A 43613-nucleotide genomic window follows, 5' to 3' on the forward strand; every position below is an offset into this window, starting at 1 on the left:
ACCAAGGCTATTCGTCGGCAGCGTCAGAGGTGTATAAGAGACAGGTCTCGGAGGGCCTCGAAGGCGCGGTGGCGGTTGCGGGGGCTGCGGAAGTCGGCTACTACGCGCTTGGTGGGCAGGTCGATGTCCTGTACGTGGATGCGCATGGACTCCAGGACTCCGGTGATGGTGCGGACGCAGTGTTTGCAGCTCATGTCGGGGACGTAGAACTGGCGGTCTTCGGCGTCGATCGTCCCGTCGGGATCGATTGCGCCGGAATCGATGTCGTTGGGGATCTCGGTGATCGTGAGGCGTGCGAGGGCGGCTTTGAACTCCTCGACGAAGCGGTCCACCACCTCCGGCAGGATGCTGTAGTGCTCGCCGTCGAGTTGGTGCGGCATGGCGGCCAGGCAGGCCGGGCGGGTGCTGGGGGGCAGCAGCGCGTACTGGCGCGAGATGATGTCGAGCTCGTCGTGGTACTTCTCGATCGCGGCGGCGACCGACAGGCCCTCGAGGGTGGTCGCCCGGCGCATCACCGCATGCGCCTCGGAGATGGTGGCGTCCTTCATCGCTCGCAGCGTGGCCACGGTCTCGGCGGTGTAGCGGATGGTGCCGTCACGCTGTGTGACGACCGTCGCCGGGATCATCCCGCGCCGGTAGGTGGATGCCTGCAGCTCCCAGAACCAGCGGGTGGCGACCGCGGCGAAGATACCGGATTCGCGCATGCCGGAGGCGAATTCGTCCGGGCTGCGGTACGGGGTGAACCGGGCCAGCAGCGCGTGCTGGGCCAGGGCGCGGCCGGTGGCCTCGACGCCGACGCGGAAGATATCGATCGGGTCGTGGTCGGTGGTGGTGCCGTCCAGGACGCCGCGATCCCGGTCGGAGATCACCGAAATGCGGTCGCTGAGCGCGGTATCCGCATCGATGGCATGCCACAGGACGAGCACCGCCTCGCGCATGGCGATGGGCACGATCGGCCCGAGGCCGCGGGCGTGATAATGCCCGGTGTTGGGGATGCCGTCGCTGTCGGTCCAGGCGATGCGGTGGGTCGCGGTGCTCACCTGATCGGGGCGGCACGGGCGCATGAACCGCTCGAGATACAACCGCTGTGACAACGTGAGATGGCTGTTGGGCTCGGTACGCAGTGCGGCGCAGGTGTACTCGAGGGCGACGGGCGTCGTGGAACGCATACGGGCCGCGCCGAACAGGCCCGGGCGGGCCAGCTCGGCCAGCACCCGGGACGCGGCGCGCCGGTCGTACCGTGCTTGCGGCGGGCTGACGGTCATGGTCGGACCTCCCTGGCGATCGTGCCGACACACCGGACGAATCGGTCGATTTCGTCGTCGGTGTTGTAGATGTGGGTACTGACCCGCACCGAATCGTCATCGGCGGACTGCGGGACAGAGCCCGGGGAAGGCCGTGGAACACAGTGCGCGCCGGTGCGCACCAGGAATCCGGAATCGGCCAGAACGAACCCCAGATCGGTGGAGTCGATCCCCCGCAGGGTGAAAGTGACGGTGCCGTAGCCGATATCGCACGGCGCGTGCGCGGGTCCGGGGGAGAGCTCGAGGCCGGGCAGCGGGCGCAGTCCGTCGATCAGCTGCCGGGTGAGCAGGCGGTTGTGCTCGGCGATCGCCGCGATACCGATCTGCCCGAGCATATCCAGGGCCGCGCCGAGGGCGAGGATGCCCGGGATGTTGTGGGTGCCGCCCTCCAGCCGTTCGGGCATGGGACCGGGCGTCAGGGACGAATCCGGCATATCGGCAACGGAATTCGCCTCGACGCCGGAATTGCCGCCGGGCAGGAACGGATCCAGGCGCTCGTGTACGCGGCGGGAGCAGTACAGCACGCCGGTGCCGGGCGCGCCGAACATCTTGTGCGCGGACAGCACCGCGAAATCCGCGCCCAGCTCGGCGACGTCGATCGGCACGTGGCCGCCGCTCTGGGTGCAGTCGAAGCACAGCAGGACAGCGGGATCCAGACGCCCGCGCAGTTCCTCCAGGGTGTTGAGCGCGCCGAACACGTGATGCAGATGTGCGACCGCGATGAGCCGGGTTCGTGAGGAAAGCTTCGCGGCGATGTCGTCGGTGTCGGCCTCGCCCAGCTCGGTGATCCGGTAGGGGATCAACCGAATCCGTCTCCCGAACCGTGCGAGGATATCGCGCAGGTGCAGCCACGGATACACGGTGGAGGCGTGATCCCGTGGGCTGTACAGGATCTCGTCGCCATCTCGCAGGTTCGCGAGCCCCCAGGACAGAGTCACCGCGTTGAGCCCGGCCGTCGCGCCGGGCATGAAGACGATCTCGTCGGGGTGCGCGCCGACGAACACCGCGGTTCGCCGGCGTACCTGCTCGATATCCCGGGTGATCCGTGTTGCCCACGAGTAGGTGCCCCGGCCGGAATTCGCCGTCCGAGCCCCGAGATACCCCTGCACCGCCGCGATTACCGCCGCGGGCTTCTGTGTCGTGGAAGCGCTGTCGAGGTACACCTCCGAGGACTCGGCCAGGGCGGGGAACAAGAGGCGCACCTGTTCGGCCGCGGCACCGTCCGACCCGGCCGCCGGGGTCCATACCGCGTGCCGACTGGGTGCCGTCGTGTCCGGATTCGGCCGTGCGCCAGACTCGATCGGCCACGGCTCCGCGGTGCCGCCCGCGCCAGACTCGATCGGCCACGGCTCAGCGGTGCCCGGCGTCCGCGATATGCCCGGCGTCTGTGTTGTGCCCGGTCGCGCCCCGGCGGGAGGCAGTGCGTGTGACGCGGGCGCAGGGGAATCCCCCACCCCACGTCGCGGAGCGGGATTCGACCACGACGCAGATGACCGCAAACGCGACGCTCCCTCGGTTCGTACGCTCCGACTCAATCCACGATACGCATAATTCGACTCGCGTTCGAAGGTTCGCGCCGACAACGGTTTTCACAGGTACGGTGAGTCAATGGCGCTGACCAGGCAAGAACGCGAACAGTTTCTGGCCCTGCCGCACATCGGGGCGCTCGCCGTGACGGGAGAGCCCGGGCGGGCCCCGCTCACCGTGCCGATCTGGTACGACTACACCCCCGGCGGGGAACTCTGGCTGATCACCGGCCCCACCTCGAAGAAGATGACCTTGCTCGAGACGGCGGGCCGGTTCAGCCTGATGGTCGAACAGGTCGAGCCGACCGTCCGGTACGTCACGGCCGAGGGCCCGATCACCCGGGTCACCCCGGTCGATGACGCACTGCACGAGGCGATGGTCCACCGCTACCTCCCGCCCGACAAGGCCGCCGCCTACCTGAAACAAGCCGAGTCCTACGGCGAGCAGGCCGCGGTCTACATGCGCCCCGAGCACTGGCTCTCGGCCGACCTGGGCTCGCTGTAACTCCGGTTCTCGTGCGCTACTTACCGGCCGGGTCGGGCCCGCCGGGGTTGCACAGAGCCTGGACCGTGGCGTCATATCCGACGGCCGGGCGCCATGGCTCGAGATTCCAGTCGGGTTTGTTCGGCTCGACCAGTCGCGCCCACTGCCAGTGGCACTTGAACTGGTCGAACATGCCGGGGGTGTCGGCGTCGGGGGCGTCGGCGAGGACTTCGCTCCACGCTCGGTTCAGTGCGGGCCCGAACCAGTCTTTGCGGCCCGCATCGGTGGGCACTACGTGCAGCCGTCGCCCGTCGGGGTCGTTCGTCCATTGCGTGTGGTCGATGAGCGGGCGCCCCGGATAGGGGTCGGTCGCCGGTGCGCCGGTGGTGGATTGCATGGGATGCGACTGTGCAGTGGGTGATGCGGCGACATGCGAGGCCGAGGGCACGGTTCCGACCGCCACCGGTGCGGATCTTTCGGCCTTGCCGCACCCGCCGATCACCAGTGTCGCCGCGATGAGCGTTGCCGCACCGAGTCGTCCGTTGCCAGGCCCCATTCAGGACACCCCTCCGCCTCGTCCTTGCATCCGCCCGCCACGGTACCGCGCTGCCGCACCACCACGGCGAATCCGGCAGGGTGAGCGTGCCTTCGTTCTCCCGCACCGGCCGGTCGGTCTTGCGACTCGCCGGTGCGCGACGCGGATTCACCGATGCCCTCGCGACGTGACGGTGTGGTTTCGCGTGACCTGTCCTGCCCGGAATGTCGGTGTGGGGCACGTAGAGTGGGATGGGTGGCCGCGCAGCTGACCAAGGGACAGATCGACCAGCTCACCGTCGAGGATCTCACCGTATCCGTTCAGCACGGTGAGCCGGTCGACGTGTCGGCGCTGTTACTCGACGCGACCGGACGGGCGCGTGGGGCGGGTGACCTCATCTTCTACAACCAGCCCGCCGGCCCCGGGGTGCGCCTGGTGTCCGGGCAGTCGCCGGGGCTGACCATCGGGTTGCGGCAGCTGCCCCCGGACGTCGAACACGTGCGGGTGGCACTGACCCTCGAGGACCAGCAGACCCATTTCGGCGACTACGACCCGCCGATCGTGCGCCTCGAGGGCGACGGGGGAAGGCTGGTGTACGAGTACGTGATCGACGGGCTGGATCGCGAACCCACCGTGATCGCCTTCGATCTGGACCGGGTCGGCGCGGCCTGGCAGCTGCGCGTGCTCGGGCACGGCTATCCGGCCGGATTCAGCGAGCTGGTGACGGCGCACGGCGTGCGGGTGGGCGCCGCGGGCGAGCAGCAGGAGTACCTGGGCCCCGCGGTGCTGAACCCGGGCCAGGAGGTTTCGCTGCGCGATATCCGCCCGGGCGATCTGGCGAAGGTGAACATGGCGCTCGGCTGGGATCCGATCCGGGTGCAGGGGCCGCGCGGGACGCGCAAACTCCAGATCGACCTGGATGCCTCGGCGCTGTTGTTCATCGGGCACAACCTGGTCGACGCCGCGTTCTTCCAGCAGCTGTCCTCACGCAACGGCGCGGTCCGGCACTCCGGCGACAACCTCACCGGTGAGGGCCAGGGTGACGACGAGGTCATCACCGTCGACCTGGCCCGGCTGCCGCAACAGATCAGCGCGGTGGTGTTCGTGGTCACCTCGTACGCCGGGCACACCTTCGAACGACTTCGAAACGCCTACTGGCGCATGGTCGACGGCGGCACGAGCGCCGAGCTGGCCCGGGGCAACCTGCGCGCCGGCGGCGCGCATACCGGCATGGTCGTGGCCAAGGTGACCCGCGACGAAGGCCACTGGCGCCTGGCCGCGATCGGCGCGCCCATCCAGGCCGGGCATCCGGTCGAGGCCGTTCAGCAGGTCACGCCCTACCTCTGAATGGCATCCCGCGCATAGTTGCATCGAGTGCAAGCATGCGCGCGATGCAATGGTGCATGAGGTGCCATCGCTGGCGTGTGCGGCCGAATGTCGCAGTGACCGGCCGTCTTACCGACTCACGTGCCCGCAACTGGTCTCGGCCTGCGCGGCGTCGGCACCCCGGGGTCGGGCGATGTGACCGCCGAGCGATCAGGCGCTGTCGCGGCTGGTGATGCGGACGATCGGCAGCACGAGAGCCGCGGGCGCCCCGGCCGGGACGACCGGATTGTTCGGTGCGACAGGGGAGATGCGCTGATACGCCGAGCCGAGGGCGGGGCGGGTGTCCTGTTCGCCCTTGTTCGGCCACATCGCCGCGGCGCGCTCGGCCTGCGCGGTGATCGTCAGCGACGGATTGACCCCGAGGTTCGCCGAGACCGCCGCGCCGTCCACCACGCTCAGCGTCGGATACCCGTACACGCGGTGGTACGGGTCGATCACCCCGTGCTCGGCGTCGGTGCCGATGGGGGCGCCGCCCAGGAAGTGCGCGGTCAGCGGGATGTTGAACACCTCGCCCCAGCTGCCGCCCGCGATGCCGCCGATCTTTTCGGCCACCCGGCGCGTCACGTCGTTCCCCGCGGGGATCCACGTCGGATTCGGTTCGCCGTGGCCCTGTTTCGAGCTCATCACGCGCTTGCCGAACAGGCCGCGCTTGGTGAACGTGGTGATCGAGTTGTCCAGGTTCTGCATGACCAGCGTGATGATGGTCCGCTCGCTCCAGTTCCGCACGGTGAGCATCGATAGCAGGCTCACCGGATGCTTGAGCACCTCGAGCAGGAAACGTAGCCAGCGCGGGATGCTGCCGCCGCCGTCGACCATCAGCGTCTGCAACAGTCCCATCGAATTGGAGCCCTTGCCGTAGCGGACCGGCTCGATATGAGTGTCGGGCGTGGGGTGGATCGAGGAGGTGATCGCCACGCCGCGGGTCATGTCGCGGTCCGGATTCACCGTGCGCGTGGCCGCGCCGACGATCGATTCCGAGTTGGTGCGGGTCAGCTCGCCCAGGCGTGGCGACAGGCCGGGCAGCACCCCGGCGTCGCGCATGGCGAACAGCAGCTGCTGGGTGCCGCGCGTCCCGGCGGCCAGCACCACGTGCGCGGCGCTGTACGAGTGCCGGGACTTGCCGAGCCACGCGCCGGTGCGTTCGGTGTCGACCTGCCAGGTGCCGTCGGCCTGTGGGCGGGTCGCGGTCACCGAGGTGAGCGGGAAGATCTGCGCCCCGGCCTGTTCGGCCAGGTACAGGTAGTTCTTGACCAGGGTGTTCTTCGCGCCGTGGCGGCAGCCGGTCATGCACTCGCCGCATTCGATGCAGCCGGTGCGCTCGGGGCCCGCGCCGCCGAAGTACGGATCGGCGACGGTCTTGCCGGGCTCGCCGAAGTAGACGCCCACCGGGGTCTGCACGAACGTGCCTTCGATGCCCATATCCTCGGCGACCTGCTTGAACACCTCGTCCGCGGGGGTCATATGCGGATTGCGCACCACGCCGAGCATCTTGGTGGCCTGCTCGTAGTACGGGGTCAGCTCGTCGTGCCAGTCGGTGATGTCGCGCCACTGCGTGTCGGCGAAGAACGGCGCGGGCGGCACATAGAGGGTGTTGGCGTAGTTGAGCGAGCCGCCGCCCACGCCCGCGCCGCCGAGGATCAGCACGTCGCGCAGCAGGTGGATGCGCTGGATGCCGAAGCAGCCCAGTGCGGGCGCCCAGATGAATTTGCGGAGATCCCAGCTGTTCTTCGGCAGTTCGGCATCCGTGAAGCGCCGTCCGGCCTCGATCACGCCGACCCGGTAGCCCTTCTCGACCAGCCGCAGCGCGGTGACGCTGCCGCCGAATCCGGAACCGACGATGAGCACGTCGAAGTCGGTGTCCCGCTGGGTCATGTGTCGCTCCTCGAGGGGTCTGTGTCGCCTGTGACACGGGCAACCTTACTACCGAGTAGGGTAATCCTACTACCCAGTAGCTCCCGTTGTTGCAGAGTGTGTGCAATAAAATATGGAAGCGGTTGTCATGTTTGTGTGCAGCGCTCTCGCTGTGGCATGGTGGAAGGATGACCGGAACTACGCCGCGGGCCCGCGCACGCGCTCGCACCATGGAGGATATTGTCCGTATCGGCCGTGAGCACCTGGCGGTTCACGGTGCGGCGGCGCTGTCGCTGCGTGCGGTGGCCCGGGATCTGGGGGTGGTGTCCTCGGCGGTGTACCGGTACGTCAGCAGCCGGGACGAACTGCTGACCATGCTGGTCATCGACGGCTACTCCGAACTGGGGGACGCGGTGGACGCCGCGCTGGCCGCCGCGCCCGAGGAACCGGCCGAGCGCCTGCGGGTGGTGTGCCGCGCGCTGCGGGAATGGGCCGTGACCGAGCCGGCCCGCTACGGATTGCTGTACGGCACACCCGTTCCCGGTTACCACGCACCCGCCGAGCAGACCGTGGCTCCGGGAACCCGGGTGATGGGCGTGATCATGTACCTGGTCGAAACGGCCTACCGGACCGGTGCTCTCACCACACCCGACCCGGTGCCGGCCGTATCGCCGGGGATGAGCGCGGATTTCGACCGCATCCGCGACGAAGCGGGCATCACGATGCCGGATTGGGTGCTGGCGCGGGCGATTTCGGTGTGGACGGCCCTGATCGGCGCGGTGAGCGCGGAGGTGTTCGACCAGTTCGGCGCCGACACCTTCACCGACAGCGCCGAGGTGTTCGAATTCCAACTGCACAATCTCACCAGGATGCTGGGCTTTTCGTCCCGGTAGCCCGCTCTGCCCGCGCAATGAGGGTGGGGGGATTGGGTATTCGGCACCCCGGTCGGGCAAGATGGTCTCCAGACCCGACGTCGGATCTCGCCGTCGGCATCCGATGCAGCGGTTCCAGCGTTTCCACGGCACTGTGATGTGAGACACAACGGCGAGATGAACGACGAAACCGAACCGATCCCGGTGGTGGATCCCGACCCCCTCCCGCGCCTCGAGGATGTGGCGGCGCCGGAGAGTGCGGGCAGCGCGACCCGCCTGCTGCCGACCGCGGCCGAGACCGCGACGTTCAGCCCCACGATCTCGGTCGTGGCCGAGGACTCGGCGTCGGCCGACATCGCGAATCTCCCGACGGATCGATACGTCCCGGCCCAGCTCGTGCAGCCCGCCGAATCGGCGCAACCCGCTCGCCCGAGTCGCCGGGCCCGCCGTGAACAGGCGCGGACGGAGGCCGCCACCCGCCGGCGCCCGCTGTGGATCGCGGGCCGGATCGCCGCCGCGACCATCGCCGTCGTCGTGGTCCTGGGCACCGGATTCGCCTACTACACCGAGCTGAGCGTCAACAACGGCTTCACCCGCTCGAACGCGATCAGCGAACAGGACGCCGCGGCCTTGGACGGCGATATGAACATCCTGCTCATCGGCCTGGACACCCGCAACGACCAGAACGGCGACCCGCTGCCGAAGAAGAAACTGGCGCTGCTGCACGCCGGGGACGGCGAGGAGGGCGGCTACAACGCCAATTCCCTGATCCTGGTGCATATTCCGAAGGATCTGAAGAAGATCACCGCGTTCTCCATTCCGCGCGACGACTACGTGCCGGTCACCGGTATCCCGGGCTACGACCACACCAAGATCAAGCAGGCGTACGGGCTGAAGAAGGCCGCGGCCGAGGACAAACTCGCCGCGCAGGGCGTGAAGGATCCGGTCGAACTCGAGCGGCAGGGCCGGGAGGCCGGGCGCGAATCCATCATCCAGAATGTCAAGGCGCTCACCGGCGTTCCGATCAACCGGTTCGCGGAGGTCTCGCTCGTCGGGTTCTACGATCTGGCCGACACGCTGGGCGGGGTGGATGTCTGCCTGAACCACGCGGTCGACGACTCGTACTTCTCCGGCGCTGTCTTCCCCGCCGGACGCCAGCACCTCAACGCCGCCCAGGCGCTGTCGTTCGTGCGCCAGCGCCACCAGCTGGACAACGGCGACCTGGACCGCACCCATCGCCAGCAGGCGTTCCTGACCTCGGTGGCCAAACAGCTGAAGGTCTCCGGCACGCTCACCGACGTCGGCAAACTCCAGTCGCTGATCACCGACGCGCAGAACGATATCGTGCTGTCCCAGGGGTGGAACGTGCTCGACTTCGCCCAGACGCTCGGCCGTGCCGGATCGGTGCCGATCCAGTTCCAGACGCTGCCGGTCAAGAGCTACGACATCAGGGACGGCCAGGACGTGAACATCGTCGACACTGCCCTGATCCGCCGGACCGTCCGCCAGGCCTTCGGCATGCAGGCGCCGACCGCTCCTAAGAACGCACCCACCAGCGTCGTCGACGTGGTGAACGCCGGTGCGGCCACCGGGGTGGCGGGCAAGGTGTCGACGGCGCTGGCGGCCAAGGGATTCAGCAAGGGGAACGTCGGCAACGCCGCCTACACCGACGGTTCCAGCTCCGTCGTCTACTACGGCGCCGGCGCGGACACCGACGCCGACCAGGCCGCGGATCTGCTCGGCGGGCTGCCCACCGCGGCCTCCACCGACGTCTCCGACGGGCACGTGAAAATCGTTGTGGGCAGCGACTTCACGATGCCGCGGACGCTGGGTTCGAGTCAGGAGTCCAGCACGTCCACCACCACCGAGACGAGCACACCCGCGACCGCGGCGGCCGTCGCCGCCACCAGCGACCCGCCGCCCGATTCCGGTAAGCCGGTCACCACCAGCATCGGCTCCGACATCCCCTGCGTGAACTAGGTTTCGTTTCAGCGGCGGGCCGCGCGTGAACCCACAGGCGGCCCGTTTAGTATTCCCGCGTGACCGGATACGACGATGCGTTCGAGCACCTCGACACCTCGACCCTGCCGCCGCGCCAGCAGCGGATCCTGGCGGCGATCCGGGATTCGGTCGTGCGGCACGGATATTCGCCGAGCACCCGGGAGATCGGGCAGGCGGTGGGGCTGCGCTCGGTCTCTACGGTCTCCAAACATCTGAAGGCCCTGGAGGATCGGGGTTTTCTGCGGCGCGGCGAGACGGTGTCGCGGCCGATCGATGTGCGGCTGTTCCTGCGCGGCACGTCCGGTGAGTCGCAGCGGGATTCGGATTCGGTCGCGGTGCCCGTGGTCGGCGATATCGCGGCGGGCGCGCCGATTCTGGCCGAGGAGAACGCCGACGACATGTTGACCCTGTCGCGGCAGCTGGTCGGGCGCGGAGAGGTGTTCGGGCTGCGGGTGCGCGGCGATTCGATGATCGACGCAGCGATCTGCGACGGCGATATCGTCGTGGTGCGCCGGCAGGCCGAGGCGCAGACGGGGGAGATCGTGGCCGCGATGATCGACGGCGAGGCCACGGTGAAGGTGTTCCGCCGCCGCGGCGGTCACGTGTATCTGGAGCCGCGTAATCCGGCCTACGAGGTGATCGACGGCGATGCGGCCGCGGTTCTCGGCAAAGTCGTGTCGGTTATGCGGAGAATATGACATTTTCACCGGTCGGGAATGGGTGTGAAACATTACTGGTTCGCCATTCGATAGCCCGGTGAACTACAGTTCGCGTCGAGAGTTCGCAGGATGAACCTGGGTCGGGTTAACGGAGGTTATACGTGGGACGCGCGATTCGGATCGCAACGGCTGCTGCCGCGGCCCTTTTCGCTGGGCTGTCGAGCATAGTGGTGGCCGGTCCGGCCACGGCCGCGACGGACCCGGTTGTCGCCTCGGGTAAGGCGTTGGCCAACCCGGTCGCGTCCGACGGTTCGAAGTTGTTCAGCATCAAGGTCGTGGACGGCCAGCACCTGAAGCTCGAGGTGTTCTCCACGGCGATGAACCAGCCCGTCGAGGTCGAGGTGCAGCGGCCCGCCGACACGTCGGCGCCGCGCCCGACGCTGTACCTGCTCAACGGCGCCGGTGGCGGTGTCGATGATGCCAGTTGGGACGCGCAGGCTCCCGACGCGCTGAAATTCCTCGCCGCCAAGAACGTCAACGTGGTCCAGCCGGTCGGCGGCGCCTGGAGCTACTACGCCGACTGGCGTGCCACCGACCCGCATCTGGGCGTGAACAAGTGGCAGACGTTCCTGACCCAGGAGCTGCCGCCGGTCGTCAACGGCGTGCTGGGCGCCAACGGGGTCAACGCGATCGCGGGCCTGTCCACCTCGGGCACCACGGTGCTGGAGCTGGCCATCGCCGCGAAGGGCCTGTACAAGTCCGTCGCCGCCTACAGCGGATGCGCGCAGATCAGTGACCCGATCGGCTACCGGTACGTGAATCTTGCCGTGCAGACGTGGGGTGGCGGCAACACCCTGAACATGTACGGGCCGGAGAACGACCCACTGTGGGCCGAGCACGATCCGTATGTGCACGCCGATCAGCTGCGCGGGCTGAACCTGTTCATCTCCGCCGGCTCGGGCCTGCCCGGCAAATGGGACACCCTGAACGGCCAGTACACCATCCCTGGCGCCTACGGCCTGGCCGACCAACTGGTCATCGGTGGCGTCATCGAGGCCGCGGTCAACCAGTGCAGCCACAACCTGCAGGCCAAGCTGAACAAGATCGGCATCCCCGCCACCTACGATTTCACCCCCACCGGCACCCATTCCTGGGGCTACTGGCACGACGACCTGCTGAAGTCCTGGCCGGTCCTGGCCAAGGGGCTGGGCCTGCCCGCCTGAGCGCCCAGCGTTGAACGAATGAGGGGCCCCGCCGGAATCCCGGCGGGGCCCCTCATTCGTTAAACGTCAGGGCGCCAACGCGACCGGTGAGTCGCAGCTGGATGGCGGGTCGACCCGGGAGCAGCGGACGGGTGCGCGGGTGGGGCGGTAGTGGGCGGGAACGCCGCCCGCGCGGATCAGGGTGGTGTATGCGGCGACCGCGTCGGTGGGGATGCGGGTGAGGGTGGGGTCCAGGGTCGCGTTGACCGTGTAGAGGCCGAAACGCGGTGCGTAGCTGCCCCATTCGTAGTTGTCGGTCAGGCTCCAGTAGTTGTAGCCGATGATGTTCATGCCGTCGGCCTTGGCACGCTGGAGCCAGTAGACGGTGTCGCGCAGATGATCCGCGCGGGTGTAGCCGTCGGCCCTGGGCAGGCCGTTCTGGGTCGGCATACCGTTCTCGACCACGTACAGCGGCTTGTTCGGGAACAGCCGGGCGTAGTGGCGCAGTGCGTAGTAGATGCCCTCGGTCTGCAACGGCAGCTGCCACATGCCGGGCGCGCCCGCCGAACTGCCCGCGGCGGTGGTGCCCGGGTCGGGGCCGAAATAGTAGTCCACGCCCAGGAAGTCGAGTTTGTCGGCGACCCGGTCCACGAACGGCTGGTTCACCTTCGTCTCGTCGGCGGGCACATAGCCGAGATTGCTGGTCACCATCGCGCCGGGCTGGATCTGGTGGATGGTGTCGTAGATCTGGTTGTGCGCCTGGGCCAGCCGATCGCGCATCATCGGCGACTGGTCCGGGCGCAGCGCGCCGATCCGCAGTTCGGCGCCGATATAGGCCAGCGGTTCGTTGACCGTCACCCAGAGTGGATTGCGGGATGCGTAGCGGCTTACCACCTTCCGGGCGTTGGTCAGCCAGTCCGACACCATGGACGGACTGCGCCAGCCGCCGCGCGCGGCGGCCCAGCCGGGATACACCCAGTGGTCCAGGGTGAGCATCGGGCGCATGCCGGCGGCGACGATGGCGTCGACCACGCGGTCGTAGCCCAGGAACGCCTGCTCGTTCCAGCCGTTCGGATTCGGTTGCACCCGCGCCCATTCGATGCTGATGCGGTACACCTTGACACCCAACTGCGCGGCTCGGCCGATATCGTCGCGGTAGAGGTCCCAGAACCGCACCGACTGGAGGTAGGGGTCGGCCTTGCCCGAGCCGATGTACCGGGTCCAATTGCTGTTCGGCGCACTGCCTTCGGTCTGAAATCCGGATGAGGCCACGCCCCAGAGGAAGTCACCGCCGAGCGCGGGAACTCCGCCGGGCGGCCCGGGTGGCGTCGCGGCGGATACCGTTCCCGGCCGCGCGGACAGGCCGGAGGTGAACAGTGCCGCGGCGGCGGCGGTTCCGGCGGAGAGGACCTGACGGCGAGTCGACTGTCGCACCACACGAGCGTAGCTGCTGAATTGCTGCATTCCGCGACAGTCGACCGCGTGTCGTCATGTGGATCAGTTGGTGTAGCGCAAAGCCACGAAAGTATCCCTGTGCTCCGCGCTCTGGGTCGAGCCGACGATCACGATCTTGCCGTCCTTCTGAATAGCCACCGCATTGCCGTGATCGGAATTGGTGCCCAGATCGGTGGACACCTTGCCGCCGGCGCCGAATCCGGTGTCCAGAACGCCATCGGTGGTGTAGCGGGCGAGGGCGATATTGTCGCCGGTGGTGGTGCCGTGGCTGGTGCCCGTCACGACGATGTCACCGTCGGCCGCGAGGGCGAGGGCCTGGGCGTCGTCGGCCTTACCGCCGAAGTCCGTGGAGACCTTGCCCTTCTCCCCGAATGCGGTGTCCTGCTTGCCATTGGCGAGATACCGGACGACGGTGAAGTTCTCACCCTGCGCCGGATCGGGATCCTTGGTCGAGCCCGCGACCAGGATGCGGCCGTCGGACTGCACGACCATGGCATTGCCGTGGTCGGCCTTGGTGCCCAGATCGGTGGACACGCGCCCGTCCTCGCCGAAGTTCGGATCGAGCGCGCCGTTGGGGGTATATCGGGCGAGGGCGATATTGTCGCCCGTGGCGGTGCCGTGGCTGGTGCCCGCGGCGACGATATCGCCGTTGGGCTCGATCGCGACGGCCTCGGCCTCGTCGTTCTTGCCGCCGAAGTCGGTGGACACCTTGCCGTCCCGGCCGAAGCTGGAGTCCAGCGTGCCGTTGGGGTTGTAGCGGACCAGCACGAAGTTCTCGCCCTGCGCGGGATTGGGATCGAGGGTCGAGCCCGCGACGAGGATCTTGCCATCCGGTTGCAGCGCAATGGCATTCGCGTGGTCGGCCCTGGTGCCCAGATCGGTGGAGACCTGTCCGCCGGTACCGAAGGCCGAGTCGAGCTTGCCGGCGGGGGTGTAGCGGGCAACGGCGATATTGTCACCGGTGGCGGTCCCGTGGCTGGTGCCCGCGGCGACGATGTCGCCATTGGCCTGGATCGCGACGGCCTCGGCATTGTCGTTCTTGCCGCCGAAGTCGGTGGAGACCTTGCCGTCGGTGCCGAATCCGTTGTCCGGTTTGCCATCCGAGCCGAGCCGGAGCAGCGAGAAGTTGTCTCCCTGCGCCGGGTCGTGCACCGAACCGGCGAGCACGACCTTGCCGTCGGGCTGCAACGCCTCCGCGTGGGCCCGGGCCGTCAGGGACCCGAAATCGGCGACTGCCTTACCGTCGGTGCCGAATCCGGGATCGAGCGTCCCGCCGGCCGGTGTGGAACCGCTGGAACTGGAACACGAACTCACCGACAGCACCAGGAACGCGCCGAAGCACAAGCGTCCCATGACCTTTGCAGTAATATTCGGTCCTCCTGCACGCAACATTCGAGCTACCTCGTTTCAACGGGGAAGGGGGTAGGACAACGTTCGGCACAACCTACAGAGCCCGGACAGTATGGCTGTCGTCGTGTGGATCGGGAGGTGATATGAACATGTTGCAGTGTGAACAGGGGATATGTGGCGTGTGCCGGGATCGTCGGGTGGGTCCGATCGGTCCGTCGGCGCACGCGCTCGCAGACCGGGGGATGGGGATCCGATCGGGCCGGCCGCGGGGGAGAGTGGTCCCGCGGCGGCCGTTCGAATCAGGCGGGCAAATCGCCGGAGCGCGTATCAGAGTGCCGGATCATCCGCGCCCGCTGGTGCGATGCGCGCGATGACCTCCTCGACGTAGCACCGGAACAGCGCCGGCATATCGACGGCGTCGGGATCGAGCAGCCACTGCAATTGCAGGCCGTCCATCGTCGCGAACACCTGCCGGGCGATAGCCGCGGAATCGACGCCGGGGGCCACGGTGCCGTCGGCGATACCCGCGTCCAGCGCCTCGGCCAGCGCCTTTTCCAAGTGCCGGTAGCGCGTGACGGCCCACTCGTGCGCGGGATGATCCGCGGCCACTGCCTCGCTGGTGACGACGGTGAACAACCGGACCAGCCCGGGCACCTGTGCGTTGTGTTCCACCAGGCGGACCAGCCGCTCGAGCGCCGCTGGTCCGTGCAACTCCTCGCCGCCCAGCCGGTCGGCGTCGAGCCGGTCGCGATGATCCAGCACGGCCGCGAGCAGCGCGGCCTTGGTGGGGAAGTGATGTAGCAGCCCGGGCTGAGACAGTCCGCAGCGATCGGCGATCTCGGCGATCGATGCACCGCGGAAACCGTTGTCGGCGAAGGTCTTCAGCGCGACATCCAGGATTCGCTCCTTGCGCGCGTCGCCATGGGGGCGACCGGTGGGTGACATAGCCGCAGCCTATCACGAAGCGGTAACGCAACCGACCGAGTACTCGGTCGGTGTGGGTGATCGCATATGGTGCTGACGAGGCAGGCCGGAGCGCGTCCGGGACGGCGAAAGCCGTACCGCAGGGGAGCGGTACGGCTTTCGAATAGGGAATCCGCGATCAGTGCGGGGTGGCGGTCAGGTCGAACACCGCCAGGCCGTCCATGCGCTGTACGGGGTAGTGGGCGGCGACCCAGTCGTACAGGGCCGGGTTGGCCACCGGATGCCAGATCGGGCCGTTCGAATCGTCGGTGTCGGCCGAGTTGTGCTGCGCGGCAGTCGGCTTCGACGCCTTGTCCTTGCCCGGCTTCTTCTTCCACGAGTCGGGCAGGGTGATCTCCGGGGTGATGTAGTAGCCGATCTCGTGGTCGCGGACCATGGTCTGGAAGTTCGCCAGGGTCGGGGTCGGGTCGTCGGAGGTGAACCCGCCGATGGCCATCACGCTGGTTCGAGTGGACAGTTCGAGTCCGGCGGCCGGACTCGAACGTTCGATGGCGGCCGACCACTTCGTGTTGGTGTGCTCCAGCATCTGGAGCAACTGGGGCGAATAGTCGCCGCCCATCATCATCTTGCCGAACACCTTGCGCATCGCGGCCCAGGCCGGGTTGTTGTCGTCGGGCTGGGCGGGACCGACCGACGGTCCGCCGCCGGTGTGCGAAACCGGCAGGGTGGCCGCGGCGTAGGCGGTCGAACCGCCGAGGCCCGCGATCATTCCGACGGTCACCAGCACGGCCGTGGCCCGCCCGGGCAGTCGGCGCGACAATCCGGGCAGCGTCGAGAGGATCAGTCCGACGACGGCGATCACGGTCAGCGCCAGGATCACCCAGCGCAGCCACGGCTGCCAGCTCGAATTGCGTTGCAGAAGAACGAATCCCCACACGCCGAGCGCGGCGATCAATGCCGCCGAACCGAGCCGGCCCAGCACGCCGTCGCGTCGCCGCCACATCTCGTACACGCCCAGGGCCAGGGTGCCGGTGATGGCGGGCGCGAAGGCCATCGAGTAGTAGGCGTGCATACCGCCCTGCATTCCGGCGAACGCCGCCCCGTCGATCAGCATCCACAGACCCAGGGTGATCGCGCCGCCGCGCATCAGATCGGTGCGCGGTGCGCGGCCCCGGGAGATCAGTACCAGTACCAGCGCCAGCAGCGCGGCGGGCAGCAGCCAGGAGATCTCGAAACCGATCTCACCGGTGAACAGACGCTCGGGTCCCTGCACGTTCCCGAACGGTCCGCCGTGGCCGCCGTGGAAGGGGAACTCGTAGCCCTCCGGCAACTCCATCGCCCGGTGGCCCATATGGTTCTGGCCGAGGTAGCGGGCGAAACCGTTGTAGCCCAACACCAGATCCATGAACGTGTTGTTCGTCGACCCGGCCAGATACGGCCGCGAGTCCGCGGGCCACAGGATCGTCAGCACCACATACCATCCCGAGGAGACGATCAGCGCGGCCGCGGCGGCCAGCAGGTGCAGCACACGCTTGCCCAGCGACGTGGGCGCGACCACCAGATAGGCCAGTCCCAGCGCCGGGAGCACCATCAGCCCCTCGAGCATCTTGGCCAGGAACGCGAAACCCAGTGCCACACCGGCCAACATGATCCAGCGCATACTCGCCGTGCGCAGCGAGCGGATCGTGCAGTACGCGCCGGCTGTCATCAGCAGCACCATCGCCGCATCGGGGTTGTTGAACCGGAACATCATCGCCACGACCGGCGTCACCGCCAGGGCCGCGCCCGCGAGCAGTCCCGCTCCGCGGCTGTCGGTGGCACGGGTGACCATGCCGTACATCAGCGCGACCGCGAGGACGGCCATGATCGCTTCGGGAATCAGCATGCTCGCGCTGGAGAACCCGAACAACTGCCCGGACAGACCCATGATCCACTGGTTGACCGGGGGTTTGTCGACGGTGATGAAATTGCCCGGATCCAGCGATCCGAACAGCAGGGCCTTCCAATTCTCCGAACCGGCCCACGCCGAGGCGGCGTAGAAGTTGTTGCCCATGGCGTTGACGGTGATATTCCACAGGTACGCGGCGGCGGTGCCCAGCAGCAGCACCACCAGGCCGATTCTCTCCCAGAGGAGGGCAGGTCCCAGTGCGGGTGGGTCGGCGGGAACGGACGTCGGCGAGTCGGGTTCGGAGTCCGGCGGCGTCGATTCGGGCATGGCCGTATCGGCAGTGGTCGCTGTCACCGCACGAGTCTGTCGTTCCGAACGGTGAGAATCCTGGCGCGCGTCTGTGAGAAATCTGTGAATTCGATGGTGAACGCGGCGGCTAGTGGAAAATATCGTTGATCAGGTCGTCGCCGATGCCGAAGCCCGCGCCCATGGCCATCGCGCTGCCGAAGCCGCTGCCCAGGAACCTGTGCAGCATGCCGCCGCCCTGTCCGCCGTATTGCTGCTGCGGGTACCCCTGCTGCGGATATCCCTGCTGGTACTGCGGCTGCTGATATTGCGGCTGCGGAGGATAGGGCTGCTGCTGCGGGTAGCCGGGTTGCTGTGGATATCCGCTCGGCGCCTGGTTGACGTGATTGTCGATCAGCGCGTGCACCGACTGCATGACCTGCGCGGCCTGGCTCTCCTCCTGATGCACCGCGAGCGCCGCTTCCTTCAGATCCAGCAGCCATTCCCGGGCGTTCTGATCCCCGGCCCCGGCCGCCGCCTGGAGTTTGCCGGCCAATGTCTCGAACAATTGCGCGGTCTTCTGCGCCTGCTGCTGCAGCGCGTTCCAATCCCGATCAACGGTGTCAGCATCCATGAGGCCCGATGCTACGCCCGGGTTAGCTGCGCACGAATGACTCGGCCGTGAACAATCCGGCGGCGGGCCGGAGAGCATTCAGCGCGCCGGTTGGACGGACAGCGCCGCGGCGGAGGTTCGGGCGAGGGCGTCGGTCAGCGCGGCGGACGGGGAGTCCGGGGCGGTGGCGGCGCGCCAGGCGATGTAGCCGTCCGGGCGGACGAGGGTCGCGCCGGAAGCGTCGAGGCCGAATGCGGTGACGAAGGATTGCGGGTCGGTGACCTCGACGTCCGCGCCGATGCGCAGGAAGGTGACCGGTACCCCGGTCGATCCGGCGGCCTCGGCGGCTGCCGCGGCCCAGCTGTCGCCTTCGGACAGCAGCACCCATCCGCGCCCGAACAGGTCCAGGGTCGATATCTCCTTGTCGCCCTGCGTGATTCGAAGGTGTGGGGCGCGGGTGCCGGGCTGTCCCGCCCACTCGTCCGGGCGGAGCGCGGGCGGCAGGCCGGCGTCCGCGCCCAGGACGGCGCGGGAGCGGTAGAGCTGGCCCAGTTCGATCGCCGCCTCGGGGAGTACCGGCACATCGGGCTTCGGTGTGGTCAGATACGCCTTGTAGTCGGCGCGGGCGAAGATCTGCTCGTGCCGCAGGTGCGCGACCGGGCGGCGCTCGGCGTCGTAGGTGTCCAGCAGGGCCGGGGTCGATTCGCCGGACAGCACCGCGGCGAGTTTCCAGGCCAGGTTGTGGGCGTCGTCGATCCCGGTGTTGGCGCCGAAACCGCCTCGGTTGGGCGGCAATTGGTGCGCGGCGTCACCGGCCAGGAAGATCCGGCCGGACGAGAACCGGTCGGCGACAAGGGCGGCCAGCTCCCAGCGGCCCGTCGTGACGATCTCGAACGGGATGTCGGTGCGGCCGATCGCCCGCTCGATGGCCGCGCGCATCCGCGCCTCGTCGCGTTCGAGGTCGTCGGCGAGCATCAGCACCCAGCGCCCGTCGGAGTAGGTGGTGAGGAAGGCCTTGAAATCGTCCTGCTCGATCTCGAATTGGACGACGCCCTTCTCCAGATACCTGTCCAGTTCGGGCGCGGTGAACAGGATGCTGCGCTGCACCGACAGCGTGCCCTCGCCGGTGCGGTGGATGCCGAGCGCCTCGCGGATATCACTGGTCGCGCCGTCCGCCGCGACGACATACTGTGCGCGGACCCGGTATTCGCCGCCGTCCGCGCGGCGGCGCAGGGTGACGGTCACGCCGTCGGCGTCCTGGGTGAACCCGAGCATCTCGGTGCCCGGCCGCAGATCCGCGTCGAGTTCCGAGGCCCGTTGCCGCAGAATGGGTTCCAGCCGATCCTGGGCGATGGCCGTGGCCCGCACGGGGGAGTACTCGATCTGCGGTCCGTCCGTCGCGCCCGGCGGAGTCCAGGGGTATTCGTGAAACCACGTGCCCGCCAGGCTCTCCACCCGTGCGCGCCGGGGCGGCTTGCTGCCCTGGTTCGAGCTGGGGAGCTCGACTCCGGCTGTGCGGAAGTGTTCCAGCGTTCGCGTGGTGTAGCCGATCGCGCGTGGATGCAGGGCGCTGCCCGCATGCTTCTCGACCACGATGGTCGGCACGCCGCGCCCGGCGAGGAAGACCGCGGCGGACAGGCCGACGAGGCTGCCGCCGACGATCAGGACGGGTGCTGTCTCTGTCGTATGAATAGTGTTGTCGGACATGATAATTACTCCTCGGTCTTGTTTCTCGGGGTGGCGAGGATGCCATTGGTCAGGGCGGTCAGAGCCCACCGCAGGCGGTCCTCGCCCTCGCCGCTCAGCAGTTCGGGGCCCAGTGCGTGGATGCGGGGGTGGCGATTCGGGTCGGCGTTCTCGACCGCGCGCGTGAGCGCGTCCCATTCCTCGCCGTTGCTGGGATTCTCGTCGTGGCCGGACTGTTCCGCCGCGGTCGCGGTGGCGATCTGGAGCAGCAGGTCCACCGCCCATGCCGCGCGCGGGCCGTCCACCTCGCCCTCGTGCAGCAGTGCGAGTACCGCCTCGGTCAGGTCGAGGGCGTGCGGTCCGGACGGCCGGGTCCGCATCGCCGCCAATGCCTGCGACGGGTACTCCATCAGCACGACCACATAGGAGACGAGCACCGCGTGCAGCCGCTCGGTCCAGTCGCCCTCGCTCGTGACGGGGCTCAGGTCCACGTCGGCGAGCAGTTCGTCCAGGACCGCGGCGTGCAACTCGGCCGCGTTGCGGACGTACACATACAGCGAGGCCGCGCCCGTGTCGAGTTCCTGCGCCAGTCGGCGCATGGTCACCCGCTCGATGCCCTCGGTGCGCATGATGTGCACCGCGGTCGAGACGGCGCCCACGCGGGAGAGCGCGGGCTTGGCGGGGCGTTCGCGCCTGCTGCGGGGGGCTTCGGTCTCGTCGGGCATGACATCAGCATAGCGAACATCGTTCGTTACGTACAGTGTTTGTGACGAACGATGTTCGTTCGCGTTGCCTGTGGTCGTTGCCGCGAGCAACCTGACGGACTTGTCGCCACCCTCGAGGGCGACGCCTATATTGACCCGGGAGGCAAACCGTTTCGCCGTCCGTGGCCATTGATCGAAGGAGACCCGTTGCGTCGCATCCTGTTCACCGCATCCGTCCTCGCCGCCTGCGCGCTCGCACCCGGCGTCGCCGCCGCGCAAGGGTTATCCGCACAGGGCCTGGGCGACAGCACGATTCGGGTACAGGCGCTGACCCTGGACCACAACTTCCCGGTCACCGGCCTGGGTGCGGCGGTCAAGGGCTGCGGAGGCGGCCGCGCCACGGTGGTCACCACGGGCGACAACGGCACCGCCCTCGCGACGGTTCCCCTCGGCTGCTACCAGGTCACGGTCACCACCGTCCCCGGCGGCTGTTCCCTCGACGGCAGCCCCACCGCCCGCGTAACCGCCCTCCCCGGCATGCCCCAGCAGGCCGTTTTCCACGTCCGCTGCGCCTGAGCCGGGCGCACGGGATCGGGCCGGTCGGCCGGTATCGCCGCAGGGCGACTCCGCTCGCGCCCGGTCACCCGTCGCCACCGGTACCTCGCTGAAAAGAGGCTGATCGTGGGCAGGATCGAGTACTACGACGACCCGCGGGCGCCCGAGCCGAACTCGCTGGTGGTGGCCTGCAACCTCCTGGTGACGAACGAGTCCGGGGAGATCCTGCTGCAACGTCGTCGCGACACCGGGCAGTGGGCGCTCCCCGGCGGCGCGATGGACCTCGGCGAGACGGCCGGGCAGTGCGCCCTCCGCGAATGCCGGGAGGAGACCGGCATCACCGCCGAGATCACGGGATTCCTCGGCGTGTACAGCAATCCGAATCACATCGTCGCCTACACCGACGGCGAGATCCGCCAGCAGTACGAGAACACCTACATCGGCACACCTGTCTCCGGACGGCCGACCATCAACGAGGAAGCCGACGACGTAGTCTTCGTAGCGCCGGAAGACTTGGGCGAGTACGACATTCACCCGAGTATGCGCCAGCAGATCGGCGATTTCCTGAGCGGAAGCTATCCCTTCCTCGGCTGATCGGCCCCTTACTCGGCTGCCCGCGGACTGCCTTCTGTAGCGCCCCGCACTCCTGGAGGCCGAACCGGCAGCAGACCGGTCTTCGTTCCGTGTCCGCTGAGCGTACGACTCACAGGTACGGGGAGTAGCCGGGCCACACCACAGGGCCGGAACGAGACCGGAGGGATCTGAGCCGGGCCGCGGCGCCCCGACATCCTCGAGCCGCGGGTCCTCGGCGGGATGGGACCATCGCCCCGCAGGAAGTGGACTTGCTGGTCCAGTTTTCTGGTTGCATGCTGGCAGAGCGCTCGGATGGATCCGGGCGCCGGGCGCCCGCTCATGTGCGCCCGTGGGAGTCGAAGCGTAGGGAGATGGGCATGGCCGGGCGGCTCGAGGGCAAAACGGCGCTGGTGACCGGTGCGACCAGCAATATCGGACGGGCTATCGCCGAGGCGTTCGCGGCGCAGGGGGCGCACGTCGTGGTTTCCGGCCGCAGTGAGCGGCGCGGCGTCGAGGTCGTCGACGCGATCCGGTCGCGGGGTGGGCGCGCGGAGTTCGTCCGCGCGGATCTCGACGGCAGTGCGCAGGCATCGAGCCGGCTGGCCGCGCAGGCGACCGATGCGCTGGGCGGGCGTATCGACATCCTGGTCAACAACGCCGGGATCTATCCGGGCACCACGACGACCACCACCGACGAGTCGACCTTCGACGAGGTGTACGCGGTGAACGTGAAGGCGCCGTACTTCCTCACCGCCGCGATCGCGCCGGCGATGGCGGCGGCCGGTGGCGGGGTGATCATCAACCTCGGGTCGTGGATCGCGCGCCTGGGCATCCCCAGCAGCGCGCTGTACAGCTCCACCAAGGGCGCGATGGAGACCCTGACCAGGGCCTGGGCCGCGGAGTTCGGTCCGCGAGGTGTGCGGGTGAACGCGATCTCCCCGGGTGTGGTGCAGGAGCCGATATCCGGCGAGGTTCGGCCCGGCGAGGTCATGATGAACGGAACGCCTGCGGGGCGGATGGGCAGGCCGGAGGAGATCGCGCACGCCGCGGTCTACCTGGCCGGCGACGACTCCTCGTTCGTCCATGGCATCGTCTTGGATGTGGACGGTGGCCGAACGACCGCCGCGGTCGTCGCCGGATGAACCGCGGATCGGCCGCCCGGCGGCCCGTTCGGTCCGGTTCAGGGAGGTGCGTTGTGGGCAAAGAGCTGACAGCCAGGGGTAAGGCGACCCGCGGTCGCATCGTCGAGGCGGCCGCGGCGGTGCTGCGGGAGATGGGAGTCGAGCGGGCCACGCTCGACGACGTCATGGTCCGCAGCCGGACCAGCAAGAGTCAGCTGTTCCACTACTTCCCCGACGGCAAGGAACAACTGCTGCTCGCGGTGGCCCAGTACGAGGCGGACCGGGTCCTCGAGGATCAGCAGCCGTACCTGGGATCGCTGGACAGCTGGGAGGCGTGGCACGAGTGGCGTGACGCGACGATCCGGCACTACGAACAGCAGGGCCCGTACTGCCCGCTCGGGACGCTGTCGCTGTTCCTGGGCCGCAGTACCCCCGGCGCCCGCGCCGTCGTCACCGAACTGCTGCGTCGCTGGCAGGGGTACCTGGCGTCCGGAATCGAAGCGCTCCAGGCGGCAGGGCAGCTGCCCGCCGACCTGGACGTCGACGAGCGCGCCGCCGCGCTCCTGGTCGCGATTCAGGGCGGCGTGACGATTCTCCAGAGCACCGGCAGCGCCTACCACCTGCGCGCCGCCCTCGGCCACGCCATCGACGACATGCATCGTCTCGGCATCCATGCCTCCGACCCGGCCGTGACGCGAACAGGGCCGCTGGTCCACAGGTAGGGGATCCGCGAACCGCCGAATTCGGCCGTCCTCCAACAGAATCAACGCCTGTTCCGCCGCCCCGCAGAGCAACCCCAGTTTCCGTCCGTGGTATCCGGTAACGGCCCTTGTTTGTGCCGACGATGGCACCCGGAACCGTCGCGGTGACCATCGATACGATGCATAATCGAAATGCCCTCCCGGACAGGACGATCAAGGTTCAGGGCCTGGGCCGTCACGGTCCGGAAGGGTATCCACGCGCTCCTCGAATTCGGTGAGCAGGTCACGCCGCGCTACCGAGCCGCGAATTACCCCGACCGCACAATGGATATACGCCAGTATGCTCAGCGGTGTCCGAGTGGAATTCAGAAAGACGGGGACGCTTGTGACCATCGTGGTCGAGCCGGGGATCGAGCTGGAGGTGGATCAGGAAGACGGTACGCCGGTGGGGCCGACGATCCTGGCCGACGAGCGGATAGGGGTCAACGACGCGATCGCCGCGGCGTTGACCAAATGTATCGGGTCGATGCCGGCGCTGTATGTCGTACTGGTCATCTTCGGGGCGTGGATGACCGGCACGACGTGGTGGGGACCGCTGCACCGACTGGATCCGTACCCGTTTCCGTTTCTGTTGTTCCTGGACAACGTGATTCAGCTGGTGCTGTGTCTGGTGATCATGGTCGGGCAGCGGGTGCTCGGCGCCGCGGCCGACCGGCGGGCGGTGCAGACCTATGAGAACGCGGAGGAGATCTTCCGTCAGGTGGCGGATCTGCAGGCGCATCTGGACCGGCACGACGAGGCGCTCAGTCGCGGTGTGAGCCTGCTGGATTCGAGCCCGCACCCCTGGATCGAACGGCACCGCGTGCAGTCCCCGCCGCAGGCGCGGGACGAGGTGGTGACCACCAATCAGCGGATCGCGGCGTGGCTGACCGGGCGACTGAGCAGCGTCTGGGCGTTCTATATCGCCGCCGCGACCCAGGTGGTGTGGGTGCTGTCGGCCGAACTCGGCCTTCAGCATTTCGATCGGTATCCGTTCGCGTTCATGAGCTTTCTGTCCACCCTGGCCCAGTTGCTGTTCATGATCGTGATCATGGTCGGCCAGGATGTGCTCGGTCGTTCCGGTGATCGCCGCTCCGAGCAGACGTACCTGGACGCCGAGGCGATCCTCTACGAGTGCCGCCGCATGAAGGCGCGCCTGGCCGCCCAGGACCGCATCATCGAAAGCCTTGCCGGATATACCAATTCGACCGCCGCCGAACAGCTCGCCCGGGCCATCCACGCGGACCCGGCGCTGTCCCGCTACCACGCGCACGCTCATGTCGCGGCCCAGGGCGAGCACGGCAACAGGCACCGGGCCGTCTGGGAGGAGCTGGCCGAGGACACCAGGCAGTCGTATCGGACCCGGGCGCTTCGCATGGGGGAGGACCTGGCCGCGATCGGATGCGTGATGGTGCCCGCCTTCGACCCCACGGCGAGCGCGGTGCTGACCGAGGACGAGACACACGCGCTGGCGCGACGCGATTACGAACGATGGCCGGAGAAGTACGTGAACCGGCCCGGAGAGATCGAGAGCGTCGCGGACTCCGGACAGAGTGCCGAGCGCATCGTCGTCGCGCTCGATCGCGACGACGATCCGGCCGGCGCCTCTGCCGGATCTGCGCGTCCGAGCTGGGACCAACTGCCGGAACAGGCACGTGCGATCGGTGTGGCGGCGGCCCGGCGAATCCCGGTTATCTTGGCGCGCGCGGGTTTTCAGATGGTGCGCGATTCGCGCAGTGTCGACGGCGGTGTCAGCGAGGCCGATTTCACCTCGCAGGAGTGGGCGACGCTCCAGCGGGCGCTGGTCTCGGCCGGTGTGCTGGTGGCGCTCGCCGAGGGCCTGGCGGACGCGGAAGAGATGTTCGCGCTGATGAAAAAGCTGCGAGAGACCGCCATCACGCATCGGAGCCGATTCATCCGCGAACTGACCGGCGCGTTCACGGTCGGCACCGGGGTGCGCCCCGACATCGGGTACGCCGACTACGAGCCCGGCGCGCTGGCGGCGATCCGTTCGGCCACGGCCATCATCGCCCGCACGGCGCCCGCCGAAGCTCTCGCGTTCCGCGCCCTGCTGACCGACATCGCCGAAACGGTCGGCGATGCGAACCTCGAGGGTGGATTTTTCGGTCTCGGCGCGCAGCGTCGCTACGGCAACGAGCTCACCGCGATCGCGGCGGTGTACGAGGCGGCCGGGGGTGAGGACCGAAAGGGTTCCGGCGGTGGAAGTTTCGGGGACACGGGCAGTTCCGAGGGTGACGGAGACAGGAATTCCCCGGGCCCGGGGGACCTCCGGTGACGGTACGGTCCCGGACCGTTGGCCGAACATGGTGAGCACATCCCAGATCGTCACGGCGATCGTGGCATTCCTCGGCACGACCATCGATGATCTGGTCGTGCTGGCCGCGTTGTTCCTGACGCGGCGAGTGGCGGGGCGTCCGAACGCCCGGGTGATCGTGGCCGGTCAGTACGTGGGATTCGCCGTCGTGCTCGGCGTCGCCATGGCCGCGTCGGTCGGACTGCGGATCGTGCCGGACAGCTGGTTCGGACTGCTCGGTGTGGTGCCGATCGCGATCGGCGTCTGGGGTTTGTGGCGGTTCCGCAGCGAGGACAATATGCTGCGGCATCCGCTGTCCGGCACCGTCGGCGGCATCGCGGCGATCACCTTCGCCAACGGCGCCGACAACATCACCGTCTACACGCCGCTGTTCCGCAGCCTGCACATCGTCGGATCGGGCCTGACGGCACTGCTGTTCCTCGCGCTGATCGGCCTGTGGTGCGTGCTGGGCGCGATCCTGGGCGCGAACCATGTCGCGGCGGAAACGGTGGGGCGCGTGGCCCATTGGCTCGTCCCGGTCGTGTTCATCGTCGTCGGCGCGCTGATCGTCGTCGAGAGCGGTGTCGTCGCCGCGGTCGGCCACGGCAACTGAACGCCGGCGGCGACACCCGCTCGGCGGTTATTCCGCGGCGATCTCCGAGAGCCAGTGGTGCAGCCACGAGGTGGCGGTCTGGCCGGAATTGTCCACGACATAGGACGGGTAACCCTGGTGCACCGAGGATTCCAGGAATTGGCGCAACTGCTGCAGGCGCGCGTCGTTGGCGGTCTCGGTGAATTGGCTCTGGAGCACGGGGACGCCGCCCGCGGCCATCACATCGCCGACGATGGACTGGGCTTCCTGCTGGTATGTCCCGACGCGGCCGGGGTCGGGGGCGGACAGATGCGTGACGAAGCCCGCGATTCGGGTGGCGAAATCGTCGGTGGGTGTCGAGCAGTAGAGATCGCCGACGGCGCAGAAGGTGCGCACCCTGGGGGTGAGCAGACCGAATCCGCCGATCCGCGGACCCTCCGCGCCCGCGCCCGGCACCGGCGGGCCGATCAGCAGGTCGGTCGGGCCGCGACGCGGGTCCGCGACCAGGCCCACCGCGTCGACCCGGCCGGGCGGGACGACCCCGGTCCCGGTGCCGATCTCGGCGGCCAGATCACCCGCGGCGTCGGCGCCCTGGCTGTACCCCAGCAGCGCGAAACGGGTTGCGGCGCAGCGCTGTGCCATGGCCCTCAGCATGGCGCGAGCCGTGTCGACGGCCTGCCGTTTGGATTGCCCGTACACATCGGCCTCCCACGGCATGGCCGTGGCCGGGTAGCTGACGTAATCGGTGCGCACATCGCCCGGCAGACCCGAGGTCACATCCGCGAGCAGACCCTCGCGCGGGTCCGCCCGCGAGGTCTCCCAGGTACCCGGGATCGCAACGACATACAGGTCGGGACAGCTGCCGGACGACGCCTGCGCGCCGGTCGCCGTCAACAGCGTGGCGGCGACGGCGGCCGCCGAAACCAGCACGCCGCAACCCCTGCGGACGGATGCGGAGGCGCGGATTCGCGCGAACCCGGCCGGTGCGCGCAGGGTGGTGGGCCTTCCGCTGGGCGCGGAGGGCTCGCCGGATGCTGCGCTGCGGCCGGCGTGGGACGCGGAGGAACGCGCGCGTTCGACGGAGCGGGCAACGAAGGGGCGAATCGACACGGCTGACACTCCTGTGATGGTGACAGTCAGATGTGGGCAGTTCACCGCACGTGAGCGCGTGCACCGCGATCGATGCACGCGCTCGGAAACCTTGTGTCGGATAGTAGCTGAAGCATAGCTCGCGCGGTAGCAGGCGAGCCGACGAGGTTCGCTACGCGGCCGGGGCGGGTCCTGGACGCCTGACCGTCTGTGGCCGTCGCGGTGCCGATCCACTGAAGCCCGCCGGGAACGTGTCGGGCTGCGCGACGGACGCCGTGGCGCTCCGGCGGCCAGGCAGGCCGCGGCTGTGAACGAAGACGACGCCGCGCACCCGATCTCGGTAAACTGTCTGCGGCGTAAGAGATTTGTGTCGATGGTGGTGCTGTGGAAAGGCTGACGGGCCGATGGGAGCGCGGACGGTGGTCGCCGACGTCGCGGACGAATTGGCGCGTCGGGTGGTGCGGGGTGACTATTCGCCCGGTGAGCTGATGCCCTCGGTGCGCCGGGTCGCCGAGGAGTTCGAGACGAATCGTGCGACGGCGCAACTGATTCTGGGCCGCCTGGAAACGCAGGGCTTCGTCGAGGCGCATCGCGGGAGGGGGTTCGCGATTCGCGATGTGCGCGAGGAAGGCGGGGTGGAGGTCTACCGCCGCCTGTTCCGGCTCTCGATGCCGTGTCCCGAACTATCGAGCCCCGAGCTCGCGGTCGCGATATTCGGGGATATCGTCGAGATGGAACGGCAGATCGTGCACGACGTGCTGGCGTCCCGCACCGCGTCCGCGCGCCCGCGTTCGGCTCACGCGGCCTTGGCCGCCGATATCGATATCCTGGAATCGCTTGCTCGCCAGGATGATCCGGACCTGCCCGGGCTGCTGGCCGCCGAAGTCGCGCTCGTGCGACGGCTGCTGAGCGGGCCGGGGTACGGCATGCAGCGCGCGGTGCTCAATACCATCGGCGAGATGATCGGCGAGGTCCCCGAGGCCGTTGCCGCCTACTATGTGAGCGGCCCGGGTGCGCATGTGCTGGCGTGGCGGTCGCTGGCGGCGGTCTGGGATGCCGGAGTTCCGCCGTCGGACATCCAGGTGACGTTGTTCGAGGACCTGTTCGCCCGGTTTCACGAGCGGGTCGTCGACCACTTCCGGGTGCTGCTCGCCGAACGGGTGGGCGCGTTCGAGCCCGCCTGACCGGCATCGGGCACAGAGTTGTTTCGCAGGGTTGCGATCGACCGGAAACGGTCGAAGATGCTTCGACGCGAGGTCCTCTCGCGCTAAAGATTTCGATGATATGGTCAACTAAACGTCGTATTGAAGAATTAACTTCACTGTTATGGCAATTAACCTGCATAATCTTCATACTCGCAGTCGGCGGTGATGCGGCTCGCCGAGCCGCCCGACGAGGAGGAGCGCAGATGAAGATCGGAATCCCCCGCGAGATCAAAAACCACGAGTACCGGGTGGCATGCACCCCGGCGGGCGTGCGCGAACTGACGGCCAGGGGGCACGAGGTGTACCTGGAGACCGGCGCGGGGGCCGGATCGGCGTTCGAGGACGACGCCTATATCGTCGCGGGTGCGCGCGTGCTCGCTACCGCCGACGAGGTCTGGGCCACAGCGGATCTCGTGCTGAAGGTGAAAGAGCCGGTGGCGCAGGAGTATTCACGGCTGCGCGAGGATCAGGTGCTGTTCACCTATCTGCATCTGGCCGCGTCGGCCGAGTGCACCGACGCGCTGCTGAGCGCGGGAACCACCTCGATCGCGTACGAAACCGTCACCGGCCGTGACGGTTCGCTGCCGCTGCTGGCGCCGATGAGTGAGGTCGCGGGCCGGCTGGCCCCGCAGGCGGGCGCCTACCACCTGATGCGCAGTGGCGGCGGGCGCGGGGTGCTGATGGGCGGAGTTCCCGGCGCCGCGCCCGCGAAGGTCGCCGTCATCGGCGCGGGTGTGGCCGGGCGCAACGCCGCGGCCATCGCCGTCGGCATGCACGCCGAGGTCACGGTGCTCGACCTGAACATCGCACCCCTGCGTGAACTGGACGCGCAGTATCGCGGCCAGGTGCGCACGGTCATCTCCAACGCGCACGAGGTGGAAAACGCCGTGCGCGAGGCGGACCTGGTGATCGGCGCGGTCCTGGTGCCCGGCGCCAAGGCTCCCAAGCTGGTGTCCAATGAGCTTGTGGCGCAGATGAAGCCGGGCTCGGTGCTGGTCGACATCGCGATCGACCAGGGCGGCTGCTTCGCCGACTCCCACCCCACCACCCACGCCGACCCCACCTACCGAGTCCACAACTCGGTCTTCTACTGCGTAGCCAACATGCCGGGCGCGGTCCCGTACACCTCGACGGTCGCCCTCACCAACGCCACACTCCCCTATGTGATCTCGCTGGCCGACCGCGGCTGGCGCGACGCGATCGCCGCCGACCCGGGCCTGGCCGCCGGCCTGAGCACCCACCGCGGCGAACTCCTGAACGAATCCGTCGCCGCCGCACACGGATACACCGCTCACAAACTGGCCGTCGCCTAGCCCTGCCGACGACTTCCCTTGCGGGGGCGGACGTGTTCGAAGATGAGGATCGTTTCGGTGCGGGCGACGGCGGGGTGGGCGCTGAGGTGCTCGAGGACGAACAGCCGCAGGCCCTCGGTGTCGGCGGTGGCGACGTGGATCATGTAGTCGTCCGCGCCGGCGATGAAGTACACGTTGAGCACCTCGTCCAGCGCCGCGAGCTGCTCGCCGAATTCGGCCAGGTGCGGCCGGGCGTTGGCCTGCACCCGCACCGAGATCATGGCCTGGAGGCTGCGCCCGAGCGCGACGGGATCGATATCGGCGTGGAAGCCGCGGATGACGCCGCGCTCGACCAGCGATCGCACCCGGCCGAGGCAGGTCGACGGCGCGATTCCGGCCGCGGCGGCGAGCGCGTGATTGGTCATCCGGCCGTCACGGGCGAGCTCGTCGAGCAGGATGTGGTCCACCTCGTCCAGCGCGACCGGTGTGCGTGGGGCGGCGGCGCGAGTGGGCTGATTGCGCATTCCTCGACGCTACCGAACAACATTCGAGCGCTCGGGGTGTAGTAGGAATATCATTCATTGTTCAACGCCTGCTGCGGGCCATCGTCAGCCTTGCCATGGGGGTGTGGCTACCGGGGAGCGAACTTAATCAGTTAAAACTGGACAGTTTGGACTGAGTAGTCTATCGTTGGAACATGGAACAGAACCCCGGCGACGTCTCGGAGTCCGCCGCCCGCGCCTCGCGGGAGCTTCGGACCCTGGTCGGTCGCCTCCGGCGGCGTATTCACGAGTTGGCCGACAACCGTGAACTCACCCCCACGCAGACCGCGGTGCTCTCGCGCCTGGGCAAACACGGCGACGCCTCGGCCAGCGAACTGGCCGCGGCCGAACGGGTGCGCCCGCAGTCGATGGCCGCCACGCTGGGCGTGCTCGAGGAGCGGGGCCTGATCCAACGCCGTTCCGATCCGCGGGACGGCCGCAAACAGCTGGTATCACTGAGTCCGGCCGGCCGCGAAATCTTCGACGATCGCGTGCGCAGCGGGCGGGAGTGGCTGTCCAGGCAGTTGGAGGAGAGCTTCACCGAAGCCGAGCGGCAGCAGGTCCTCGCATCGCTGGCCCTACTGGAACGGTTGATCCAGCCCGACCTGTAATGAGGTGGGCTCCCGTTGACTGACGATCAGACCGCGGTAAAGGAACGCCAAGGCCCGTTGCGCCGCCTGCGCGGCGCGGATGGCGGATTCGACCGAACATTGATCGCCCCGATGATCCTCGGGTCGATCCTCAACCCGATCAACTCCTCGATCATCGCGGTGTCGTTGATCCCGATCGGCCGCGCGTTCGGCGCGCCGCCGGCGCAGACCGCCTGGCTGATCTCGGCGTTGTATCTGGCCACCGCCGTGGGCCAGCCGGTCGTCGGGCGACTGGTCGACCTGTACGGTCCGCGGCGGCTGTTCCTGATCGGCACGGTGCTGACCGGCGTCGCCGGTGTGCTGGGCATGCTGGCGCCGAATTTGGCCGTGCTGATCGTGGCCCGGGTGATCCTGGGATTCGGCACCTGCGCGGGCTATCCGGCGTCGATGTATCTGCTGCGCAGCGAGGCCGAACGCACCGGCCACGACAGTCCGAGCGGGGTGCTGACGGTACTCGCGGTGGCCAATCAGACGATCGCGGTGATCGGGCCGTCGCTGGGCGGGTTGCTGATCGGACTGGGCGGGTGGCGCACCACCTTCGCGGTGAATGTGCCGCTGGCGCTGGCCGCGTTCGTGCTCGCGCTGCTGCGGTTCCCGAAAACGTCTGCCCGCCAAGGATCTTCGTCCACCGCGTCGAGCATCGACTACCTCGGTATCGTGGCGTTCGCCGGCATGCTGGTCTCGGCGTTGCTGTTTCTGATGACTCCGCGGCTGTCGAACATCTATCTGCTGGCGATCGCCGTCGTGGCCGCGGCCGTGCTGGCGGTGCGCGAGTTGCGCACCCGGGATCCGTTCATCGACCTGCGCATGCTGGGCGGCAACCTGCCGCTGGTGGCGACTTATGTGCGCAGTGTGCTCGCGGCGACGGTCAGTTACAGCTTCCTGTACGGGTTCACCCAGTGGCTCGAGGACGGCCGGGGGCTGAGCGCCTCGACCGCGGGCCTGGTGCTGCTGCCGGTGTTCGGCACCGCGATCCTGGTGTCCACGACCACCGGCCGGAGCCCGGAGATCCGCGGCAAACTCCTGTTCGGAGCGGTATTCCAGGTCGTGGCCTGTGCGTTGATGCTGGCGCTGCACGCCGGCACGGCGATCTGGTTGCTGATCGGGCTGGCGCTGGTCATGGGCGTGCCGCAGGGGCTGCTGAGCCTGGCCAACCAGAACGCCGTCTACCGGCAGGCCGATCCGGCCCGGATGGGCTCCTCGGCGGGGTTGCTGCGGATGTTCAGCTACCTCGGCGCGCTCATCTCCTCGAGCGCCGACGGAATATTCTACGGACACACCGCCGATACCTCGGGCATGCACCGGCTGGCACTGTTCGTGCTGGTCGTCTCCGGTCTTCTGGTGCTCATGACGGTGCTGGACAGGTCCCTGAAACGGGTGGGCGCCCGAATGGACAAGGCCGGAAAGCCTGAAAATACCCCGAATTAGCTAGACGCTCGCTAAGCTCGGTGTGTCTCGATGAGCCGGGACAGCCCACCGGAGCGGGCCGCGAATGCCCCCGCGGCCCGCTCTCCGTTGCAGTGACCGACGTTCGTGGGAGTGCCATGCACGTGTCAGCCGACCCGAAAGTAGCTGCTGCACAGCTCCTTTCGAATATCAGGGCCGCTGGGTACACCGTCGAGGAGTTCATCGCGCTACTTCGGGTCGATCCGATGAGCGATACCACCCCGATGAGGCCGGTGCAGGATTTCTGGGTCATACCACCGCGACGGGTGGGGTGTGCCGATACGTTGCCCTGAGATTCGCCATCGGATCGCGGCAAGTGTGCTCGGGATTCGCTGACTGGTATGGGCGTATTCGCCCGAGTCGAATACGCGGGCGGCGGTGTTCAGGCCCGGGGGAGTCCGGGGCGGGGCGATGAGCCAGGATCGACATATGACCGATGAACCCACGCGGGATGCGCCGCCGATCCTCGCCGGAGTTCCGGGCACGTTCCCGCACAGCGTGTTCCACGACCGGCACCCCAAGCTCATCGACCAGGTGATCGCGGGGCGTCCGTATGCGAGTGCACAGCGTGCGGCTTTGCACCGGCTGCTCGCGCAGAGCGCCGACGGGGTGATCGAGCGTCCCGGCGACGACGCGCCGGACCTGGCCCAGTGGCTGATCTGGGGCCGGGGCCTGTGGGGCCGCCCGTGGGCCGAGGCGTCGTTCCTGTGGGCCGAGAGCTACTTCTACCGCCGGTTGCTCGGGGCGGTCGGCTACTTCGGCCCCGGCGTGTGGCGCGGCGTCGATCCGTTCGAGCCGAAGAAATCCGCGGAACTGGATGGTCCGGAGGCCGCCGCCGAGATGGCCGCACTCGCCGAACTGTCCGCCGCCGCGGAATCGCCGGGCGCGCAGGGCGAACCGGTACGCGGTGGGCGCAGCGCCCGCGATGGATTGCTGGTCGCGGCGCTGTGGGGAAACCAGGCCGATCTCGGATTCCAGCTCACCGCCGGGCCGGGGGGCCGCAGCGGACTGCTCGTGGACGACAGCGCCGCGCTGTGGCAGACGCTCGACGCGGCGAACGACGGCACGGTATGCCTGATCGCCGACAACGCGGGCCGGGAGCTGCTGCCGGATCTGGTTCTCGCGGACCACCTGCTCGGCGCCGGAGGGGCCGCCAGGGTGGTGGTCTATCTCAAACCGCAGCCGTACTACGTCTCCGACGCCACGCTGGACGATCTGCTGGCGGTGCTGCGCGTGCTGTGCGCGGCGGACGAACCGGGGACACGCGCGATCGGGCAGCGGCTGTGGCAGGCGATGGGCGCGGACCGGCTCGTGCCGCGGACTCACGAATTCTTCTGCGCCCCACTGACATATCACGATATGCCCGCCGACCTGGCGGCCGAGCTGTCCGGCGCCGCGGTGACCATCCTCAAGGGCGACCTGAACTACCGCCGCCTGGTGGGCGACCGATACTGGCCGCCCACAACCGCTTTCGCCGATCTCGTGAGCTACTTCCCGTCACCGGTCGCGGCGCTGCGCACGCTCAAATGCGATGTGGCGGTGGGTCTGCCCGAGGGTCGCGCCGAGGAACTCGACGCGACGGATCCGAAATGGCGCACCAGCGGTGATTACGCCGTCATCCAGTGTGCTTGATCGGTTCTGCGCCCCGGTGAGCACCCGCTGCGAGCGGTCGGCCTGTGCGTTGCTTCGGCGTCTGCCCGGCGCCGCTCCGGTACGCGGCGTGATCGTCCCGTCGGGGAAATCCCCGGGCGCGGTATAGCGCCGGCCCGATCCGGCCACGCGTGCGATCCCTTCTACGCGACTGGGTTCGTCGGTGTATCGAAGTGCAGGTCCAGGTAGGGTTCGCGCAGGCCGTCGATCGTCACGGTCCCCGAGACCGGGGGATATCCGCTGGCGCACAGCGTGTAATCCCCGGGTACGAGATCGGTCAGCGCGTACGTGCCGGTGTCGTCGGCGACGGCATTGGCCACGACCGTCCCGTCCCCCGCGAGCAAGGTGATCCGGGCGCCGGGGATCGGGTTGTCGGTCCGGTTGTGCCGCACCACACCGTCGATCCGGGCGGCGTGCGGGAGGACCAGATCGCAACCGGTCGGGTCGTCCGGGCCGATGGTGGCCGTGACGGCGACCGGACGGAATCCGGGCGCGCTCGCGGTGACGGTGAACAGACCCGGGAACAGGTTGGGCACCATGTACTTTCCGTCCGCGCCGGAGGCAGCCGCGCCGACGACCTCGCCGCGGATCTCGGTGACCACGAGGGTGGCCGTGGTCACCGGCTCGCCGTCGGGAGCCGTGACCCGTCCGGAAAGCGCCGTGCCGCCGGACAATACGACGTCGTGCACCACCCGCCGGCCGTTCACGGTCAGAGCGGTGGCGTGCGGCTTGTAGTCCTCGGCCGCCACGATCACCACATACCGGCCCGGCGGCGGCAGGAGCAGGTCGTAGGCGCCGTCGGTGCGGGAGCGGGCCCGCCCGTGCTGATGCCCGCCGTGGTCGATCAGGGTCAAGGTGGCCCCGGGGACCGGTCGCCCGGCCGAGTCGGCGACGTAGCCGCCGATGCCGGACGTGCGGCCGCCCTCATCGCCGGACGTCGTCATCGCCCCGCGCGTTATCTCGTCGAAGGGGAGTCGCAGCGGTGCGGTGCGCCCGGTGACGACCGGCGCTGCGCTCTGTGCGGGACGTGTCACGAGCGCGTCGGTCGAATCGGTCTCGACGGGCAGCGCGATTCCTTGCAACGTGTCCAGCCCCGCCACGGCGTCGGCGGATACCTCGGCATCCAGGACCCCGAGATCCTTTGTGCGCCCGCGGATCAGCGAGGCCAGCGCCGCGACCACCGACAGCCCGATCGCCATCGAGAACACCACCACCAGACCGTTGTGGAACGGCTGCGCGATCAGATGCGGGAAGAACTGCCGCCCGGTGAGCGTGGCGGAGTTGGCGGCGGGCAACTGCCCCAGGATCTGCGGCCCGAGCAGATGCGCGATCGGGTTGTAGCCCAGGAACGCGGCGAACAGCACTCCCACCGGCGGCAGACCGGCGATCGTCGAGGCCGCCTGGGCCGGGACGCCCTGCTGGGTGAGGCCGCTGAACAGGGTGTGCGGCATGGATCCGGCCAGCCCGGCGATCATCAGTGAGAAGAACAGGCCCATCGACAGCACCATGCCCGCGTTCTGGAACGTCGCGCGCATTCCCGAGGCCGCGCCGCGGGCGGCGGCCGGGACGCTGGACATGATGATCGCGGTATTCGGCGCGGCGAACAGTCCACTGCCCAGCCCGTTCACGAATATCAGCAGCGCGAAGACCCAGTAGTTGAAATCCGTGGGCAGCACCAGCATTCCGGCGAACGCGGCGGCCATCACCACGAATCCGGCCGCCGCGAACAGCCGCGCGCCGAACCGATCCGACAGATATCCGGCGATCGGCCCGGCGACCAGGAACCCGATCGTCAGTGGCAGCAAATAGATTCCGGCCCACAGCGGAGTGTCGGCGTAGTCGAAGCCGTGCAGCGGCAGCCAGATGCCCTGCAGCCAGATGATCAGCATGAATTGCATTCCGCCCCGGGCGATCGCGCCCAGGAGCGTGGCCCCGTTACCGCCCGCGAACAACGCGTTGCGGAACAGCCCCAACGGGAACATCGGCTCGGCGATCCGCAACTCCACCACGCAGAACAGGATCAGGATCAGTACGCCGCCGATCAGCCCGGCCAGCACCCACGGATCGGTCCAGCCCATGGTGTGCCCGCCGTACGGCTGGATGCCGTAGGTGATCGCGGCGAGTAGCGCGGTCAGGCCCACGGCGAAGGTCAGGTTGCCCCACCAGTCCATCCGCCCGCTCGTGCGTATGCCCGTCTCGTGCAGCGACCGGTAGGCCCACACCGTGCCGATGATCCCGATGGGCACGTTCACCCAGAAGACCGCACGCCAATCCCAGGACACCAGCACGCCGCCCAGGATCAACCCGACGAACGACCCGGCGATACCGGCGACCATGTTGACGCCCAACGCCATTCCGCGCTGGGTGACCGGGAAGGCGTCGGTGAGGATGGCCGCGGAATTGGCCATCAGCATCGAGCCGCCCACGGCCTGCACCAGCCGCCAGCCGATCAGCCACAGCGCACCGGCCGCGCCGTGCGCCGGGTCCAGCGACAGGATCACCGAGGTGATGGTGAATATCGCGAATCCGGCGTTGTAGATCCGCACCCGGCCCCACATGTCCCCCAGGCGCCCGAACGCGACCACCAGCACCGCGGTGACGAGCATGTAGCCCATCAGCACCCACAGCAGGTAACTGATGTTGCTGGCCTGCAAGGGATCCAGGTGGATGCCGTTGAAGATGCCGGGCAGCGAGATCAGCACGATCGAGGCGTTGACCGTGGCGAGCAGTATGCCGAGCGTCGTATTGGTCAGGGCCACCCACTTGTAGCGGGGATGGTCGACGCCGATCCAGGCGCGACGCCCGGAGGGGCCCTGGTCCGCCGAGCGGGTCAGTTCTTCGATAGCCATCGATCTGTTCCATCCGTCGAACTGGCGGGGACCGAAATCCCTGCCGCACTTACTTTCTGGGTGACGCTATGGTATCCGGTTGCGCCGCAGGGTGTTTCAGTGGCCGAGTCACCTGCCGCACGATGGGCAGCGCGGCCCGCACGGCCGCGTCCAGCTCGTCGCGCTCGCCGACGGGCAGGGCGGCGATGCGTTCGCCGAGCCAGTCCTGGCCGTCGCGCCGGCGTTGGGCGAGCATCGTGCGACCGGCCTCGGTGACCTCGACCAGACAGACGCGCCCGTCCTGGGGATCGGGCAGCCGGATGAGCAGGCCCGCCCGCTGGAGCTTCTGCACCAGTTGCGTCATCGACGGCTGGGTGACCCCCTCGGCCGCCGCGAGCGCGGTGATCCGCATAGGCCCCTCCCGCTCCAGCCGCCCCAACGTGGACATGGTGGTCAGCGTCATCCCATAGCGATTGGGCATTTGACGCACCAACATCGCGGACACCTCGAGCAGGGCCGCCGCGAGCTCGCGCACGTCCTCGTCGGGGTGAGTTCCGCCCATACTGTTGTGTGTATCACACACCTACATAGGCTACCTATGTTTCGGCGAATCTGAAACCTCCTCCCGGCGCAACTGTGATTTCTCCAGTCTCTCGGCGATCAAAGCCGCTGGATTGAGATTCTCATTTTAGGCGAATTGCATTCTCGGAAGTCCTATGATCAATGCGCACCACCCGAAGCAATCCATGGCGGCCGGCCGCGCAGGAATACCTCCACCGCGCCGGCGCCCGACTCCGCAATCGACCGATCGCGACTACCCCGCCCATGGCTGGCCCTGCCGGAAAAGAGCAGGCGGCCATTACCGGTCATGTATCCCATCTGCCCCTGAATCCGAATCTCACCGAAGTAGCTAGGTAACACATCGTGGCTGAACCGACAGACATCCAACATCCACAGCCATCCGCAGCTGAGGACATGGGCCGCATCGACTCCACCAACTGGGGTCGCCTCGTCGCAATCCTCGTCGCACTGGTGCTCTACTCGGAGATTGCGCCGATGCAGCTCGGCATGGTCTCGATCATCGTGCCGAAATTCGCGGCGTCGTTCCCCGGCGCGGGAGCCGGCGTGACCTGGGCAGTCACGATCGTCGGCATCGCGGGCGGCGCCACCATGGCGCTGCTGGGCAAGCTCGGCGACCTGATCGGCAAGAAGCGCATGACGCTGCTGTGCGGTCTGCTGTTCCTGATCGGCGCCCTACTGTGCGTATTCACCTCGAGCTGGCCACTGTTCCTGGTCGGGCGTGCCCTGGGCGGTGCGTCCTGGGCGCTGACCGCCGTCGAGTACGGCCTTGTCAGGGATCTTCTGCCGCGCAAATGGATTCCCATCGCGATCGGCGTCATCGGCACCGGGTTCGGCATCGGCGCGGTGCTCACGCCCATCATCTGCGGCGCGCTGACCGACCACTACAGCTGGCGGGCGGTCTTCTGGTTCCTCATCATCTACGTGGTGGTCACCACGCCGCTGGTGATGATCTTCGTCCCCGAGTCGCCGTTCCGGATCAAACAACGGCTCGACATCTTGGGCGCCGTGCTGTTCGGCGGCTCCATCGGCCTGATTCTCGTGTATGTCAGTGAGGGTTCCAGCTGGGGCTGGGTGCACGCTACTTCCCTGGCCTACCTCATCATCGGTGTGGTTCTGTTCGCTGGGTTCATCGCATGGGAATTGCGGACGCCCGAGCCGATGATCGAGTTGTCGCTGCTGCGGTCCCGGGCGGTCGCGATCCCGATGGCGGTGGCATTCCTGTTCACCCTGGGCATCGCCACGGTCAACATCCTGATCGCGTACATGTTCCAGACGCCGAAGGCCCCGGCACTGGAGGGGCAGATCGTGGCCGGCGCGGCAGCCAAGGCACATGTTCCGGCGTCGCTCGTGGCCAAGTTCGTCACCTTCCGGGGCGATATCAGCTACGCCAACGGCTTCTCGGTCCTGCAGATGGCACTGCACATCACCGTCTGGACCGCGCTGTTCGGCATGATCTTCGGCGTTGTCGGCGGCTGGCTGTGTCGCCGCTTCGGCGCCCGCTTCCTGCTGATCATCAGCGGCGTGTTCCTGCTGATCGCGTGCGCGCTGTGGGTCAAGTGGCACTCGAGCTGGCAGGAGCAGGTGTTCATCGGCGTGCTGTACGGAATAGCCTTCGGGTTCTACTACGCGTCGAACCCGAACCTGCTCGTGGACGCCGTCCCCGCCGAGCGTCAGGGCGTCAGCGCCGGCATGCTGGCGGTCTTCGGCTCCATCGGCACCTCCGTCGGCACCGCCATCTTCACCGCGATCGCGGGCGCTCACCCCTTCCAACTGGTCGCCAACCAGGGGGGTAAAACGATCGTCAGCAATATCCCGAGCGTTTACACCGATTCCGCCTACAGCCTGTCCTACATCGCGATCGGCGTCATACCGGCCGCTCTGACAGTGCTGCTCGCCGTAGCCCTGCGCACCGGCCGTACACCCGCGCGCGGCGGCGCCCCCGAGGCGGCCCTACTGACCGCGCAGGAAGGCGCCGGAGCGGTCTGACACACCTGAAAACCCGGTCCGGGCCGGACGCTTCCGGCCCGGACATCGGGTGAGACGGTTATCGATTCTCCGACGTGTCGACACGTCGGAGAATCGATTTTCTCAGCGTCACCCCGGGTTACGCAGTGCGTGTCGTACGGAATGCGTGGACGATCCGATTGGCATGGCTGGCCTATGTGGACCGCGGGAACGAGGACAACGAACTGCGCCGTACAGCCACGACCAGCAGGTGTGGCTGTACGGCGCAGTGTGCGAAAGGATCCGAACTATGGTGTGCGCAGCCGCTCGGCGGCCAATGCGCGCAGGTCGCTGGTCTTGATCTTGGCGCTGCCGGTGAGGGCGATGTCGTTCTCGTCGAACAGCAGTACCTGGCGGGGGATCTTGTAGCTGGCCAGGCGTTCCCGCAGGAAGGTGCGGATCTGCTCGGGGTCGAGGTCGGCGTCGGCGTGGGGGACGATGCAGGCGACGACGATTTCGCCGAGGGTGTCGTGCGGGACGCCCACTGTGCGTGTGACTTTCACTCCGGGGTAGGTCAGCAGGGCCTCGTCGACCTCGAGGGGGGAGACGTTGGCGCCGCCGGTCTTGATGATGTCGGACAGGCGGCCCTCCCAGAACAGCCGGCCGATGTCGTCGAGGTAGCCGCTGTCGCCGGTGTGGAAAAAGCCTTGGGTGTCGAGGGTTTCGGTGAGGGGTGTGCCGAGGTAGCCGAGCATCAGGGTGGGCCCCTTGACGCAGATCTCGCCGCGTTCGCCGCGAGGGACCACCTCGCCGTCGAGCGGATCGACGATCTCGACGGTCACGCCGGGTAGGGCTTCACCGCTGCTGCCCGCGTGCACCTCGTCGGGGGTGTTGGCGGGGTAACACGTTGTGATGGTGAAGGTTTCGGTGTTCCCGTAGGCGCGGCCCGGTTCGGTCCAGCGGCACGAAACGGTCGGGTGCCGTGCGATCGGGGTGTAGTAGTCCACGAACCGCATGGCGCTCAGATCCACCGTGCCCCAATTGGGCGCGGCCTCGAGCTGTGCCCACTGGTGCGGCCAGGCGCCCGGGAAGTTCACTCGCTCGGCCTGCATGATCTCCAGGGCGGCCGGGGCGTCGAAAACCGGTTGCAGGACCAGGGATCCACCGGCGGCCAGGGTCGACCCCAGCGCCTGCGCGAAGTTGCCGGACCAGAAGAATCCGTTCGCGACCCAGGCGCGGACGTCGTCCTCGGGGCCGAAGCCGAAAAGCCTTCGGAACCGCCACATCTGGATGGCGACCCCGCGATGCGCGCTGAGCACTCCCTTGGGCGCGCTGGTGGAGCCAGAGGAGAAGAACAGCACCGCGGTATCGCTCGGCCGCGCCGCCGCGCCTGTCGCCTCCACGAGTTCGCGTGGCTCGGCGCGCCCCCGCGCGAGGAAGGTGTCCCAGGTCTCGATCGCGGCGCCCGGCAGCGGCGAACCGATCATCGCCAGGCGGCGCAGGAACGGATATCGCGCCGACTGCATCGGGCCGAGCCCGGCCGACTCGAGCGCGGGCTCGAGTTCGGTCAGGACGGCCGCGAAATCCTTTGTCAGCACCCGTCGTTCGAACAACAGCACCGAGACGCCGGACAGCGTGAGCAGTTGGTCGAGCTCGGCCGCGGTCGAGAACGTGCTGAGCGGGACGGCGATACCGCCGGCCAGGCTCGCGCCGAAGACCGCCGCGATCCATTCAGGACGGTTCGTCATCAGCACGCCGACCCGGCCGTCCTTGCCGATCCCGCAGGCCCGCAGCGCGCGGGCCACCTCGATCGCGCGTTCCCACAGCTGCGCATAGGACCAGCGCACGATGCCCTCGGGGGTGTGCGCGGCGATCGCCTCACGATCGCCGTACAGCTGCGTCACCTCCCGCAGGAAGCCGGGCAACGTGAGTGTGCCGAGCCCGGGCTCGTCGCTCAGCGGAGGTCCCGAGACGATCGAAACGGCCTGCTCGGATACGGTATTCATATCAGTTCCACCTAGTGCTGGTGCTAGAGCGGCAGTTCGACCTCGGCCGTGCTCTTGACCAGCACGCCGCCGTCCTGATTGGCCAGGGTCAGTTTCACCTCGACCAGCGGCACGCCCCACTCCGACTGGGCCCGCTTGTCGGTGATCTCGGCGTCGAAATAGGTGACGTCGCCCTCGAACGCCGGTCCGCGGAAGTCGGACTTGATATGCCGGACGAAGCCGTCGTTACCGGCCCAGAAGGCCAGGAAGTCGGTGCACCAGGCGCCCATGGTGGCGCCGTAGCCGTAGGCGCGGGCCATGCCGACCTTGCCCGCCTTGTCTTCATCGATATGCCCGCGGGAGGGGCCGACGTACAGGCCGTCGCGCAGCCGCGGATCGATCTTCGCGCCCTCCTCGTCGAAGCCGAACCCCTCGGTCCAGCCCGGATCCTGGTACACCCAGGGATCTTCGACGCCCTCGGGTGCGACCCAGCCGAAGGTGCCCCAGATGTTGAACAGGAACGCGCGGTACTCGGTGGTGAAGGTCGCGACACTGTGCGGGCCGATCACCCGGCGCGGCAACGTATCCCCGACCTTCACCTCGTCGAAGCGCGGCGAGACGCCCAGCCGGTTGGACATCATCCACTCGGTGCGCTGACGGCCGATCTCGTCCAGTTCGGCGTCGGTCCAGCGCTTCATCTCGCCGAGCTGGTTCTCGTACATGCCGCGCTCGGCGGCCTCGGAGACCAGATACCGGATGGAGGTGGACCGTTCGCGCGCGACCAGCGCGCCGTGCTGATTGCGGTGGGTGGTGTCGCCGCGCTGGAACAGGGTGGGGCCGGCGAACTTCGTCTGCGCCACCTTGTAGTCGTGGAAGCGCCGCTCCTGGAACAGCTGGTCGCCCGGACGCACCGGAGTTCCGTAGAACCACCACTCCTCGCCGCCGAAGATCAGGTGGCTGCCCGGGATCCGGCCGACGCAGGCCGGGGCGGCGCCGTGGCCGTAGTCCAGGGCGATAGCGATGGACTGCGGCGCGACGATGCTGCCGTGCTTGGATTCCCGGCCGAACTCCTCATCCCAGTGCAGCGGGTTGGGGTAGTCCATGGCCATCACCCACCGGCGGATATCGGATTTGCTGCACGGATCCCACAGCTGGCCGCCGCCGATCGGCAGGCCGACACGGGGATCGACGTCGGACAGGTCCAGTTCGACCTCGCCCGACTGGGGGGTGGCCGATTTATCGGTGCTCATGACTCTCCTGAATATTTCGGTGCCGGTGGATGTCTCAGTGGTTGACGTCGACGACGAGCCGGCCGCGGATGGTGCCATCGATGAGGCGGTTCGCGGCGGTGATCGCGTCGGACAGGGGGATCTCCTCGGCGATCGACTCGATCGCCGCGGCATCCAGATCCCGGGCCAGGCGCGCCCAGGCGGCAGTGCGCCGCGCCCGGGGCGCCATGACGCTGTCGATGCCGAGCAGGGTCACTCCGCGCAGGATGAAGGGTGCGACGGTGGCGCCGAAGTCCATGCCCTGGGCCAGGCCACAGGCGGCGACCGCGCCGCCGTAGCGGGTCTGGGCGCAGGCGTTGGCCAGGATGTTACTGCCCGCGGTGTCGACGACACCGGCCCAGCGTTCCTTCTGCAGCGCCTTACCGCGTTCGGTCAGCTCGGCTCGATCGACCACCGATGCGGCGCCGAGCTTCTGCAGGTAGTCGACCTCGCCGGGCTTGCCGGTCGCGGCGGCGACGGTGAAACCGGCCTTGGTCAGCAGTGCGACTGTC

At 68.2% G+C, this 43613-nt stretch carries 36 protein-coding genes; 18 read left to right on the forward strand and 18 right to left on the reverse strand.

Annotated features, from left to right (window positions below; all coding sequences use genetic code 11):
• Nucleotides 1–23: 23 nt before the first annotated feature.
• Together JZ791_RS47340 and JZ791_RS26140 are read right to left on the reverse strand one after the other, a co-directional pair.
• Nucleotides 24–1265, reverse strand: coding sequence for a heavy-metal-associated domain-containing protein (locus JZ791_RS47340; RefSeq protein WP_254206319.1), 1242 nt, complete (start codon nt 1263–1265; stop codon nt 24–26).
• A complete protein-coding gene (locus tag JZ791_RS26140) occupies nt 1262–2506 on the reverse strand; it encodes an aminotransferase class V-fold PLP-dependent enzyme (RefSeq protein WP_308163099.1) in 1245 nt (414 codons plus the stop codon). Before JZ791_RS26140 ends, JZ791_RS47340 begins: the two co-directional genes overlap by 4 nt.
• A 406-nt stretch (nt 2507–2912) precedes the next feature.
• Here JZ791_RS26140 and JZ791_RS26145 point away from each other — a divergent pair, with 406 nt between their 5' ends.
• Nucleotides 2913–3335, forward strand: coding sequence for a pyridoxamine 5'-phosphate oxidase family protein (locus JZ791_RS26145; protein ID WP_216897879.1), 423 nt, complete (start codon nt 2913–2915; stop codon nt 3333–3335).
• 16 nt (nt 3336–3351) lie between these two features.
• Here the strand turns inward: JZ791_RS26145 and JZ791_RS26150 are convergent, their stop codons facing one another.
• Nucleotides 3352–3870, reverse strand: coding sequence for a DUF2599 domain-containing protein (locus JZ791_RS26150; protein WP_216897880.1), 519 nt, complete (start codon nt 3868–3870; stop codon nt 3352–3354).
• Between the two features lie 234 nt (nt 3871–4104).
• Here JZ791_RS26150 and JZ791_RS26155 point away from each other — a divergent pair, with 234 nt between their 5' ends.
• The gene (locus JZ791_RS26155; protein WP_216897881.1) at nt 4105–5196 is read left to right on the forward strand and encodes a TerD family protein; all 1092 of its coding nucleotides are present in this window, start codon (nt 4105–4107) and stop codon (nt 5194–5196) included.
• Between the two features lie 189 nt (nt 5197–5385).
• On the opposite strand, the gene JZ791_RS26160 is transcribed toward JZ791_RS26155, so the two are convergent.
• Nucleotides 5386–7107, reverse strand: a complete 1722-nt coding sequence (locus tag JZ791_RS26160) for a GMC oxidoreductase (RefSeq protein ID WP_216897882.1) — start codon at nt 7105–7107, stop codon at nt 5386–5388.
• A gap of 167 nt (nt 7108–7274) precedes the next feature.
• Here JZ791_RS26160 and JZ791_RS26165 point away from each other — a divergent pair, with 167 nt between their 5' ends.
• From JZ791_RS26165 to JZ791_RS26180, 4 genes are all read left to right on the forward strand, one after another.
• Nucleotides 7275–7979: a TetR/AcrR family transcriptional regulator gene (locus tag JZ791_RS26165; protein WP_216897883.1), complete on the forward strand. Its 705-nt coding sequence runs from the start codon at nt 7275–7277 to the stop codon at nt 7977–7979.
• A gap of 156 nt (nt 7980–8135) precedes the next feature.
• A complete protein-coding gene (locus JZ791_RS26170; protein WP_216897884.1) occupies nt 8136–9938 on the forward strand; it encodes an LCP family protein in 1803 nt (600 codons plus the stop codon).
• A gap of 59 nt (nt 9939–9997) precedes the next feature.
• Nucleotides 9998–10657: a transcriptional repressor LexA gene (lexA, locus tag JZ791_RS26175; protein WP_216897885.1), complete on the forward strand. Its 660-nt coding sequence runs from the start codon at nt 9998–10000 to the stop codon at nt 10655–10657.
• A gap of 122 nt (nt 10658–10779) precedes the next feature.
• Nucleotides 10780–11841, forward strand: a complete 1062-nt coding sequence (locus JZ791_RS26180) for an alpha/beta hydrolase (protein WP_308163100.1) — start codon at nt 10780–10782, stop codon at nt 11839–11841.
• Nucleotides 11842–11907: 66 nt separating this feature from the next.
• Here the strand turns inward: JZ791_RS26180 and JZ791_RS26185 are convergent, their stop codons facing one another.
• The 7 genes from JZ791_RS26185 to JZ791_RS26215 form a co-directional block, all read right to left on the reverse strand.
• On the reverse strand, nt 11908–13254 hold the full coding sequence (locus tag JZ791_RS26185; RefSeq protein ID WP_308163101.1) for a family 1 glycosylhydrolase: 1347 nt from the start codon (nt 13252–13254) through the stop codon (nt 11908–11910).
• Between the two features lie 63 nt (nt 13255–13317).
• On the reverse strand, nt 13318–14628 hold the full coding sequence (locus JZ791_RS46300; RefSeq protein ID WP_216897887.1) for a delta-60 repeat domain-containing protein: 1311 nt from the start codon (nt 14626–14628) through the stop codon (nt 13318–13320).
• A gap of 324 nt (nt 14629–14952) precedes the next feature.
• On the reverse strand, nt 14953–15570 hold the full coding sequence (locus JZ791_RS26195) for a TetR/AcrR family transcriptional regulator (protein ID WP_216897888.1): 618 nt from the start codon (nt 15568–15570) through the stop codon (nt 14953–14955).
• A 157-nt stretch (nt 15571–15727) separates the two neighbouring features.
• Complete coding sequence (locus tag JZ791_RS26200; protein WP_216897911.1) at nt 15728–17764, reverse strand: ArnT family glycosyltransferase; 2037 nt, start codon at nt 17762–17764, stop codon at nt 15728–15730.
• 109 nt (nt 17765–17873) lie between these two features.
• The gene (locus tag JZ791_RS26205) at nt 17874–18356 is read right to left on the reverse strand and encodes a hypothetical protein (protein WP_216897889.1); all 483 of its coding nucleotides are present in this window, start codon (nt 18354–18356) and stop codon (nt 17874–17876) included.
• 78 nt (nt 18357–18434) lie between these two features.
• Entirely contained in the window at nt 18435–20042 is a 1608-nt protein-coding gene (locus tag JZ791_RS26210; protein ID WP_216897890.1) for an FAD-dependent monooxygenase, read from the reverse strand.
• 5 nt (nt 20043–20047) lie between these two features.
• Nucleotides 20048–20746, reverse strand: a complete 699-nt coding sequence (locus JZ791_RS26215) for a TetR/AcrR family transcriptional regulator (protein ID WP_216897891.1) — start codon at nt 20744–20746, stop codon at nt 20048–20050.
• 186 nt (nt 20747–20932) lie between these two features.
• Here JZ791_RS26215 and JZ791_RS26220 point away from each other — a divergent pair, with 186 nt between their 5' ends.
• From JZ791_RS26220 to JZ791_RS26245, 6 genes are all read left to right on the forward strand, one after another.
• Complete coding sequence (locus JZ791_RS26220) at nt 20933–21301, forward strand: hypothetical protein (protein ID WP_216897892.1); 369 nt, start codon at nt 20933–20935, stop codon at nt 21299–21301.
• 105 nt (nt 21302–21406) lie between these two features.
• A complete protein-coding gene (locus JZ791_RS26225; RefSeq protein WP_216897893.1) occupies nt 21407–21874 on the forward strand; it encodes an NUDIX hydrolase in 468 nt (155 codons plus the stop codon).
• Nucleotides 21875–22230: 356 nt separating this feature from the next.
• Nucleotides 22231–22995 carry an SDR family NAD(P)-dependent oxidoreductase gene (locus tag JZ791_RS26230; protein WP_216897894.1) on the forward strand — a complete coding sequence of 255 codons (765 nt, stop codon included), beginning with the start codon at nt 22231–22233 and terminating at the stop codon, nt 22993–22995.
• A 53-nt stretch (nt 22996–23048) separates the two neighbouring features.
• Entirely contained in the window at nt 23049–23696 is a 648-nt protein-coding gene (locus JZ791_RS26235) for a TetR/AcrR family transcriptional regulator (protein WP_308163103.1), read from the forward strand.
• Nucleotides 23697–24033: 337 nt separating this feature from the next.
• Entirely contained in the window at nt 24034–26010 is a 1977-nt protein-coding gene (locus JZ791_RS26240) for a DUF1003 domain-containing protein (protein ID WP_216897896.1), read from the forward strand.
• Between the two features lie 28 nt (nt 26011–26038).
• Complete coding sequence (locus JZ791_RS26245) at nt 26039–26641, forward strand: cadmium resistance transporter (protein WP_216897897.1); 603 nt, start codon at nt 26039–26041, stop codon at nt 26639–26641.
• Nucleotides 26642–26668: 27 nt separating this feature from the next.
• On the opposite strand, the gene JZ791_RS26250 is transcribed toward JZ791_RS26245, so the two are convergent.
• Nucleotides 26669–27730 (reverse strand): cutinase family protein, encoded by a 1062-nt coding sequence (locus tag JZ791_RS26250; RefSeq protein WP_438804562.1) that lies wholly within the window; start codon nt 27728–27730, stop codon nt 26669–26671.
• A 383-nt stretch (nt 27731–28113) separates the two neighbouring features.
• On the opposite strand from JZ791_RS26250, the gene JZ791_RS26255 reads away from it, so the two are divergent.
• Together JZ791_RS26255 and ald are read left to right on the forward strand one after the other, a co-directional pair.
• Nucleotides 28114–28893 carry a winged helix-turn-helix domain-containing protein gene (locus JZ791_RS26255; RefSeq protein WP_216897898.1) on the forward strand — a complete coding sequence of 260 codons (780 nt, stop codon included), beginning with the start codon at nt 28114–28116 and terminating at the stop codon, nt 28891–28893.
• Nucleotides 28894–29117: 224 nt separating this feature from the next.
• The gene (gene ald, locus JZ791_RS26260) at nt 29118–30227 is read left to right on the forward strand and encodes an alanine dehydrogenase (RefSeq protein WP_216897899.1); all 1110 of its coding nucleotides are present in this window, start codon (nt 29118–29120) and stop codon (nt 30225–30227) included.
• On the opposite strand, the gene JZ791_RS26265 is transcribed toward ald, so the two are convergent.
• Nucleotides 30224–30730, reverse strand: a complete 507-nt coding sequence (locus JZ791_RS26265; RefSeq protein ID WP_216897900.1) for an Lrp/AsnC family transcriptional regulator — start codon at nt 30728–30730, stop codon at nt 30224–30226. The genes ald and JZ791_RS26265 overlap by 4 nt on opposite strands.
• A gap of 173 nt (nt 30731–30903) precedes the next feature.
• Between JZ791_RS26265 and JZ791_RS26270 the strand changes: the two genes are divergently transcribed.
• From JZ791_RS26270 to JZ791_RS26280, 3 genes are all read left to right on the forward strand, one after another.
• Nucleotides 30904–31359 (forward strand): MarR family winged helix-turn-helix transcriptional regulator, encoded by a 456-nt coding sequence (locus JZ791_RS26270; RefSeq protein WP_216897901.1) that lies wholly within the window; start codon nt 30904–30906, stop codon nt 31357–31359.
• Between the two features lie 15 nt (nt 31360–31374).
• Entirely contained in the window at nt 31375–32826 is a 1452-nt protein-coding gene (locus JZ791_RS26275; protein WP_254206321.1) for an MFS transporter, read from the forward strand.
• A 447-nt stretch (nt 32827–33273) separates the two neighbouring features.
• Nucleotides 33274–34476, forward strand: coding sequence for a damage-control phosphatase ARMT1 family protein (locus JZ791_RS26280; protein ID WP_254206322.1), 1203 nt, complete (start codon nt 33274–33276; stop codon nt 34474–34476).
• Between the two features lie 161 nt (nt 34477–34637).
• Here the strand turns inward: JZ791_RS26280 and JZ791_RS46600 are convergent, their stop codons facing one another.
• Both JZ791_RS46600 and JZ791_RS26290 read right to left on the reverse strand, forming a co-directional pair.
• Nucleotides 34638–37343 (reverse strand): MFS transporter, encoded by a 2706-nt coding sequence (locus JZ791_RS46600; RefSeq protein WP_216897903.1) that lies wholly within the window; start codon nt 37341–37343, stop codon nt 34638–34640.
• Between the two features lie 49 nt (nt 37344–37392).
• Nucleotides 37393–37905: a MarR family winged helix-turn-helix transcriptional regulator gene (locus tag JZ791_RS26290; protein WP_308163104.1), complete on the reverse strand. Its 513-nt coding sequence runs from the start codon at nt 37903–37905 to the stop codon at nt 37393–37395.
• A 341-nt stretch (nt 37906–38246) separates the two neighbouring features.
• Here JZ791_RS26290 and JZ791_RS26295 point away from each other — a divergent pair, with 341 nt between their 5' ends.
• Nucleotides 38247–39890, forward strand: a complete 1644-nt coding sequence (locus tag JZ791_RS26295) for an MFS transporter (RefSeq protein ID WP_216897904.1) — start codon at nt 38247–38249, stop codon at nt 39888–39890.
• A gap of 266 nt (nt 39891–40156) precedes the next feature.
• On the opposite strand, the gene JZ791_RS26300 is transcribed toward JZ791_RS26295, so the two are convergent.
• The 3 genes from JZ791_RS26300 to JZ791_RS26310 all read right to left on the reverse strand — a co-directional run.
• The gene (locus JZ791_RS26300; protein ID WP_216897905.1) at nt 40157–41854 is read right to left on the reverse strand and encodes a class I adenylate-forming enzyme family protein; all 1698 of its coding nucleotides are present in this window, start codon (nt 41852–41854) and stop codon (nt 40157–40159) included.
• Nucleotides 41855–41877: 23 nt separating this feature from the next.
• Nucleotides 41878–43083 (reverse strand): MaoC family dehydratase, encoded by a 1206-nt coding sequence (locus tag JZ791_RS26305; RefSeq protein WP_216897906.1) that lies wholly within the window; start codon nt 43081–43083, stop codon nt 41878–41880.
• 34 nt (nt 43084–43117) lie between these two features.
• On the reverse strand, nt 43118–43613 hold a 496-nt coding region (locus JZ791_RS26310), incomplete at its 5' end, for a zinc-binding dehydrogenase (RefSeq protein WP_216897907.1).

The organism is Nocardia alni (assembly GCF_019038435.1).
GTDB classification, from domain to species: Bacteria; Actinomycetota; Actinomycetes; order Mycobacteriales; family Mycobacteriaceae; genus Nocardia; species Nocardia alni.

Bases quoted from the DNA above. Each gene is read 5' to 3' on its own strand.
- JZ791_RS47340 (WP_254206319.1), bottom strand. From the start codon at position 1,265: ATGACCGTCAGCCCGCCGCAAGCACGGTACGACCGGCGCGCCGCGTCC.
- JZ791_RS26145 (WP_216897879.1), top strand. From the start codon at position 2,913: ATGGCGCTGACCAGGCAAGAACGCGAACAGTTTCTGGCCCTGCCGCAC.
- JZ791_RS26150 (WP_216897880.1), bottom strand. From the start codon at position 3,870: ATGGGGCCTGGCAACGGACGACTCGGTGCGGCAACGCTCATCGCGGCG.
- JZ791_RS26160 (WP_216897882.1), bottom strand. From the start codon at position 7,107: ATGACCCAGCGGGACACCGACTTCGACGTGCTCATCGTCGGTTCCGGA.
- JZ791_RS26165 (WP_216897883.1), top strand. From the start codon at position 7,275: ATGACCGGAACTACGCCGCGGGCCCGCGCACGCGCTCGCACCATGGAG.
- JZ791_RS26170 (WP_216897884.1), top strand. From the start codon at position 8,136: ATGAACGACGAAACCGAACCGATCCCGGTGGTGGATCCCGACCCCCTC.
- JZ791_RS46300 (WP_216897887.1), bottom strand. From the start codon at position 14,628: ATGGGACGCTTGTGCTTCGGCGCGTTCCTGGTGCTGTCGGTGAGTTCG.
- JZ791_RS26195 (WP_216897888.1), bottom strand. From the start codon at position 15,570: ATGTCACCCACCGGTCGCCCCCATGGCGACGCGCGCAAGGAGCGAATC.
- JZ791_RS26200 (WP_216897911.1), bottom strand. From the start codon at position 17,764: ATGCCCGAATCGACGCCGCCGGACTCCGAACCCGACTCGCCGACGTCC.
- JZ791_RS26205 (WP_216897889.1), bottom strand. From the start codon at position 18,356: ATGGATGCTGACACCGTTGATCGGGATTGGAACGCGCTGCAGCAGCAG.
- JZ791_RS26210 (WP_216897890.1), bottom strand. From the start codon at position 20,042: ATGTCCGACAACACTATTCATACGACAGAGACAGCACCCGTCCTGATC.
- JZ791_RS26215 (WP_216897891.1), bottom strand. From the start codon at position 20,746: ATGCCCGACGAGACCGAAGCCCCCCGCAGCAGGCGCGAACGCCCCGCC.
- JZ791_RS26230 (WP_216897894.1), top strand. From the start codon at position 22,231: ATGGCCGGGCGGCTCGAGGGCAAAACGGCGCTGGTGACCGGTGCGACC.
- JZ791_RS26245 (WP_216897897.1), top strand. From the start codon at position 26,039: ATGGTGAGCACATCCCAGATCGTCACGGCGATCGTGGCATTCCTCGGC.
- JZ791_RS26255 (WP_216897898.1), top strand. From the start codon at position 28,114: ATGGGAGCGCGGACGGTGGTCGCCGACGTCGCGGACGAATTGGCGCGT.
- ald (WP_216897899.1), top strand. From the start codon at position 29,118: ATGAAGATCGGAATCCCCCGCGAGATCAAAAACCACGAGTACCGGGTG.
- JZ791_RS26265 (WP_216897900.1), bottom strand. From the start codon at position 30,730: ATGCGCAATCAGCCCACTCGCGCCGCCGCCCCACGCACACCGGTCGCG.
- JZ791_RS26270 (WP_216897901.1), top strand. From the start codon at position 30,904: ATGGAACAGAACCCCGGCGACGTCTCGGAGTCCGCCGCCCGCGCCTCG.
- JZ791_RS26280 (WP_254206322.1), top strand. From the start codon at position 33,274: ATGACCGATGAACCCACGCGGGATGCGCCGCCGATCCTCGCCGGAGTT.
- JZ791_RS46600 (WP_216897903.1), bottom strand. From the start codon at position 37,343: ATGGCTATCGAAGAACTGACCCGCTCGGCGGACCAGGGCCCCTCCGGG.
- JZ791_RS26300 (WP_216897905.1), bottom strand. From the start codon at position 41,854: ATGAATACCGTATCCGAGCAGGCCGTTTCGATCGTCTCGGGACCTCCG.
- JZ791_RS26305 (WP_216897906.1), bottom strand. From the start codon at position 43,083: ATGAGCACCGATAAATCGGCCACCCCCCAGTCGGGCGAGGTCGAACTG.